This window comes from Umezawaea sp., from assembly GCF_057122925.1.
Window position 1 is genome coordinate 1 of record NZ_DBNGPQ010000187.1, and the last position, 50,458, is coordinate 50,458.

Here is a 50,458-nt window from a genome sequence, read left to right on the forward strand (position 1 = left end):
GCGCCGCTCCCGCGCGGCGGCCCACGCGCGGGTCCTGCTCGGTGCGGGTCGTCGGGGGTGGCGTTCCGCGCCACCCCGGACGGCCCGTCCACCGACGACAAGGAGGAGGAGACCAGTGCCCGACCCGACGCGCCTGACCGACCGTTCCTGGCTGGTGCTGGGCGATCTCGACCTCACCTCGACCAGGGCCCGGCTCGCCGCGGCCCACCCGGTGCTCCGCGTCACCGGCTACGACTTCTCCGCACCGCCGCACGAGCCGGTCGCGGAACTCGACGCCGACGAGCAGGCATCGGCCTGCTGGGGCGAACTGGTCCGCGCGGAGGTGGAGGCCGCGGTGGTCGACCCCGCCCCGGCCCGGCTCGCGGTGGCCAGGCTCGCCCGCGACCGGCACCTCGCCGTCGTCGTCACCAGGGGCGGCCTCGACCCGCGCACCGTGCTGGGCTGGGCGCTCGACCCCGACCACCACGACGTCCCGGCGCAGTCCACGGGGGAGCGCGGCCTGCCCGTGCTCCCGGCGGTCGAGCTGCCGGCCGCACTGCGCGGCGGGCAGCCGTCGGGGTCGGCGAGCACGCTGCGCAGGCCGTGCGGTCAGGCGCCCGCGGAGTTCGCCGCCGCGCTCGGGGTGTCCGAGGAGGCCGTGCTCACGACGGCCGTCGCGGTCCTGCTGGCCCGCTACCGCGGTCTGCCCACCGTCGACCTGCTGGTGACGACGCCGAGCCCGGTGCTGGTACCGGTGCTCGTCGAGGACCACCGGCGGGCGTCCGAACTGGTGCGGATAGTCCACAACGGACTGCTGAACGGGATTCCCGTGCCGCCGTCCGCGGGAGCGGCCGTCGCCGTGGGCCGCCACCGCGACACCGCGCCGGAGGCCGTCGGGCGGTTCGCCGTCGCGCCGGTGCGGGTCGCCGACGGCCGGGCGGAGCACGAGCTGTCCTTCGCGCTCACCGACGACGGCACGCTGCGCGTCGACCACGACGCCGGGCTGTTCGAGACGCGGGCCGTGTTCACGGCCGCGAACCGGCTGCTCGCCGTGCTCGCGGGCATCACCTCCGACGAGCGGGTCGGCGACATCGGCGCACTCACCCCGGCGGAGCGCGACGAGGTCGACACCTGGTCGCGCGGCGAGCACCGCCAGGTCGAGGACACCTGCCTGCACACCCTGGTCGAGCGGCACGCCGCTGCCACACCCGCCGCCGTCGCGGTGGTCTGCGGGGGCGTCGAGCTGACCTACGGCGAACTGGACGCGCGCGCCAACGGCGTGGCGCACCGGTTGCTCGGGCTGGGGATCGGCGCGGGCGACCTCGTCGCGGTGCTCGCCGACCGGGCCGCCGAGCCGATCGTCGCGATGCTCGGTGTGCTCAAGGCGGGCGCGGCCTACGTCCCCGTCGAACCCTCCTACCCGCCCGAGCGGATCCGGCACGTCCTCGACGACTCCGGGGCGCGGGTCGTCGTCGCGCACCGGCCGTTCGACGCGCCGATCCCGGTCCTGCCGCTCGCCGACCGCGCCGACGGGCCGCGGCACGACCCGGCCGTCGCGGTCGACCCCGGCGACCTCGCCTACCTCATCTACACGTCCGGCTCGACCGGCGTGCCCAAGGGCGTCGCGGTGAGCCACCGGTCCATCGTGGTCTCGACGCACGCCCGCGGCATCGGCGGACCGCCGCCCGAGCGCGACCTGGTGACCATGCCGCTGTGCTTCGACGGCGCGGCGGGCGGCCTCTACTGGACGCTCACCGGCGGCGGCACCGTCGTGCTGCCGACCGAGGCCGAGGCGCACGACCTCCTCGCCCTGCGGGCGCTGCTGCTGCGGGACCCGGTCACGCACGTCCACTCCGTGCCGTCGCACTACGGCCTGGTCCTCCAGGCGGCGGCGGGCGCGGGGCTCGAACACCTGCGCCTGGTCTCCGTCGGAGGCGAGCCGATGCCGCCCAAGCTGGTCGCCTGGCACCTGCTGGACTGCCCGGAAGCGGTGCTGCTCAACGACTACGGCCCGACCGAGTGCGCCGTGTGGGCGACCGCGCACCGGTGCGGCTTCGCCGAGGCCACCGGCGCGAAGATCCCCATCGGCGGCCCGCTGCCCAACTACCGCGTCCACGTGCTGGACGCCCGGCTGCGGCCCGCCCCTCCCGGCCTGGCCGGGGAGATCTACATCGGCGGCCCCGCCGTGGCGCGCGGCTACCACCGCAGGCCAGGACCGACCGCCGAGCGGTTCCTGCCGGACCCGTTCGGCGCGCCGGGGGAGCGGATCTACCGCACCGGCGACCGCGGCCTCTGGTCGGCGGAGGGCGAGCTGCACATCATCGGGCGGGTCGACAACCAGGTGAAGCTGCGGGGTTTCCGGGTGGAGCTGGGCGAGATCGAGGCCGCGGTGCGCAACCACCGGTCGGTCGCGGACTGCGCCGTCACGGTCCGGACCGGGGGCAACGGCGTCGACCAGGTCCTCGCGTTCGTCGCGTCGCCCGATCCCGGCCTCACCGACGGGGACCTGCGGGACGAGGTGGCCCGGCTGCTGCCCGCCTACATGCACCCCGACCGGTTCGTCGTGCTGCCGAGGCTGCCGCGCGGCCCCAGCGGCAAGGTCGACGCGCAGGTGCTGCGGACCTTCGACCTCGACTCGGTGCCGACGCCATGACCGTCCTCGACTCGCGGCCCCCAGGGGGGCTCGACCTCTCCGCCGTCGCCAGGAGCGACGGCCTGCACCTCGCCGACGGCGGGGACCGCGTCGACCTCACCGCGGCCGACACGTCCTCCGAGCTGAGCGCCGTGCTGGCGGCGCACCCGCTGGTGGCCCAGGTGGTCGTCCTGCGCCAGTCCGGCCGCGTCACGGCGGTCGTCGTGCCCCGACCGGAACCGGTCGTGCCGTCGGCCCGTCCCGCGCGGACGGCGCAGCTGCTCGACCGGCTCAACCGCCTCGATCCGCACCGGGTCCTCCAGATCGGCATCGGCGACCTCGACCTGCCCGCCTCGTTCTCGGCGCAGTGCACGACCTACCGGCTGGTCGACCTGTCGCTGACGCGGGTGTGCGACGTGCTCACCCGGCGGCCGGACCTGCGGCCCAGGATGAGCGTGCGCGCCATCTCCGCGGTGGGCGACCCGATCACGGCGCCGGAGCCGTACGACCTGGTGCTGGTGGACCTCGCGGCGCCGTCGCTGTCCACCGTGGACCTGCCGACCGCGGTCGTGCGCTGGCTGCGGCTGGTGGGCGGCGCGGGCGCGGTGTTCGTCGCGAACCTGCGCGACCCCAGGGTCGAGCGCCTGGCGAACTGGACCCGCACCGGCAGGCCGAGCAGCGTGCGGGACGCCGCGGGCTGGTCGCCGCCCGCGCTGCTGCGCGGGCTCGCCGTCGGCCACGACGTCGCGGCGCACGCCTACCCGCCGCTCGGTCCGGTCGGCCACTTCGACGTGGTGCTGCGCCACGCGGGCGCCCACCTGCGGCTGCCGATGCTGCGCTGGAACCGGGAGGTCCAGTCACCGGCGCACCTCGCGCGGCTGCTCGCCTCCCGCCGGGTCGAACGGGTCCGGCTCGTCGGCATCCCGCTCGCGGGCGTCGTGGACACCGTGCTCGCCCGGCGCGCCCGCGAGTCGCGCCCGGCCGCCGTCCGCTACGGCTACGGCAACGGGGTCGACTGGCACGAGGTGGAGGCGGTCGCGGCGGACCACGGCTACGAGGTCACGTTCGCCGCCTCCCTCACCGGCACCGAGTACCACTTCGACGCCGTGCTGGAGCGCTCCGAGGCCACGGCCCGCCGGTCCGCTCGGCCGCACGGCGGTCTCGCGCCGCGACTGCGGCGGTGGCTGGCGCTGCGCGCCCCCGACCTCACCGGTCCGGTGGACCTGGTCGTGCTGGACACCGGGCAGCTAGCCGGGATCGCGGGAACCCCGTGACCCGGCGGGCGGTGGTGCTCGGCGGGGCGGGCCAGGTGGGCGGGCTCTTCACCCGCCTCCTCCGGCCGCGCGGTCCGGTGGTGTCGGTGGACGTCCGGCGCTCGGAGGCCGTCGGGGTCGAGTCGGTGGTGTGCGACGTCCGCGCGCCGTCGGCCGCGGTGCTCGACGCGGTGCGGTCGGCCGACGTCGTGGTCCTCGCGCTGCCCGAACCGGTCGCGCTGACCGCGGCCGCGGCGTGCGCGGAGGCCGTCCGGTCCGGTGCGCTGCTCGTCGAGACGCTGTCGGTGCAGGAGGGCGTCACCCGCGGGCTCACCGCGCTGGCCGAGGAGCGGGGCGCGGAGGTGTGCGGCCTGAACCCGATGTTCGCCCCCTCGCTGGGTTTCGCGGGCAACGCGGTGGCCGCGGTCCGGGTGGTCGACGGCCCGCGCACCGCCGAGGTGCTCGGGCTCGTCGCCGGGGCGGGCGCGCGCGTCGTGGAGGTGACGGCCGAGGAGCACGACCGCACCACCGCCGTGCTCCAGGCCGCCACGCACGCCGCCGTCCTCGCGTTCGGCGCGGTGGTGGCGGACCACGGCGACCCGTCCGTCCTCCTGGGACTGGCGCCGCCACCGCACCTGACGCTGCTGACGGTGCTCGCCAGGATCACCGGGGGGAACCCCGACGTCTACTGGGAGATCCAGACGGCGAACGTGCACGCGGCGGCCGTGCGGACGCAGCTCCGCGAGGCGCTGCTGGCGATCGACGAGTTCGCCTCCACGGGCGACGACACGGGTTTCCACGACTCGGTGCGCCGGATCGACGACGGTCTCGGCGACCACGCGCCACTGCTGCGCGACCGCTGCGCCCGGCTGTTCGCGGCCGGGCCCACCAGGGGAATGGACGGGACATGGACGAGTTGACCGTGCGCGACGCCACCAGGGACCTGTTGCGCGCGCTGGGTCTCACCACGGTGTTCGGCAACCCCGGCACCACGGAGATCGCCTTCCTCACCGACTGGCCGGAGGACTTCCGCTACGTGCTGGGGTTGCAGGAGTCGGTCGTGGTGGCGATGGCCGACGGCTACGCGCACGCGGCCCGCGAGCCCGTGCTGGTGAACCTGCACTCCGCCGGTGGGCTGGGCCACGGCCTCGGCCACGTGTTCACCGCGTTCCGCAACCGCACGCCGATGATCGTCCTCGCGGGCCAGCAGATGCGCACGCTGCTGCCCGACGACCCGTTCCTCGGCGCCACCGACGCGGTCGACTTCCCCAAGCCGTACGTGAAGTGGAGCTGCGAGCCCGCCCGAGCCCAGGACGTGCCCGCCGCCATCGCCCGCGCCTACCACGTCGCCACGCAGGCGCCGCAGGGCCCGGTGTTCGTCTCGGTGCCGGTCGACGACTGGGACGCCCCCGCCGAGGGGCCCGTCGTGGTCCGGCCGCGCATCCCCGGCACCGCACCGGACCCGGCGGCGCTGGACGAGGTGGTGGCCGCGCTGGACGGCAGCTCCCGACCGGGCATCGTCGCGGGGCCCGCGGTCGACGAGGACGGCGCCGTGGCGGACCTCGTCGCGCTCGCCGAGCGCACCGGCGCCGGGGTCTGGGCGAGCGGCGTGTCGGCGCGGTGCTCGTTCCCCGAGGACCACCCGCTGTTCCGCGGCTTCATCAGCCCGGAGCGCCGGGCCACGGCCGCCGCGCTCGCCGAGCACGACGTCGTCGTGGTGCTCGGGGCGCCCGCGTTCACCTACCACGTGCACCGCGGCGAGTCCGAGGTGCCGCTGCCGCCGCTGTTCCTGCTGAGCGACGACCCCGAGGCACTGGCGCGGGCGCGCGAGGGCACCGGCGTCCGGGCCACCGCCAAGCTCGTCATCACCGCGCTGCGCGAGCGGGTCCGGGCCGCCGACCGTCCACTCCCGACCCGGCGGCCGCGGCCACCCCGACCCGCCGAGACCACCCCGATCTCCGGGGGCCACGTCTACTCGACGATCGCGGAGCTGCTGCCGGACAACGCGATCGTGGTCGAGGAGACCCCCAGCCACCGCACCCTCCTGCACGACCACCTGCCGATCACGGCGACCGACACCGGTTTCCTCACCACGGCCAGCGGCGCGCTCGGCTACGGGCTGCCCGCCGCCGTGGGCGCCGCGCTGGCCAGGCCGGACCGCAAGGTGGTCGCGGTGATCGGCGACGGGTCCTCGATGTACGGCATCCAGGCACTGTGGACGGCCGTGCGGGAACGGGCGCCCGTGACCTTCGTGATCCTCGACAACGCCCAGTACTCCGCGGTGCGCACGCTCGGCGCCGCGGCGGGAGGGCGCAACATCCCCGGCGTCGACCTGGGAGGGCTGGACTTCGTGGCGCTGGCCGGTGGCATGGGCTGCCCCGCGAGCTCGGTCTCCGACCCGGCCGCGCTGAAGGCCGTCCTCGCGGCGGCGCTGGCCGACGACGGCCCGCACCTCGTCCACGTCCGCGTGGACCCGAACCCCCCGGCCATGTACTAGCGGGGGTTCTTCCCCTGATACCGCGGCGAGAGAGCCGGAAATTAGCGTGGACCGCAGGTGGGCACGACAGCGCCACCGCGCGGCTCTTCGAAGGAAAACCCCCAGTGCGACGCGGAACCCACCGTCGCCTGTTCTGTGGCGAGAGGAAGAGATATGAAGGCGGAGCTGGCGATGTTCGGCGGCAAGCCCGCGGTACGTCCGGAGTACCGGCGTCTGGAGTGGCCGGTGGTGACGGACGCGGAGCGGGACGCCGTCCTGCGCGTGCTGGACCACCGGAAGTTCACCGTGGGCGCGAAGAACGAACCGGAGATCCACGGCCTGGAGAGCGAGTGGGCCGAGTTCTGCGGCACCCGCCACGCGGTGGCGGTCAACAGCGGCACGGTGGCGCTGGAGCTGGCGCTCACGGCGCTGGGGATCCAGCCGGGCGACGAGGTGATCGTGCCCGCCCTGAGCTACGTCGCGACGGCGATGGCGCCGCTGTACCAGTTGGCGATCCCGGTCTTCGTCGACATCGACCCGGTCACCTTCAACATCGACGTGACGAAGATCGAGGAGAAGATCACCAACCGCACCAGGGCGATCGTCCCGGTCCACCTCGGCGGTCTGCCCGCCGACATGGACGAGATCCGGGCACTGGCGCGCAAGTACGACCTGCTCGTCGTCGAGGACGCCGTGCAGGCGCAGGGCGGCCAGTACCGCGGCGAGACGATCGGCTCGCTCGGCGACGTCGGCTGCTGGAGCCTCAACGTCGAGAAGAGCGTCCCGACGTGCGGCGAGGGCGGCCTGATCACCACCGACGACGAGGAGGTCGCGGAGCGCGTGCGCAGCCTGCGCATCCTCGGCGAGGACCTCAGCACCGAGGAGCGGCTGTACGTGTCGGCCACCCGCGGGTCGAACCTCAAGCTCAGCTCGGTGCTCGCCGCGTTCACCCGCGCCCAGCTCGACCGGTTCTGGGAGTACCAGGCCAAGCGCGACCAGAACGTGCCGGTGTTCCTGGACCGGCTGGCCCAGCTCCCCGGCATCGTCATCCCCACCGTGCCCGCCGACCGCACGCACATGTGGCACATGCTGCGCTTCCGCTTCAACCCGGAGGCCGCGGGCCTCGAAGGGGTCACGGCGGGCCGCTTCCGGCACGCCCTGCGCCGCGCGCTGCTCGCCGAGGGCGTGCCGCTCACGCACTACCAGATCATCCCGCTGCCGGGTCAGCCCGTGTTCCAGAAGCAGGACGCCTACGGCCAGGGCTACCCGTGGTCGCTGCCGGGCACCAACCCGCAGCGCTACGACCTCGCGGACTACCCGGTGACCTGCCAGGTCATCGAGGACTCGCTGTGCCTGCGCCGGATGCACCTCAACCCCGACGCCGGTCCCGCGCTGGAGGAGTACGCGGACGCGTTCGACCGCGTGTGGCAGCACCTCGACGTCGTCGGCCGGTTCGCCCGGTCGCTCGACTACGAGCCCCCGTGGGCGGCCGTGCCCGGCTACTCGGCGTCCAAGGTGGGTGCGGCGTGACCGTGCAGACCGCCGAGGCGTTCGCCGGGGTGGGAGTCGACCTGGGCGAGCTGGAGCGCCGGGCGCTGGCCGTGCGGGAGCACGTGCTCGCGATCGGCGCGGGCCCGATCGGCACCCACGTCGGTGGGTCGCTGTCGGCGGCGGACATCCTGGTGGCGCTGTACTTCGACGTGCTGCGCGTGCGCCCCGACGAGCCGGGCTGGAACGGGCGCGACCACTTCCTGCTCAGCAAGGGCCACGCCAGCGCGGCCCTGTACGCGACGCTCGCCGAGCGCGGTTTCCTCCCGGTGGAGGAGCTGGCCACCTACGGGCGGTCCTCCGGCAGGCTGATGGCCCACCCCACGCTGTCGGTGCCGGGCGTCGAGTTCGCCACCGGGTCGCTCGGCCACGGCCTGTCGCTGGGCGTCGGGCTCGCGCTCGCCGCGCGGCGGGCCGTGCGCCCCAACCGGGTGTACGTCCTGCTCGGCGACGGCGAGCTCCAGGAGGGCTCCGTCTGGGAGGCGGCGATGGCCGCCGCCCACCTCGGCCTGGACGGCCTCACGGCCGTCGTGGACCGGAACCGCTTGCAGATCAACGGTTCCACCGAGGACCGGATGGGGCTCGAACCGCTCACCGACAAGTGGCGCGCGTTCGGCTGGAACGCGTCCGTCGTGGACGGGCACGACTTCTCCCGGCTCGTCCCGGCGCTGCGCTCGGCACCGGGGTCGGGCCGCCCGACCGTGCTGATCGCCGACACCGTGAAGGGCCGGGGTGTCCGGCACCTCGAACACCGCAAGCAGGGGCACTTCGCCAAGCTGAGCCCCGCCGCCTACGAGCGCGCGCTCGCCGCGCTGCGAGCAGCGGCATGAGCGGCGCGCTGGTCGCGAGGGCGCAGGCGCCCGCTCCGGCGCCCGCGTCGGACCGGGCGGCCTACCGGGCGACGCTGCTGGAGCTGGCGCGGGAGGACAGCCGGATCTGGTGCGTCGACTCGGACACGGGCGGCCTGGAGAAGCAGTTCGAGTCCGAGCTGCCCGACCAGTACGTGGACCTCGGCATCGCCGAGGCCAACCTGATGTCCGTCAGCGCCGCGCTGGCGAGCACCGGGATCCTGCCGTTCGTCAACACCATGGCCGCGTTCGCCTCCGCGCGGGCGCTCGAACAGGTCAAGGTCGACATCGCCTACCACGCCCTCCAGGTGCGCGTCGTGGCCACGCACTCCGGCTTCTCCGCCGCGCACCTCGGGCCGACGCACCACGCCCAGCAGGACCTCGCGGTCATGCGGACCCTACCCGGCATGACCGTGATGACCCCCGCGGACGCGGGGGAGACCGTCCGCATGGTCAGGGCGGCCGCGTACCTGCCGGGGCCGGTGTACATCCGGCTCGGGCGCGCCGAGACCGACCCCGTCTACACCGGGGACGATCCGGGGTTCACGGTCGGCAGGGCGGTCGAGCTGCGCGCGGGCGGCGACGTGACGATCGTGGCCGCCGGGTCGTACCCGGTGCTGTTCGCGCTGGAGGCCGCCGATGCCCTGGCGGAGCAGGGGATCAGCGCCACCGTGCTCAACATGCACACCATCAAGCCGCTCGACGTGCCCGTGCTGGTCCGGGCGGCGGCCACGACCGCCGGGATCGTCACGGTCGAGGACCACTCGCTGCTCGGCGGGCTGGGGAGCGCGGTCGCCGAGGCGACCTCGCTGCACCACCCCACCCGCGTGCTGCGGGTCGGTGCGGCGGACTCGTTCTGCCCACGGCCGGGGACCCACCGCGAGCAGCTGGAAGCGTCCGGGGTCTCCCCGGACCGCGTCGTGGCCGCCGCGCGGGCCGTGGTGCGCGGCCGCCGGTGAGGACATCCACGCCTGACCATCCACAGTGGATGAACAGTGAAAGGAGAAGTGCGTCATGACAACCGCAACAGTGAGCACCTGCCCCGACTGCACCGAGACCGTACCCGTTCAGGACGGGCTCCGCGTCACGTCGATCGTCGTGTGCCCCGGCTGCCAGGTCGAACTCGAGGTCATCGCTCTCGACCCGACCGAGTTCGCCCTGGCGCCGGAGATCGAGGAAGACTTCGGGGAGTAGCGGTGCTGGCCGTCCTGACGACCCGCGTCCGCCTCGAAGAGCGGATGATCTTCGCCGCCCTGGAGCGGCGCGGCATCCCCTACGAGGCCGTCGACGACCGCAGCCTGGTCGTCGACCTGCAGACGGGTCCCGAGGTGCGCTACCGCGGGGTGTTCAACCGGATCATGTCGCACACGCGCAGCGTGTACGCCGCCCGCCTGTTCGAGGCCGCGGGTCTTCAGGTCGTCAACTCCAGCCAGGTCATCGAGACCTGCGGGGACAAGGTCCTGACGTCCCTGGCGCTCGTCCGCGCGGGTCTGCCGACACCGCGGACGGTCGTCGCGGTGACGCCGGACGCCGCGCTGCGGGCGATCGAGACCATCGGGTACCCGGCGGTGGTGAAACCCACCGTCGGGTCCTGGGGGCGCCTGCTGTCCAAGGTCAACGACCGGGACGCGGCCGAGACCCTCGTCGAGCACAAGCAGGCCATGCGCTCGCCGTCGCACTCGGTCTTCTACGTCCAGGAGCTCATCGACAAGCCGGGCCGCGACATCAGGGCCATCGTGCTCGGCGACCGGGTCGTGGCGGCGGTCTACCGCCGGTCCGACCACTGGATCACCAACACGGCGCGCGGGGCCACCACGTCGCCGTGCGAGCTGACACCGGAACTGGTGAAGCTCTCGCTGCTGGCCGCCGAGGCCGTCGGCGGCGGGATGCTCGCCGTCGACCTGATCGAGCGCTCGACCGGTGAGCTGCTGGTCACCGAGGTCAACCACACGATGGAGTTCCACGGTCTCGCCTCGGTCGCCGAGGTGGACATCGCGGACCTCCTCGTCGAGCACGTCGAGGAGGTGCTGTCCGGATGAAGGCGGCGGTGGTAGGCGGTGGCGGGTACATCGGCGGCGAGGTCGTCCGGTTGCTGCTCCAGCACCCGGAGGTCGAGCTGGCCCAGATCACGTCCACCCGCCACAGCGGACGTCCGCTCAGGGTCGTGCACCCCAACCTGCGCGACCAGAGCGATCTGACCTACGTGACGGACGACGAGGTCGAGGAGTGCGACGTCGTCTTCCTGGCGATGCCGCACGGCGCGTCCATGAAGGGCGTCGACCGGTGGTCGTCGGTCGCGCCGAGGGTGGTGGACCTCAGCGCGGACTTCCGGCTGACCGACCACGCGCGGCGCGAGCGCTACTACCCCGGACCCGCGCCGGACCCGATCTGGCTCTCCCGCTTCCAGGCGGGCATCCCCGAGCTGAACAGGGACGGCCTGCGCGGGGCCAGCCACATCGCGGTGCCGGGCTGCATGGCCAACGCCGCCATCCTCGCGCTGCACCCGCTGGCCGAGGCGGGGCTGATCGACGGCTCGGTGCTCGTCGACGCCCGCACCGGCTCCAGCGGGGGCGGCCGGACGCCCGACGAGGGCAGCCACCACCCGGAGCGCAGCGGCGCGCTGCGGATGGCGAAACCGCACGGGCACCGGCACACCGCGGAGATCGAGCAGGCGTGCGGGGTGCCGGTGCAGATGTCGGTGACCGCGATCGAGGCCGTGCGGGGCGTGCAGGTGGCGTGCCACATCACGCCGTCGCGGTCGGTCACCGAGCGGGAGCTGTGGTCGGTCTACCGCGACGCCTACCGCGACGAGCCGTTCGTCCGGCTGGTGCGGGAGCGCTCCGCGCTGCACCGGCTGCCCGAGCCGAAGATCCTCAGCGGCAGCAACTTCTGCGACATCGGGCTCGCGCTCAACTCGGCGGGCGACCACCTGGTGGTCGTCTCCGCGCTGGACAACCTGGTGAAGGGAGGTGCGGGCAATGCCGTCCACTGCCTCAACATCGCGTCCGGGTGGGACGAGACCGCTGGACTCTCCTTCACCGGGCTCCACCCGGTCTGAGCCGGGGTGCTTCGTGGTCAAGGTCGGCGGCTCGCTCGGTGACGACATGTCCCGAGCGTGCGCCGACATCCGCGACCTGGTGCTGGAGGGGTGCCCCGTCGTCGTCGTGCACGGCGGCGGGGCGGAGTCCGACCGGCTCGCGGCGGAACTCGGCCGCACCACCCGGTACCTGACGTCCACCAACGGGCGGCGCAGCCGCTACACCGACGCGGACGCGCTCGACTCCCTCACGCTCGGGATGCTCGGCCGGGTCAAGCCCCCGCTGGTGGTCGAACTGCTCCGCGCGGGCGTGCGCGCCGTCGGTCTGTCCGGAGTGGACGGTGGGCTCGTCACCGCCCGCAGGACGCCGCCCGCGCGGGTGGTGGTGGACGGCGCCGAGCGCGTCGTGCGCGACGACCTCTCCGGGCGGATCACGGCGGTGGACCCGCACCTGGTCCGCACGCTGCTGGACGCCGGGTACGTGCCCGTGGTGTCACCGCCCGCGCTGGACCCGGAGGCGGGTCCGCTCAACGTCGACGCCGACCGCTTCGCCGCCCGGCTGGCGGTCGCGCTCTCGGCGGACTGGCTGGTCGTCCTGTCCAACGTGCCGGGGCTGCTGCGCGACCCGGACGACCCGGCCAGCCTCGTCGCCGAGGTCCCGTGCGACGACCTGGCGGACTACCTCGACCTGGCGGAGGGGCGGATGAAGGTGAAGCTGCGCAGCGCGGGCGAGGCGCGGCTGGCGGGGGTGCGGCACGTCGTCCTCGCGGACGGCAGGGTGCCCTCGCCCGTGCTGGCCGCCCGAGCCGGTACCGGAACGACGTTCGTCGAAGGAGCACGATGACCACGCGCGCCGAGACACTGCTCCTCCAGATGGTCGGGATCCCCTCGCCGTCGGGCGAGGAGGCCGCACTGGCCGCCTACCTGGCCGAGGTGCTGCCGGACTTCGGGTTCGAGAGCCACGTCGACGACGTCGGCAACGTGATCGGCAGGCGCGGCGACCCGACCGCGCCGATGATCATCCTGATCGGGCACATGGACACCGTCCCGAGCCAGATCCCGGTGCGCCTGGAGGGCACGGTCCTGCACGGGCGCGGGACCGTGGACGCCAAGGGGCCGCTGGCCACGATGATCTGCGCCGCCGCCGAGGCCGACGTCCGCGGCGTGCAGATCGTGGTCGCGGGCGTGGTGGAGGAGGAGACCTTCGGCCGCGGCGCCACGCACCTCGCCGAGACGTTCCGGCCCGACGCCGGGTTCGTCGGCGAGCCCAACGGCTGGGCGGGCGTCGGCATCGGCTACAAGGGCCGGGTCATGCTCCAGTACGACGCGAGCCGCCCGTCCGTCCACACCGCCAGCCCCGAGGAGAAGGCGACCGAGGCCGGGGTCGCCTTCTGGAACGAGGTGGTGGGCTACTGCGACCGGGTGTCGACCGGGGACAAGGCGTTCGACCGGCCCATCGCCACGCTCGTGGAGATGGGCGGCACCATCGAGGAGGCGTCGCTGACCATCTCCGTCCGCACCCCGCCGGGGTTCGACCTCGACGCGTTCGAGCTGTTCCTCACCGGGGTGGCGCGCGACGGCGTGCTGAAGATCGACGACCGCACGCCCGCCGTGCGGGTGGACACGGGCGGCGCCGTCGTGCGGGCGCTGTGCGCCGGGATCCGCGCCCGCGGCGCCCGGCCGAAGCTGAAGCTCAAGACCGGGACCGCCGACCTGAACATCGTCGAGCCGCGCTGGAAGGTGCCGATGGCGGTGTACGGGCCCGGTGACTCCGCGCTGGACCACACCGACCGCGAGCACATCGACCTCGTCGAGTACGCCACGGCGATCGACGTGCTGCGCGACGCGCTGGAGCGGCTCGCCGAGGAGCTGGCCGGGGCGGAGTAGCCCGGCGGGCGGAGGGGGTTCGGGGCTCGCGCCCCGGACCCCCTCCGTTCGTCGTCACCTGATCGTGTCCCGGTCCTCCAGTACAGTCGCATGATCGTGAGATCCGAACAGGGCCAGGCGACGGCGCTGGTCGCCGTCCTCGGCGCGACGGTGCTGTGGGGGCTCGCCCCGGTCGCCACCCGCTTCCTGGTGCAGGACGCCGACCCGATGGGCCTGATCGCGATCAGGCTGGCGATCGGCTCCGCCTGCTACCTGCCGCTGGTGCCGTGGATGGGGCTCACCGAGCCCCGGTGGACCGGCCGGGGGCTCGCCGCCGTGACGGCGTGCGCGGTGGTCGGCATCATCGCCTACAACGTCTCGATGACCTACGGCGTCCAGCACGTCGAAGCCGGGCTGGCGGGGGCGCTGCTGGCCACCGAACCGCTCTGGATCGCGCTGCTCAGCGTCGTGGTGCTCAAGCAGGAGCTGACGCGGCCGCTGCTGTGGGGGTTCGTCGTGGCGTTCGCGGGCGTGGTGGTCCTCAGCGTCGGCGGCGGGATCGCCTTCGACCCGTCGATGCTGCTGGGCGCCGCGCTGGTGCTGCTCGGCGCGTTCCTGTGGGGGGTCTACTCCGTCGCGGTGGGCCCGCTCGTCCGCCGGTACGGCTCGTTCCGGATCAGCGCCCTCACGCTGTGGCTGGGGACGGCCCCGCTGCTGGTGGTCTTCGCCGACGAGGTCGCCGCCGCAGCGCGGGCCCTGGACGTCGTCGGCTGGTTCGTGCTGTTCCTCTACGGCGTCGGCGCCCACCTGATCGGGATGCTGCTGTGGAACTACGGCCTGTCCAAGGTGCCGGGCACGAGGGCGGGGCTGGTGCTCAACCTCTACCCCGTGGTCAGCATCGTCGGCGGGGTGGTGCTGCTCGGCGAGGCCGTCGAGCCGGTGGCGCTCGTCGGGTGCGCCGTCGTCGTGCTCGGCCTGGTGCTGTCGCAGGACAACGCCCTGTCGCGCGCGGTGGTCCGGCGCCGCTGATCACGCCACGTGGTGCCCCGCGGGCAGCCCCCTGGACTGGGTCGGCAGCTGGAGGGTCCGGTGGTCCCGCGCGGACACCAGGGTGCGCAGCCACGGCAGGTTCGGGCGCTCCTGCGCCAGCCACAGCTCGGGCTGGTGCGTCACGTCGCGCAGCAGGCCCTGCCCGATCCGCAGCACCCCCTCCGGCGGCAGGCCGTGCTGCGCGGGCGCGCCGTGCGGGTCGAGGGCGCGCTGCGCCCTCGCCTCCAGCCAGGAGAACACGTCGGCCAGCCGGTCGAGCGCGTCGACGAGCCCGCCCGCGTCCAGTTCCGCGTCGGCCCGCTGCCGGGCCAGGATGCGGACGAGCGGGTGGTACTCGTAGTGCGAACCGCCGAGCTGGTCCTCGTCGACCACGTCGACGAGCTGGTGGGCGGCCAGTTCGTCGAGCAGCCGCTGCGCCTCGCCCTCCGAGGTGCCCGCGACCGTCGCGGCGACCCACGCGGAGATGTGCGGCACCTCCAGGATGCTCAGCGCCAGCCACAGCCTCCGCGCCCCGGCACCGATCCGCTCGGCGGCGGCGGTGAGCCGCGAGCCGGTGTCGAGCGAGCCGTAGGTCAGCTCCGCGATCCGCCGGTTCTCGTCCTCCAGGTGGTCGACGAACCGCGCCAGCCGGAACGTCGGACGGGTGTGCAGCCTGGCCCCGGCCGCGCGGATCGCCAGCGGCAGGTACCCGCACAGCTCGACGACCGCCCGCGAGCTCTCCGGCTCCCTGGACACCCGCTCGGCGCCGATGAGCCGCGACAGCAGCCGCACCGCGTCCTCCGGCGCGAGGCCGTCGACGCGGCGGGTGGTCGCGCCGGGCGTCTCGGCCATGCTGGACTGGCTGGTGCACACCACCGCGCTGTCGCTGCCGCCGGGCAGCAGCGGTTCCACCTGGGTGCAGTTCGCCGCGTCGTCGAGCACGACGAGCAGGCGTTTGCCCGCGGTGATGCTGCGGAACAGCGTCGCCTGGTTGGCGAGGTCCGCCGGGATGCTCCGCTCCGGCGTGCCCAGCGCCTGGAGGAAGCCGTTCAGCACCACCTGCGGGCGCAGCGGGGTCGTGCTGCCCTTCAGGTCGACGTGGAGCTGGCCGTCCGGGAACCGGTCGTGCGCCCGGTGGGCGGCGTGCACGGCCAGCGCCGACTTGCCGACGCCGCCGCGGCCGATCAGCGTGATGATGGGCGCGCCGCCGGTCCGGTCGCGGCGCAGCTCGCGGTCGAGCCAGTCGAGGTCGTCGGACCGGCCGGTGAAGTCGCCGACGTCGGTGGGCAGCTGGGCGGGCACCTTCGCGGCGTACCGGGCGCGCTGCGGCTGCGGCGAGGACACCGGGTGGCCCGCGATGATCCGCCGGTGCAGGTCCTGCAACCGGGCGCACGGGTCGAGGCCGAGGTTGCTGACCAGCGTCGCCCGACCGGCCCGGTAGACGGCGAGCGCGTCGGCCCTGCGGTCGGACAGGTACAGCGCCGTCATCAGCCGTCCCCGCAGCTGCTCGCGCAGCGGGTACTCGTCCACCAGCAGCCGCAGCTCGCTGACCAGCTCCCGGTGCCTGCCCATGGCCAGTTCGATGTCGAGGCACTCCTCCAGCACCGACAGCCTGCGCTCCGACCAGTACGCGGCGACCGCCTCGATGGCCGGGCTGTCCAGCTCGGCCATCGGCCGTCCCTGGAACATCGCCAGCGCGGACCGGTACTCCTCGACCGCGCCCGCCAGGTCGCCGTCCTCGGCCCGTTCCCGCCCGCGCAGCGTCGCCCGCTCGAAGACCTGGGTGTCCAGGCAGCCTTCGGGCATCCGCAGCAGGTACCCGCCCCGCGCGGTCTCGATCAGCCCGGTGCCGCCCGCCTTCTCGAAGGCGCTGCGCAGCCGCCACACGCAGGTCTGGATCTGCTTGTCCGCCGTCACCGGGGGAGCGTCACCCCACACGGCGTCGATGATCCGACTGCCCGACACCACTTTGTTCGCCTCGGTCAGCAGCAGCGCGAGAACGGTGAGCTGCCGGTTCTTCGCGAGCTGCACCACGCGGCCCGCGATGGTCACCTGAAGTGGCCCGAGAATGCGGAAGAAAACGTCAATTCCGTTGTCAGGAACGTAACCCGTGCTCATGCTGCCCCCGTGTCATCGGGTAGGACACACAACGGCAAGACCCGGCGGATCGGTTGCCACGGTGGACTGTTCCAGCGACAAACGGAGCAGAACTTGAGTCCACCTCAAAGGTTCACCGGTCGGGACCGTCGATGATCCGGTCTTCCAGCCTGCACGCCTCGTTGATCAGCAGCAGCGCCAACTCGGACATGAACTCGGGCGATACCCCCAGCGTGCGGCCGCGTTCGGCGTACGCGGCGCGCACCGCGAGGACGCGGTCGGGCTGCATCATCGGAATACCCTCGGCCTTCTTGACGAGCGCGACGTCGGAACACACCTTGAGGCGTTCGGCGATCAGCGCCGCGAGTTGCTCGTCGAGGTGCTCGATTCGCTCCCGGAAGGGTCGTAGGATCTCCATCGGCCGAAAGTAAGTGCCGTTGCTCTCAGTGCGGTCTTGCCGGAGAACCCGGTTGCCGAGTGATCGATGATCGCTTTTGTGGCGGAGCGGGGCAATGGGAAGAAGCGCCGAGGAGGTGGGGCCATCACGAATTCCTATCGTTGATGGGGCGTTCGGATCACCGCTCTCCGGGCGGGGGTCGGCGTTCTCCGGGGCCGATTGCGCGACGGCCTCCGCCCGCTCGCGGGCGGTCCGTTCGCGAGCGGTCCGCGACGGGTGCCCTCCGGGGTGTGGCCGATGAGGCGCGGTGCGGTGGCCAATGATCGGTAACGCTGTTGTGCTACCGATTGTTTCGGTGGGGCGGCGGTCTTCGGGGAAGCGAAACCCCTTTCGCCACCGCGAGTGACCGATAGTCACCCTTTAATTGGCCATCCAGTTTTTCGTTGAGGCGTTCGGCTCAACCCGATGTACACCTTCCTTACGGAATGTAATACTTTGCTATATCGGCGCGCGGTGTTAGGGGGTTAGATGATCAGGGTGTTGCTCGCCGAGGATGTGCAAATGGTGCGCGGAGCACTCGTCGCCCTGCTGGACCTGGAACCCGACATGCAGGTCGTCGCGTCGGTGGCCAACGGCGACGACATCTTTCCCTCCGTCCTGCGGAACAAGCCGGACGTGGCGGTGCTCGACATCGACCTGCCGGGTCTGGACGGCCTCTCGGCGGCCGCGCTCATCCGCGACAGCGCCCCGGAAACGCGCACGCTCATCCTGACCAGCCTCGGCAGGCCGGGCACCCTGCGCCGCGCGCTCACCGCCCGCGTCAACGGCTTCATCCTCAAGGACTCGCCGATCGACGAGCTGGCGGACGCGATCCGCGGCGTCTCGGTCGGCCGCCGGGTGATCGACTCCCAGCTCGCGCTGGCCGCGTGGGACGGTGACGAGTGCCCGCTCACGCCCCGCGAGCTGGAGGTGCTGCGGCTGGCGGCGGACGGCGCGAACGCGATGGAGATCGCGAGCAAGCTGTTCCTGTCGGTCGGCACGATCCGCAACTACCTGACGACGGTCACCATGAAGCTCGAAGCGCGCAACCGCGTCGACGCGGTCCGCATCGCCCGCAAGTCCGGTTGGCTCTAGCCCGCCAGTTCCTCCGGGGCGTCCCGCACGTCGAGCGGGATCGACGCGTGCAGGTGGAACCGGCCGTCCGCCGCGCGCCCCGCGGTGAGGGCGCCCCCGATCTCGCGCACCCGCTCGGTCATGTTCCGGACACCGCTGCTGGACAGGTCGCGGATCGGCTCGACGACGCCGTCGTTGACGATGTCCAGCAGCACCTGGTCGCCGTGCCTGCGCACGGTGATGTCGCAGTTCCGGGCCTTGCTGTGCCGCAGCACGTTGGTGACGCCCTCGCGCACGAGCGCGGCCAGCACGGTCGCCGCGGGCTCGGGGACCTGCTGGTCGTCCAGCTCCACGTGCACCGCGACGTCGGCCGACGCCAGCACCGCCGTGGCGGAGGTGATCGTCTCCCGCACCGACAGCAGCCGGTAGCCCAGGGCGATCGACCGCACGTCGGCCATCGTGTGCCGGGCGATGTCGAGGATCTCGGCCACGGACTGCCGCGCCTCGGCGGGGTGCTCCGGCAGCATCCGGTGCACCAGCTCGCTCTTGAGCTTGATCGCCGACAGGCCGTACCCGAGCAGGTCGTGCAGGTCGCGGGACACCCTCATGCGCTCGTCGGCCACCGCGCAGTGCGCCCACCGGGTCCGCGACTCGCCCAGTCCGGCCGCGAGCACGGCCAGCCGCGGCAGGCCGTACGCCACCAGGCCGGTCATCGCGGTGGTGACCAGGCCGAACGCCACCGCGGTCGGGCCCGCGCCCACCGCCGCGTTGGTCGCGCCCGTCGCCGTGACGACCACGACGTACGCCACCCGGCCCGCGCCCTGCGGCAGCACCAGGAGGACGTTGCCCGCCAGCAGCCCCGGCACCGCCACCCAGGCCTGGTCGAGCAGGAACGCGGGCAGGAACGTGAGCGTCGTCTGCGCCACCAGCGCGAGGTGCACTATTGGAAAACGCAATGGCGAGCCCGACGCGCGGAAATAGCAGAGCTGCACGCTTGACAACAGGACAATGATGCCGATGGCGACCGCCGAATGGGTGGAGCCGCGACCGGTCAACAGCGTGTGGCTGATCTCCACGGCGGCCAAGCCGCACATCACCGCAATCGCGGCGCCCGTGATGCGGTCGGTGGGCGGCTTCAGCCGTGCGGTTCCACCCTGGCGGGTCACAGTAGTCATTCTGCCCCCGAGGACGCGCTGCGGCGAATACTACAAGGGCACCACTCCCACGTGCTCCAACACAAGGACGAACACCGGGAACCCGCTGTGCCGCCTTCGTCCGCACCGCCGTCGAATGCGGTTGTAGGGGGTCGGGGTGAAAGTTTCACCACTCGCGCATTAACCGATCATCGCGGATACGTGCCGTCGTACGTGGCGGCACCGGGTCCTCATCGGATGCACTGGGGCTGCGCATCCGCCCGCCGAGACTGGGGAGAGTTCCATGGAGATCAAGGTGCTGGGCCCGTTGGAAGCCTGGCTGAACGGCGTGTCGATCATGCCCACGGCGAGCAAGCCGCGGCAGCTCCTCGCGCTGCTCGGCATGCAGGCCGAGCACGTCGTCACCGTGCCCGCGCTGATCGAGGAGCTGTGGGGGATGTCCCCGCCGCGCAGCGCGCTCACGACGCTCCAGACCTACGTGCTGGGGATCCGCCGCAAGATCGAGGAGGCGTGCCCCCGCCCGCAGGCCAAGGACGTCCTGGTCACCAAGTACGGCGGCTACCAGTTGGAGGCGGGGCCCGAGAGCGTGGACGTGACCGCGTTCGAGCGGGCGCAGGACGCGGGCAGGCGGGCCTACGAGGCGGGCAGGCTGGTGGAGGCGTCGGCCTCCTTCAGCGCCGCGCTGGCGGTCTGGCGCGGCCCCGTCCTGTCGGACGTGAAGGCGGGAGTGCGCCTCGGCATGGAGATCACCCGGCTGGAGGAGAGCAGGCTGGGCGTCCAGGAGACCCGCATCGACGCCGAACTCCGCCTCGGCAGGCACCAGGCGCTCCTGGGCGAGCTGTCCGTCCTCACCGCGCAGCACCCGATGCACGAGAACTTCCGGGCCCAGTTCATGCTGGCGCTCTACCGCTCCGGCAGGCAGTGGCGCGCGCTGGAGGAGTACCGCTCCCTGCACGACCGGCTGATGGAGGAACTGGGCCTCGTCCCGTCCGAACGCCTCCGGCAGCTGCACCACGCCATCCTGAGCGCCGACTCGGTCCTGGACGTCCACGACGCGTTCCTGCCCCAACTGGCGTCCTGAGCGCCTCACCAGTACTGCGGGCGGGGCGGAGGTGTCTGGCGCTACTGTGTGCCGGACCGGGCGGAGGGAAACGGCGGGGATGATCAGGATCTTGCTGGCCGAGGACATGCACATGGTCCGGGGCGCACTGGTGGCCCTGCTCGGCTTGGAGCCCGACATCGAGGTCGTGTCCGAGGTCGAGTCCGGCGACCAGATCATCCCCATGGTCCGCAAGCACCGCCCGGACGTCGCCGTGATCGACATCGACCTGCCCGTGCTGGACGGCCTGACCGCCGCGGGCACCATCCGGGCCACCATGCCCCAGGTGCGGACGCTGATGCTCACCTCCCTGGCCCGGCCGGGAACCCTGCGCCGCGCGCTCGCCGCGGGCGTGGACGGGTTCATCCTCAAGGACGCGCCGCCCGCCAAGCTCGCCGCCGCCATCCGGGACGTGTCGCAGGGGCGGCGGGTCGTCGACTCGCAGCTCGCGCTGGCCGCGTGGGACCAGGGGGAGTCGCCCCTGACGGACCGCGAGCTGGAGGTGCTGCGGCTCGCGGCCAACGGCACCGACGCGCCCGACATCGCCCGCGCCCTCTCGCTGTCGGCGGGAACGGTGCGGAACTACCTCACCACCATCGTCACCAAGCTGGACGCGCGCAACCGGGTCGACGCCATCCGCATCGCGTCCGACGCCGGGTGGCTCTGACCCTCCCGCACCTCCTGGAAGCCCGCCGCGGCGGGCTTCCCGTTGTCCGTCCACACCGGACCCCGAGGGGACACCGTCCACGGAGGACCGATCAGGCGCGGGGGAGCGGGACCTCGGCCTGGAGCCGGTAGGTGTCGTCCTCGGTGACGCCCGCCGTCAGCGTGCCGCCCAGGTCGGACACGCGGTCGGTCAGGTTCGGGATCCCCGACCCGCCGCCGGTCACCGCGGCCACGACCCGTGACCTGGCCGGGCTGCCCGCGGGCGAGAGGCCGTCGTTCACGATCTCCAGCGAGAGCCGGTCGCCCGTGCGGGACAGGGTGATCGCGCAGTTCTCCGCCCTGCTGTGCCGCAGCAGGTTCGTCACGCCCTCGCGCAGCACGGTCGCGAGCGCGGTCCGCACGTCCGGCGTCAGCTCGCACGGCTCCAGCTCCAGCGTCACGGTGATGTTCGCCGCCGTCAGCAGCGCCCGCGCGGACACGATCTCCTCGTCCAGCGACAGCTCGCGGTAGGAGGAGGCGACGGCGCGGACGTCGGCGAGCGCCTGGCGGGAGACGTCGATGATCCCGGACAGCTCCTGCTGCGCCCTCGACGGGTCCTTCGACAGCAGCCGGTGGGTCAGCTCCGACTTCAGCGTGATGGCCGACAGGGAGAAGCCGAGCAGGTCGTGCAGGTCGCGCGCGAAGCGCAGGCGTTCACGGGTCACGGCGAGGTCGGCCAGCTCGGACCGCGCCTCGTACAGGTCCTGGACCATCGTGCGCAGCCGGGACAGCGCGAAGACCACCAGGCCGTGGTTGATCGTCACCAGCACGCCGTACGTGACGTTGATCGAGTCGCCGCCCAGCAGGTACTGCGCGGTCGCCGTGCTCGCCGTGACGAGGCCGAACGCCGGGAGGCCGACCGCGGCGGGCAGCACCAGCAGCAGGCTGCCCGCGAGCAGACCGGGCAGGCCGAGGAACGGGTTGTCGAACAGCACGATCGGCAGGTAGGTCGCGACGGCCAGCACGGCCAGCAGCGAGAACCCCAGCGGTGAGCGGAGGTTCGAGGCCGGGCGGCTGAAGAAGCCCAGCACCAGCCCCAGCGACACGAGCACGCACGCCTCGGCGACCAGCTTGCCGCCCAGGCCCATCCGCGCGGCGATCACGAACACCGTCGCGTTGACGGCGTAGCCGCAGAAGACGGCGGCGGCGATCACCAGTCCGAGCCGGGGAGCCATCGCGCGGCCCTGGTGGAGGCGCCCGCGCCGCGACCGCGCGGGCGCGTCCTCGTCGTCGTCCTCGTCGTCGGGCCGCAGCGGGACGGTGGCGTGCAGCCGGTAGGTCCCGTCCGGGCCCGCGCCCGCGGTCAGCGTGCCGCCGACGCCCTCGACGCGGGACGTGAGGTTGTCGATGCCGCTGCCGCGGTCGACGGTCCCCCCGGTCTCGCGGACGCCGTCGTTGACGATCTCGATGGAGACCGCGCCGCCCTCGCGCCGCACGGTGATCTCGCACCGCTCGGCCTTGCTGTGCCGGAGCAGGTTCGTGACGCCCTCGCGCAGGACGGTGGCGAGCACGGTGCGGGTCCGGGTCGGCAGGTCGCCCCGGTCGCACGTCACGGTCACGACGACCTCCGCCGCGGTCAGCACCGACCGGGAGGAGGCCAGCTCGTCGTCCAGCGACAGCTCGCGGTAGGAGGACGCCACGGCGCGGACGTCGGCGAGCGCCTGGCGGGAGACGTCCAGGACCTCGGACAGCTCCCGGCGCGCGCGGTCGGGCAGCCGGGGCACCAGCCGGTGTGCCAGCTCGGTCTTCAGCGTGATGGCCGACAGCGAGAAGCCGAGCAGGTCGTGCAGGTCGCGCGCGAAGCGCAGGCGCTCGCGGGCCACGGCGAGGCCCGCCAGCTCGGACCGGGCGTCGTCCAGCTCCGCGACCAGCGTCCTCAGCCGGGACAGGCCGTACACCACGAGGCCGACCACCGCGGTCAGGTTCGCGATGTAGAAGGTCTCCAGCGGGACCCCGGTGATCCCGTACTGGACGATGCCGTTGGCGACCGCGACGGTGCCGAACACCAGCCAGCCCGCGGTCGGGCGCAGCACGAGCAGCGCGTCACCGGCCAGGAAGCCCTGCATCCCCGTCCAGCCCTCGCCGTAGAGGGAGATGGGGCCGAGCACGACGAGCGCCTGCGCGGACAGCGCCGCGAGCCCCCGCCCGCCGCGCACGTCCGCCGCCGGATTGCTGAAGAAACCCAGCTGGAGCACCATCATCACGGCCAGGCACACGGCCGCGGGCGCGACGTGGCCGAAGCTCGTCGACTCGGCGATGACGTACTGGAAGGCGTTCACGACGAAGCCCGCGAACACCACCGTGACGACGAGGAGCGCGAGACGCGGGGCGAGCCCGGCCGCCCCGCCCTCGCTGCCGCTGGACCGCGACATCACGGCGTCAAGGCGTTCTGCCACGACTTCTCCCATGCCAAGAGTTGGGGACATCGCCGTCCGAGCCTCATGCTAATGGTGCCTGGACGGTGTTCTGCCGGACTTGCCGGGGTCGACGCTGAGGATGAACCCGGCGCTCGCCAGGTACGCCACGACGTCGGCGACGGTGCTCCGGTCCACCTGGAGGCGGCCCGCCACCTCGGTGACGGTCGTCCGTCCGTCGAGCAGCTGCTTCGCGATCCCCGGTGCGGGCGGGCGGTGCAGCACGACGACGTAGGGCGGTCCGGGGCACACGAGCACCTGGTCGCCGTCCACGTCCTCGATCCGCGCTTCCCGCGCGACCTCGATCGGGTCGTCCTCCTCGATCCGCGGCCACGGGAACACCGCGTCGCTCACCACCGCCACCAGCGACAGGATCGGGCCCGCCCCGTCGTGCAGGCCGAGCGACGGCACCACCACGCCGCCCAGCTCGTCCAGCGTCAGCTTCAGCCGGGACCACTCCGTGCCCGCGCAGCCCCCGGTCCGCCACCGGTCGAACTCGGCGAACAGGACCGGGATGTTCTCCAGCGACACCGGCCCCAGGCTCATCCGGTTCAGCGCCTCCCGCACCAGTGGGCTGTCGTCGGACACGTCGATGTCACCCCAGCGCCCGTGCACGGTCAGCCCGTGCCCGTCGGCACTGACGGACGTGTCCTCCAGGAGCGAGAACAGGGGGCGCCCGGAGGGGAAGTATGAGGTCACTGCGCTACTCCAACTCTGCCCAGGCCGCGCCAGACCGATACCGGTCATAGGAACATCGGGACCGGGTTGAGTTCGTCGAACGCGGCGGGTCTGTCGACCCGCCCCAGGCATACCGGGACGCTGTACAGCCGCCCTGGAGCCAGCCTGGACCAGAAGTGCCGCATGCCGGGGACGATCACCTTCACCACGGGGAGTCCCACGTCGGGGCGGGTCTGGTCGAGCACCAGCAGCTCCAGCCCGCGCTCCTCCAGGCGGGTCCGGATCGATTCGACGTCCAGCAGGAGGTCCTCGCCGGGCGCGTACCGGAACTGCCCGATCCGCCGGGCGGGGGCGAACGGGTCCGGCAGCAGGTAGGGCTGGTTGTCCGTGGAGCAGTTCCGCAGCCAGTGCCGCAGGTCCACGTCCATGCGCCGCCAGTCGCCGTCGCGCAGGCTCGTGATCGACGGCATCACCTGGTTCAGCTCGGTCAGCGCGCGCCGGACGGCCACCCTCGGGTCGAGGTGGGCGCCGAAGCCGAACATGACGTCCTCGCGCGGCCCGCCGATCCGCCGCGACACGGCGGCCACCACCGGGATCTCCAGGTCCGCGGTCAGGTCCAGCACCCACACCTCGCGGCCCAGCTCGGCGTACACGTCGCGCAGCTCGTCGATGAACGGGTCGCCGATCGAGTCCAGGTCGACCGAGGGCATCCGGGTGCGGTTGTACCACCACAGCGCCACGGCGTCGCGCTCCACGACCTCCAGCAGCCCCTGGAGCACCGCGTCCTCGACGCTGCTCCCGGCCGCGCAGCCGTTGGAGTTCGCCGTGATCGACGCGGGCGCGGGAGCCCCGTAGTACAGGGATCCCGTCGGCAGCAGGCGGTGGCACCGGTTCGTCACCGACCACACCGGCGTCCAGTCCAGCACCCCGTGCTCGTCGAACGGCTCGGGCACGTGCTGGAACGGCGAGTGGGCCGCGTTGTGCGCCACGCGGTTCGCGAACTGGCGCTCGTCGTAGAGCTGGACGGCGTCCGGGTGCACGGCCTCGTCGCCGATGCGCCGGTAGCTGCCGCGGACCGTGGCCTCGTCGCCGTGGTAGGTGCCGCTGTGCCGTTCGAGCGCCTCGCACAGCGCGCCCACCTCGGCCTGCAACGGCGTCGCGCCCTTGCCGCCGTTGTCGCAGCGCAGCGTCGAGCGCAGGCCGTCGAGACCGGTCGCGCGCGCGGCGGCGTTCGTGCCGGAGCGGTAGGAGTGGAAGAAGTCGTGGCCGCGGTCGTCGCGGCGGATCTCCTTGACGACGCCGGTCAGCGGGCTCACCAGGTGGCGGTAGCGGTCCAGCACCTCCTGCGGCGACGCCGACCGGTGGCCGCCGCCGTCGCGGGACCGCTTGACCCGCGAGGCCAGCCGGACCGGCGTCCGCGCCCGCTCGCGGACCAGGTCGGGGTCCCCGCAGCCGGGGCACTGCGGGATCCGGCGCACCTCGTGGTGGGTGACCCGCATGTCGAGGCTGTCGTACGACCAGATCTCGCGCTGCCCGGCGTGCCGGTAGCCCGCGAGCCACTTGGTGGTCTCCAGCGCGGCGACCTCCGTGGCCGTCGCCGCCACCGACGGGAGGCCGACGGCGGGACGAGCCGCGGGGCCGAGCCTGCCGCGCACCGCCTGCACGTGGGCCTCGGCGGGCCGGTTGGCCGACAGGCGCGCGGAGAGGCACCGCCAGCAGGCGCCCTCGCCGGGCGTGAAGAACGGACCGACCCACACCCGCGTGCCGGTCGCCTTGAGCAGCAGCCACGGCGTGCCCGTCCGGCGGTGCTCCTCGTCGAGGGCCAGCAGGCCGGGGTCGAGGTAGTCGGTGCAGGCCACCACCGCGAGGTCGGCCTCGCCCGCCACGACGTCCAGCCCGGCGCGGCCCAGCGCGCCGACGAGCGCGTCCCGCCGCGCCCCACCGACCGGGACGACCCGCACGCGGGCGGCTCCGGTGCCGCTCACGGCGGCCGAGGCGTCCAGCCCGGCGGCGTCCCAGTAGGCCAGCGCCGTGTCGTCGGCGTCCTCCTCGGGCACCGGACCGACGAGCCCCGCGGCCCCGAGCCGGTCCAGCAGCCGCCCCGCCTGGTCGGCGTCCACCCCCGCGGGCAGGTCCCGCAGCAGTTCGGCGAGGTCCCTCGTCCCGTCCAGCAGCGGTGCCAGCAGTTCGACCTGGGACCCCTGGAGGGCCGTCACCCCGCTCTCCGAGAACAGGTAGACCGCCTCGCCGTGGACGACCTCCGGCCGCAGGTGGCGCTTGAACCCGATCCGCTCGTGTCCGCGCACGCTCCCGACCCGTTCCCTCAGAGCGCGGACGTCGGTCGGAGACCGGTGACGGGACCGCCGTGGCAGTGGACGCTGAACCCGAGGAAGTCGAGGGCGGCGCCCGCGGGGCGGTCGAACTCGTGGATGACGAGGTCGAGGTCGTCGGTGAGGTCGTCCGCGGTGCGGGTGGTGGCGTTCATCTCTTTCTCCCAGGATCGTGTTTCATCCTTCAAAACAGTGGAAAGCGCTGGTCAGGATTGTGTCCGGCTGGGGGAACCCGCCGGTAGTTACGGCGTACCGTGCGCGAACGTGAAGTTCTCATGCCCGGTAGGGGGTGACTTCACGCCGGACTCGTGCTAGCGACACTGGGCTTTCGAGCGTCCGCGCGGTGGACTGTCCAGGCACCAGGAGGAGCGGACCACCGAGGAGGCACGGCGATGCGGATCAGGGTTCTAGGCCCGTTGGAGGCCACGGCGAACGGTCGTTCCGTGCTTCCGACGGCCGCCAAGCCGCGGCAGGTGTTCGCCCTGCTGGCGCTGCGGGCGGGCCAGGTCGTGCCGGTCGCGACCCTCGTCGAGGAGCTGTGGGGCGAACGCCCGCCGCGCAGTTCGCGCACCACGCTCCAGACCTACGTGATGCAGCTGCGCAGGCTGCTCGGCGACGACGCGACGGGCGTGCTGGCCACCAGGTTCGGCGGCTACCTGCTCGACGTCCCGCCGGAGTGCGTGGACGTGCACGAGTACGAGCGCCTCGCCCGGTCCGGCAGGCACGCCGCGGAGGCTGGCGACTTCGAGTCGGCGGCCAGGCTCCTGCTCGCGGCGCTGGACGTGTGGCGCGGCCCGGCGCTGGTGGACGTGCCGACCGGCGAGTCCCTGAGCATCGAGGTCACCCGCCTGGAGGAGAGCAGGCTGTCGGCCGTGGAGAGCCGCATCGCCGCCGACATGCGCTGCGGCAGGCACCACGTCCTGCTCAGCGAGCTGGCCGTGCTGACCGCGCGCTACCCGATGAACGAGAACCTGTGCGCCCAGCACATGATCGCGCTGTTCCGCTCGGGCAGGCAGTGGCAGGCGCTGGACGCCTTCAAGGCGCTGCGCGGCGCGCTCGTCGACGAGCTGGGCGTGGAACCGTCCGGCTCCCTGCGCGAGCTCCAGCGGGCCATCCTCAGGTCGGACGCCCGCCTGGACCGCGCCGTACCGAGGGAGACCCGGAAGATGATGGCCTGAGCCCGCCCGTCGCCGAGGAGTCGTCGAGGCTCTCCGGAGCGCACGCGGTCATCCTCGTCGCACGGGGGCGGCAGGAGGTGCGGTGGTGCCCACGGGATCGGCGGGGGTCGAGCTGCTCCGCGTGGCGAACGGCCGGGGCGCGTCCGTCGTGGCGCGGTACCTGCGGAAGGCGGTGCGGGACCACGTCCCGCACGGTTGCGGGTCGGGGACCACCCCGTGCCCCCACGAGGTGGAGGCGGCCGGGGTCCTCGGCCCGGGGGTGTGACGGCGGCTCCCCCGCGCGGCCCGGCGAACGGCGGGTGACGACGAACCCCGGCGCCCGTCGTGTGGAACGCGGGGGAGCCGCGGCCCCGCTCGGCGGGTGGTCAGGCGTACCGCTCCGCCAACTCGGTGCCGATCCGCCTCAGTTCCGCCCGCACGGACGCGGGCTCCAGCACCTCGACCGCGGCGCCCCAGCCCGCGAGGTCGCGGGCGATGTCGAGCGGTGTCGGCGCGGCCACGCGGACGCGCGACCGGCCGTCGGCCAGGTCCTCCTCCACGTGGCAGTGCCGCCCGAAGTGGGAGCGCAGCACGGAGAGGTGCCGGGTGGGGGCGAGCACGACCGCCGCCGTGCGGGACCGCTTGCGCTCCACCTCGCCGACGACCTCCTCCCACGCCGCGGCGAGCACGAAGTCGTCCGGGCGCTCGGCGGGCTCGTCCGTCGGCCCGGTCTCCACGATCCGGTCGACGCGGAAGGTCCGCCGCCCCTCGTCGGTGCCCGCCACCAGGTACCAGACGTCGTCCTTGTCGACGAGACCCCACGGGTCGACCAGGCGTTCGGAGCGGTCGCGGGCGTGCTTCGCGTAGGTGATGCGGACCTTGCGCCGCCGCACGACGGCGGACTGGAGCACGTCGACCACCGCCGGCCTGCCCCGGCCCTGGTCGCCCCACCCGGCCGAGTCGATCACCGTGGCGCTCGCGGCGGCCTCGGCGGCGGCCCGGAAGCCACGGGGGAGCGCCCGGACGAGCTTGCGCAGCGCGGCCTTGGCCTCTCCGGAGACGGCGGCGGCCGGGCCGACGAGCAGGAACAGCGCCTGGGCCTCCGGCGCGGACAGGCCGCTGAGGTCGGTGCGGGCGCCGCCGACGAGCGACCAGCCACCACCACGACCCTGTCGCGGGTACACGGGGACCCCCGCCGCGGACAGCGCTTCGAGGTCGCGGCGGGCGGTGGCCACGGAGACCTCCAGCTCGGCGGCGACCTGGGCGGCGGTCACCCGGCCGCGTGACTGCATCAGCAGGAGGGTCGCCACGAGGCGATCTGCGCGCACACCCCCAGTGTGCCCGCAAAGTGCTCAGAGGTTGAGCACTTCACACCGGACGATGGGAGGAGTCATCCGCTGGAGGAAAGGAGCCACCCGTGTTGCGAGGTCTCACCACCGTCACCTTCTTCGCCGACGACGTCCCGGCCGCGGTCGCCTGGTACACCGAGGTCCTGGGCATCGAGCCCTACTTCGTCAGGCCGGAGCGGGGCACCCCGCTGTACGTCGAGTTCCGCATCGGCGACTACCAGCACGAGCTCGGCATCCTGGACTCCGGGTTCGCCCCGCACGCCAGGACGGAACGGGCCTCGGGCGCGCTGGTCTACTGGCACGTCGACGAACTGGAGGGCAGCGTCGAGCGGCTGGTCTCGCTGGGAGCGACGCCGCACGACAAGCCCACCGAGCGCGGGCCCGGCTACGTCACCGCCTCCGTCGTCGACCCGTTCGGCAACGTCCTCGGCCTGATGTACAACGAGCACTACCTGGACGTCCTGTCGGCCTGACGGTCGGCGCGGGCACCGGTGTTCGGCGTCTCCGGGGGGTCGGGTGCGACCTCCCGGCTCGCCAGGACGCGGAGGCAGACCGCTCCGGCGTCCTCCTGGTCGCCCCTGTCGGTCAGCGCCCGGCCCAGCAGGACCAGGGCGTGCCCGTGCGCCACCGCGATCCGCGGGGCGGAGGGGAGCCGCGCGGTCGCCACCAGTTCCAGCAGCGCGGCCCCGGCGGCGTTCCAGTCCTCTTCGGACGGCAGGGCGTCGGCGGGGAGCCCGCGTTCCGGGGTGGTCCGACCGCTCAGGGCGTCCAGGTGCGCGCGGGCCTGGGCGAGGTGGCCCGCGGCCTGGCGGGTCCGCGCCGCCGCCAGCAGGTGCTCGACCTCGTCCGGGTGCAGCGCGTGCAGGTTCTCGTGGAACCGCGCGGCCAGCGCCGGTTCACCCCGCCGGTCGTAGTCCCGCGCCGCCAGCAGGTTCAGCCCCGTCGAGTACGCAGGCGAGTCGGCGGTGTGCTCCAGCAGCGCGGCGGCGTGCTCGGCGGGAACGGGACCGGCCGCCGCGGCGAGGAGCGCGTGCGCGGCAACGGCGGCGATGGTGCTCAGGTCGCTCGGGGGCAGGAACAGCCGCGCCGCCTGGCGGACGAGCTGGTGGACCTGCCAGGAGGTGGTCCCCTCGACCAGGTCGATCAGCATCGTCCGGTCGAGGTTCGCGAGCACGGCGCCCGCCTCCGCGGTCCTGGCGAACGCGGCCAGCACCTCGCCGATGAGCGTGGCGGGCAGCGGGTCCTCGCCGCAGACCGCCGACAGCCCCAGCACCGCCCGTTCGGCCGTCGCCAGCCGGTCGATCGCGTCGCGCACCGCGTGCAGCGCCCGGTCCAGCACGGTGGCGTCGGTGGTGAGGCGGCGGACCCGCTCGTCCAGTTCCCACGGGCCGTCACGCCCCCGCGCGGCGGCCGCGGCGAACAGGATCGTGAACGGGTGGCCGCCCAGCCCGTCCACCAGGTCGTCGATCGCCCGCGCCTCGGCGGCCGTGGCCGAGCGGTCGCGGGTGAACAGCTCGTGGCCGTCGTCGGCCGTCATCGCGCGCAGCCGGACCCGCGTCGCGAGGCTCGGCGGGAACTCGTGCTGGCCGATCAGCAGGGTGTGCACGCCGTCGACGCGCGGCACCAGTTCCGCCAGCACGTGGTCGGGCACCCCGCGGGGGACGTCGTCGACGATCCACAGCGCGGGCCCGCCACCCGCGGCCAGGCGGGCGTTCCACCACGCCAGCACGTTCGCGCGCGACCTGTCCGGCAGGTCCTGTCCGAGCGTCCTGGCCAGCTCGACCAGTTGCGCGGTGTGCGTCGCGCGCACGCGGTCGGGGGAGGCGCCCGCGCCGGTGAGCGTGATGCGGTGCGTGCCGCCCCGGTAGAGGAAGCCGAAGTCGTGCACGTACACCTTGGCGAGGGCGGTCTTCCCGATGCCGCTCATGCCCGTGAGGGCGGCGACCGGCGGGGCCGTCACGGCGTGCACGAGCGGGTGCTCGCCGCGGTGCAGGGCGGAGTGGATCGCCCACCGGTCCCGGTAGCGGCCCACGTACGCGGCCGTCGGGGCACCGGGCGAGGTCTGCCGGGTGGCCGCGCGCTCGCTGAAGTCGATGCCGGAGAACGGCGTGCGCAGGGCCCGTGCCCTGGTCCGGACCTCCGACACGATCGCGGCCAGCTCCGACCTCGTGCCCCACTTCGTGAAGTAGCGGTGCGCGGCCAATTCCAGCGGCATGAGGTGGTGGGTTTTCGGGTTGTCCGGGTTGATCACCAGGATTCGCTGCTCCACCTCGCCCGTGCGCAGCGCGGACAGATAGGCGTGGTGGAGTTCGAATTGGCACGCGGAACGGCCGGAAAACGACTCTGAGTAGTAGACCAGCATCGTTTTCGAGGTGCGCAGTGCTTGCTGGATTTCCTCGGAGATGCTGTGCGAGAAACGGATGTCGTGCTCGTCCATGAACGTGCGTACACCGACCGTTACCAGCGCGTTCCTGAGTTCGCGCACGGCGGGTCGATCCTCGCCGCTGTAGGAGAGGAATACGTCGTATCCTTTCGTGCCCACCGTTGAAGGATAACTCTCCGTGGGCATCGGCGTTCGGATGTCCTGCATCTGTCATTGTATTTTCGCGCGGTGCTGATCGGCCACGAACTGTCTGCTCTTTGTCCTGGCGGATCGCGTCGGAGTCTGGACTTCGGGGCTGGGAATTCGCTTCCGGCCACCCCGGTGGAACGGTCTGTCCCGCACGTGGGCCGGGCGGGCGTCGGTTGCCTGCCGCGCCGGAAACAGGAAACCCCTTCTCCCGGTCCCCGCCGCGGGCGACGCTGGGGGTGTCGGGAGAGCGGAAGGCACGATGCGTCCATGGAAGAACGTCCTGGGGAGTTCGGCGGGGAACTGCGGCGGCTGCGCGAGGAGGCCGGGCTGTCCCAGTCGGCGTTCGCCGCGCGCATCCACTACAGCAAGGGTTACCTCAGCAAGGTCGAGACGGGCAGGGCGACCGGCAACCACGAGTTCGCGAGGGCGTGCGACGACGCGCTGACGGCGGGTGGCGTGCTGACCGCGCTGGTGCGGGGGAGGCGGGAGCGGCAGGGGACCGGGGACGTCGTCACCGCGATCACCGGTCTGCCGCCGACGACGCCGCACTTCACCGGGCGGTCGGAGGAGTTGGCGCGCATCGCCGGGTTCGTGGCCTCGGAGGACGGCGAGGTCGCGTGCGTGCTGAGCGGGATGGCGGGAGCGGGCAAGACCGCGCTCGGCCTGCGGGCGTCGTGGGACGCGCGGGAGTCCTTCCCGGACGGTTGCCTGTTCCTGGACCTGCACGGCCACGCGCCCGGCACGGCGACGGTCACCGCGCACGACGCCCTCGACCCGCTGCTCAGGCTGCTCGGCGTCCCCGCCGAGCAGATCCCGCCGCACGTCGACGCCCGCGCCAACCTCTACCGCAGCAGGCTGCGCGGCAAGCGCGTCCTGCTGGTGTTCGACAACGTCCGCAGCGCCGCGCAGGTCGCCCCGCTGCTCCCCGCGGAACCCCGGTGCCGGGTGGTCATCACCAGCCGCAACAGGCTCAACGCCCTGGACGACGCCGTGCACCTGCCCGTGGACGTGCTGCCCGCCGCGGAGGCGGTCGTGCTGTTCCGCGCCATCGGCGGGGACCGGGCGAAATCGGCCGCGGACGACGTCGTGGGCCGCGTCGTCGAGCGCTGCGGACGCCTGCCGCTCGCGATCCGCATCGCCGCGGCCCGGTTCCGCGGCAGTCCGCTGTGGACGGTGGAGGACTTCGAGCACCGGCTGGACGACGAGACGTCCAGGCTCGCCGTGCTGGACGACGGCGAACGCAGCGTCGCGGCGGCGTTCAGCCTGTCCTGCCAGGCGTTGACCGACGAGCAGCGCAGGCTGTTCGGGCTGCTGGCCCTGCACCCAGGGCGGGACGTGGAGATCCGCACCACCGCCGCGCTCGCGGGCGAGGGGCTGGCGCACACCAGGAGCCTGGTGGACCACCTCGGCGACGCCCACCTCGTCGTGCACGACACCGCCGACCGCCTGACCGTGCACGACCTCGTGCGCGAGTTCGCCCGCGACCGGGTGCTGCCCGACATCCCCGCCCACGAGCAGGCCGCGGCCGTGCGGCGGATGCTCGACCACAACCTGCTGCTCGCCGAGTCGAGCGACGAGTTCCTCGCCCCGAACCGCTACCTGCCGCCGGTCGCGCCGGACGAGCTGCCGGAGGTGTCGGAGAAGTTCACCGACCACGAGTCGGCGCTCACCTGGATCGACCAGGAGTGGCCGAACCTCGTGGGCCTGTGCCACCTGGCCGCCGCGCGCGGACTGCACCACGCGTGCTGGCAGCTCGCCTACATCCTGCGGGACTTCTTCTTCCTCGCGAAGCTCTGGGACCCGTGGATCGACACCCACCTCGTAGCGGCTGCCTCAGCACGGGCCGCGGGCGACACCAGGGCGCTCGCGATGACGCTGGACAACCTCGGCGTGGCCCACGTCGACCGGGGGGAGCTGGACGTCGCGGTCGGCTACTTCGAGGAGGCGCTGGAACTCTTCCGCGAGCTGGACGACGAGCACGGCACCACCGACGCCCTCTCCAACCTGGCGTGGGCCGCGCTCTACCTCGACGACCACCAGACCGCGCTGCGCGGGCTCCGCGAGGTGATGGAGTCCTACCGGCGGCGCGGCCAGCCCCGCAGCGCCGCCATCGCGCTGCGCGGTGTCGCGCTGGTGGAGGCGGAGTTGGCGCGGTACGACGACGCCGTGGCTCACGCGGGGCAGGCGCGGTGCGAGTTCGAGGCCCTGGCGTTGCACCTCGACGTGGTGATGTCGGTCAACTGCGAGGCCTGGGCCCACTTCCAGGCCGGTGACCACGGGGCCGCCGTCGCTCGTTACGAGGAGGCCGTGGAGCTGGGGGAGCGGTGCGGCAGCCGGTACGAGACCGCTCGGGCGTTGATCGGGTTGGGGAACGTGCACCGGGCTGCCGGGCGGGATGCCGAGGCTGAGGCGCTGTGGGCTCGGGCCGATGGGGTGCACGACTCGGTGAACCCGGTGATGATCGGGGAGGCACGGGTTCGGGAGTCGTTGTCGCGGTTGGGGATTGGGTGAGCTGGGGTGAGGCCTGGTCCAGGCCAGGCCAGGCCAGGCCAGCCCAGCCCAACCCAGCCCAGGCTCGGCCAGCCCAGCCCAGCCTCGGCTGGGTGAGGGTTGGTGCGGGTGAAGTGGTCGGGCGGTGGTGCGGTGGGGGAGGTCTGTGCCGGGTTGGGTCGCGTGCTCCCGGTCAGCGCTGTGCCTCTCACTGCTCCAGTGCCGCTAGTGCTGTGGTTGCCTCTGCCGCCTCTGCTGTGGCGTTGAGCGCGGTGAACAGGTCTGCTGCCGTGCGCAGTTCGGTTTTCGCCTGGTCGTGGTCGCCTGATTGTTGTGCTGCTCTGGCCAGGCCCCTGTGTGCTCTGGCCCGTTCGAACCGGCTGCCCTGCTCTACCGCTCGTGCCAGGGCGTTGTGGTGGGCTGCCGCTGCCGCTGTCGGGTTGCCTGCCTGGCAGTGCACTTCGCCCAGGCTGTTGTGGGCCATCAGTTGGTCCAGTGGTGACGAGCGTTCCTCGAACACGGCCATGGCGTCGTGCAGGTGGTTGACGGCTTCGGGGAACCTGCCCAGTGCCGCCTCGAAGATCGCGATGCCGCGCAGCGTGATCCCCGCGTTCGTCCGCGCGCCGCAGCGCTCGTAGTTGGCCAGTGCGCGGGTCGCCCACTCCAGGGCGCCCTCGTGGTCTGCGCGGCCGTGCAGGATCCACGCGTAGTTGCCCATGGCGTTGCCCGCGCCGCGCAGGTCGCCCACCTGCTCGAAGATCTCCTGTGCCCGCAGGTAGTGCGGGCCCGCCGCCTCGGGGTCGCCGCGTTCCAGCAGGGCCAGACCCAGGTTGTTGCGGGTGGACGCCTCCGCGGCGAGGTCGCCCAGGCGTTGGGTGGCGGCCAGTGCGGTGCGGTGCGTGCGGACCCAGGTGTCCCAGTCCTTCGTGAGGAAGAAGTAGCCGCGCATCGTGTAGGCGAGTTGCCAGCGGCGGGCGTCCAACTCCGGACCGCCTACCTGGAACAGCGCCGCCAGCACCTCGTGCTCGGCCGTCATCCAGTCGAGCGCGGACTCGCGGCTGTCCAGCCCCTCGACCGGCGTCGACGACCCGTCCAGCGCTACGCGGAAGCGGCGCGGTGACAGCAGCACGTCCGCCTGTGCCGCGCCGTGCAGGTGGTGGTCGAACAGCCGCACGAGCGCCGTCCGCCGTTCCTCCCGGTCGCCCTCCTCGGCCAGTTCGGCGGCGTAGACCCGCAGCAGGTCGTGCATGCCGACCCGGCCGCGACCCGCGTCCACGGCGACCTGCGCCTGGAACAGGACGGCGAGCAGCCGGTTCACCCCGCGCACCGGGACGTCCGCCAGCGCGGCCACGGCTGCCCTGCCGACGTCCGCGCCGGGAACGAGGCCCAGCAGGCGGAACAGCCTCGCCGCGTCCGGCGGCAGCCGCCGGTAGGACCACGAGAACACCGTCCGGACGGCGGTCCTGGGGTCGCCGCTGTCCAGCGCGTCCAACCTGCTCCGCTCGTCGGCCAGCGCCGCCACCAGGTCGGCGAGCGGAACGTCCGGCTGGTAGCTCGCGTAGCCCGCGACCACCCGCAGCGCCAGCGGCAAGCCGGCGCAGTGCCGCACGCACTCCGCCGCGGCCTCCGGCTCGTCCCGCACCCGGTCGCCGACCAGCGTCGCCAGCAGGTCCAGCGCCTCGGCCTCGGCCAGCACGTCCACGGCCAGCGGCACCGCGCCGTGGTCGACCACCAGCCCGGTGAGGTTCGCCCGGCTGGTCACCAGCACGCACGACCCCGCACCCGGCACGAGCGGCCGCACCTGCTCCTCGTCCCGCGCGTTGTCCAGCACGACGACCACCCGCCGTTCGCTCAGCCGCGAGCGGAACAGCGCCGCCCGCTCCTCCGTCCCCACGGGCAGGTTCTCCGGCTCCACGCCCAGCGCCCGCAGGAAGGAGCCGAGCACCTCGCCCGCGTCGGAGGGCTGCTCCGCGCCGAACCCGTGCAGGTCGACGTGGAACTGCCCGTCCGGGAAGCGGTCGGCGGCCCGGTGCGCCCAGGACACGGCCAGCGCGGTCTTGCCCACGCCGCCCATGCCGGTCAGCACCACCACCGGCACGGTCCCCGCGGGCGCGTCGAACACCGCCCGGTCCACGGCCGCCAGCAGCGCGTCACGGCCGCCGAACCCTCGCGGTGGAGCGGGCAACTGCCTGGGCGTCCGCGTGACCTCGGAGGGCGCGTGGAAGTGCACTCCGCCCGCGATCGCGCCCGCCTGCACCAGGTTGCCCGAGACACCGGACATGGAGTTGCTCGTCATCGGTTCCCCTTCGTCCGGCGTCAAGGGAACACTCGGCGGGCCGCGGTCACGACACCGGGGTCGGCGTGGGAGCGGGAGGTGAAGACCCGAGGCGCGTCGCGGTCGCTCACCGGACTTCGCGGCGCACGGCGGAGACGAGGCGGGCGCCGAGTTCCGCGGTGACGTCGTGGACCGCGGCGCGGAGCCGGGTGACGCTGAAGGTCTCCCCCGCGGTGACGGTCGCGGACCGCGCGGCGTCCGCGCGCACGTGGTCGAGCGCTTCGAGACCGACCGAGGGGGCGACGTGGTCCGGCACCGGCAGGTCGAGCGCGAGCAGCGCGGTCATCAGGTTCTCCAGCCGCGGCACCACGTCCTCGACCAGCGCGCTGCCCCCGCCGCCGGGCAGCGCCGTCCAGGCCGAGCGCGCGCCGTCGCGCCGCACGGTGATGCCGGACGACCGCTGGAAGGCGGACGCGCTCTCGTCGGTGGAGTCGACCCGCAGCGGTTCAGCGTCGTCGAACAGACCGTGGGCGAGGCCGTGGGAGGCGAGTTCCCCGGACAGCGGTTCGAGCCGCCGGACGGGCAGCCGCCCGTGCTCGCCCACCGGGAGGAGGTGCACCGCCAGCGCGGGCACGCCCTCCGCGCGGGTCGGGGACCCCTGATGCGCGCCGTCCGCCGAAACCATCGCAGGCTCCTCCCGCTCGCGGTGGTGACGCGACCAAGCTACAGCGGGTCGTCCGGCGCTTCGGTCCGTGGAACCGGGTGGTCAGCGCTTGTCCGGCTTCTGTCCTTGTTCTGTCGTTGATCCGGCGGACGGGCCGAGGCGGGTCCACAGCGCGGCCAGGCGGCTGACGTCCGGGGAGGAGAGGTGGTCGATGAACTCCCGCCGGATGTCGCGGAACAGGATGTCCATGGCCCGCACCAGGTGCTGCTCGCCCTCGGCGGTCAGCGCGGCGTCCACGGCCTGGCGGCCGGGCACGCTGGTGCGCTCCACGAGGCCTCGTTCCTCCAGGCGGGTCACCATCCTGGTGACGCCGCTGGGGGTCACCACACCGGAGAGCTGGTTCATCCGCAACCTGCGGTCGGGCGCGGTCCACAGCCGGTACAGGACGTCGAACTCCGTGGTGGTCAGGTCGGCCCGCCTCTGGAGGTCCGCGTCCAGCCTGCGGACGATGCGGGTCTGCACCTCCAGCATTCCGCGCCACGCCAGCAGTTCCAGCGACGTGAGGTGCGGGACGTCCGGCCCGTTCGCGTCGGGGCCCGCCGGGTGCCTCCGCGCCGACCTGGAGCGGGCGCGGTAGGCGCGCTGCCTGCACGCGGCCGAGCAGTACCGCGACGGCCTGCCGGACTCCTGGTCGAGCAGCGGGACCCGGCACGCCCCGCACAGGATTTCGTTCACGAGACCATCCCCCAATGGCGTTGCGTGACGTCGCGTGCCCAGGTTAGGACACGGCGGCCGGGCTCGGGCGGACGGACCGGGTGATCTTGGGTGCGAACGGGTGGTCCTCGTCCACTGAGGAGCAGGCGGCGGGGAGCGGTCGTCGTCGCCCCGTGGGTACCTGATGATCGCGCAATCGATTTCACCACGGTTTTCCGCGGCACCTCCGCCCCTCGGCGTCCCGTGCGCCCGCAGGGCGTGATCGACGCTCGCGAAAACGGTCCGAGCAGGCGAGTTCCGGACCTCGCCCGATCCGGGGGCCTGTCCACCGGACAGAATCCGAAGTTCACCGCGACGTCCCTGTGCGAGCCGAGGCGCGGACCCTACTGTCGAGCCGCCACCGCCGCACGAAGGGATCCCCATGCGCGTCCTCCCGCTCAGCCTCGCAGCCCTCCTGGTCCTGAGCGCGGCGGCGACCCCGACGTCCGCCCACCCGGCGGGCGACCTCAAACCCGCCAAGGACCTCACCCGCTACGTGGACCCCCTCATCGGCAGCGCCAACGGCGGCAACACCTACCCCGGCGCGGTCCGTCCCTTCGGGATGATCTCCTGGAGCCCCACCAGCACCAGGGGCGACCAGACCAACACCGGCGCGGCCAACGGGTACGCCTACGACGCCACCAGGGTCAGGGGCTTCAGCCTCACCCACGTCAACGGCGCGGGCTGCCACCCCGGCGCCGCGGGCGACGTCCCCATCATGCCGTTCACCGGCGACATCACGACCTCCCCGACGGCGGACACCGGGGACGAGGTCTACGCCGACGACTTCCGCCACGAGGACGAGAAGGCCACGCCCGGCCGTTACCGGGTGGCCCTGGAGTCCGGTGCCGCGGTCGACCTCTCCACGACCACCAGGGCGGGCGTCGGCACGTTCTCGTTCCCCGAGGACAAGAAGGCGGCGCTGCTGTTCCGCGTCTCCAACTCGCTCAACGGCAGCGAGGACGCGGACATCACCATCGACCCGCGGACCAACTCGGTGGAGGGCTCCGTGCTCACCGGGGCGTTCTGCGGCAGGCGGGCCAACGGCGGCGGCAACAACAAGAAGACCTACTACCGCCTCTACTTCACCGCTCGGTTCGACCGCCCGTTCGCCTCGACGGGCACCTGGCGCGACGACACCCTGACCCCCGGCTCGACCACCACCCACGGCGGCGAGGGCTACGAGACGGGCGCCGCGCGAGCGGGCCGGGGCTCCGGCGGCTACGTCACGTTCGACCCGTCCACCGACAGCGACGTCCAGGTCGAGGTCGGCATCTCCTACACCAGCCGACAGGCGGCGAGGCGCAACCTGGCCGAGGAGATCAAGCCGGGGGACACCGTCGACACCATCGCCCGCGAGTCAACCAGGGCGTGGGAGGCCAAGCTCAAGGACGTCGAGGTCGCGGGCGGCACCCAGGACCAGCTCACCACCTTCTACACCGCCGTCTACCACGCCTTCCTGCAACCCAACGTCGCCAGCGACGTGGACGGCACGTACCTCGGCAGCGACCAGCAGGTCCACCGGCTCGAACGCGGCCAGGACGACCAGTACGGCAACTTCTCCGGCTGGGACCAGTACCGGGCCCACACCCAGCTCCTCGCCCTCCTGGAACCGGAGGTGGCGAGCGACTACGCCCAGTCCCTGCTCAACCTCGCCGAGCAGAACGGCGGCGTCTGGGACCGCTGGGTCCACGTCAACGGCCCCACCCACGTCATGACCGGAGACCCCTCCGCCCCGGCCCTCGCGGGCATGTACGCCATGGGCGCCAAGGACTTCGACGCGGACGAAGCGCTGGCCTCGCTCGCCCGACAGGCGACCACCCCGCACCCCGACGGCCTGTCCGACAAGGGCTGCCCCGGCCAGTGCGAGGGCCAGCGCCCCAACCTCGCCGAGTACCAGCGCCTCGGCTACGCCCCCCAGGACACCTGCCACTGCTGGGGCGGCGCGGCCGAAACCCTGGAGGACTCCACCGCCGACTTCGCCCTGGCCGACTGGGCGGCGCGCCTCGGCCGGTCCGACATCCGCACCCGGCTCCTCCCGCGCGCGAGCTGGTGGCGCAACACCTTCAACCCGTCGGCCGCCGGAACCGGCTACCAGCAGGCGAAGAACGCCGACGGCACGTGGGTCTGGCCGTTCACCCCCTCCTCGGACACCGGTTTCGCCCAGGGCAGCAGCGCCACCTACACGTGGATGGTCCAGCACGACGTCTCCGGCCTCGCGAACGCCATGGGCGGCAGGGCGCGGGCGGCGGCCCGGCTGGACGACTTCTTCCACCGGCCCGACGGTTCCTGGGCCACCGGCGGCGACGGCCTCCGCTACGACCCGACGAACGAGCCGGGCATCCACACCCCGTGGCTCTACAACGCCCTCGCCCAGCCGTGGAAGACGCAGCAGACCGTGCGGGCGATGGCGAGCCTCGTCTACCAGACCGGTCCGGGGGGACTGCCGGGCAACGACGACCTCGGCACCATGTCCGCCTGGTACGTCTTCGCCGCGCTCGGCGTCTACCCGCAGACCCCGAGCCGCGCCGAACTCCTCCTGTCCAGCCCGACCTTCCCCAAGGCGTGGATCAACCGCGGTGGCAAGACCATCAGGATCACCACCCCGAACGCCTCCCCGGACAACGTCTACGTCCAGGGCGCCACGCTGAACGGCAAGGCCCACACGAGGTCGTGGCTCCCGGAGAGCGTGGTCGCCAGGGGCGGTGACCTGACCGTCGACGTCGGTCCGACCCCGAACACCGGCTGGGGCACCACCGACCTCCCCGTCGACCACGTCCCCGCGGCGGCGGCCCCGGTCCCCAACCTCCCGGAGCCCTGCACCCCGTCCGGCTCCCAGTGCGCCCACGACCTCCGCGTCCAGTCCGATGTGGACGGCGTGGCCACCGCGGACGCCAAGCAGCAGGGCAACCTCGACGGCAAGGGCTGGAGCTTCCCCGCCGAACAGCTCCCCGCGGCGGGGCCGCGCACCGTGACGGGCGTCGACTACCTGATCCCCACCACCACGGGCACCGCCCGCAACGTCCTCACCGCGAGGGGCCAGCGCACGTACCTGACGCCGAAGGCCTACACGACGCTCGACCTGCTCACGACGGCGGTCAACGGCGACCAGCGGGTGGACGTCACCGTCACCTACACCGACGGCTCGACGTCCACCGCGACGCTGGCCGTCACCGACTGGGCGTCGGCGGCGGGGCCGAAGTTCGGCGAGGACACGGCGATCACCGCCACCACCCGCTACAACGTCAACGGCACCGCCGACGGCCGCACGGTCCGGATCTGGCACGTCGCCGTCCCGCTGGACCCGACCCGCACCGCCGCGTCCTTCACCACCACCCCCAACCAGAACCTCAAGGTCCTGGCGCTGAGCGCGACCTAGTCCTACACGCGGTGGAGCGCCGCGCCCGCGAGGTCACGACCGTGCTCGCGGGCGTTGTGCTCCGCCGCGACCCGCATCTCGGCGGCCAGGTCCCGCAGCGACTCCATCGCGGGCGTCACGGCGGCCAGCGTCAGCTCCGACTCGACCACCTTCAGGTCCAGCAGCCACACGTCGGCGAGGAAGCGCCGCATCCACCCGGTGGCGTGGTCCCAGCCCTCGCGCGGCGTGCCCGCCCCGTAGCCGCCGCCGCGCACCGTCACGAGCACGGCGGGCTTGCCCTGCGTCGCGGGCGTGGCCCCCGGACCCATCCGCGGATCGGTGGCGACCAGGTCGGCCCACGTCTTGAAGTGCTGCGAGACGCCGTAGTTGTACAGCGGCACGGCGAACAGCAGCGCGTCGGCGTCGACCAGCTGGTCGGTGGCCTCGGTGGCCAGCGCGACGGCCTGCCGCTGCTCGGGCGTCCGGTTCTCCTCGGGGGTGTACGGCGCGGTCACGGCCGTGGCCCACGCGGTGGCCGGGATCGGGTCGACGCCGATGTGCCGGGTGGTCACCGCGGCGTCGGGGTGGGCCGACCTCCACTCCTGCTCGACGATGTCGGCGATCTCTCGGCTGTGCGAGCCCTCGACGCGGATGCTCGCGTCCAGGCGGAAGAGCGACATGGTGTGACTCCTAGTGGTTCCCAGTGGGTAGTGATGCACTAGCTGCTAGCGCTTCACTAGTCACTATGAATATACGAGCACACAGGTGGAGCGCAAGTGGCGGGGTACTATGGCGTGCGTGACACCACCGGAGCCGAGCACCGTTCAAGAGGCTCACGACCTGCAAGTGTGCGATGTGTCGCTGCGGCGCGCGTTCGGCTTCCTCGGCAAGCGGTGGAACGGCGTGATCATCGCGACGATCGGCGCGCTCGGCCCCGTCGGCTTCGCCGACCTGAAGAGGGCGGTCACCGGCATCACCGACTCGATGCTGTCGGACCGGCTCACGGAACTGGCGTCGATCAACCTGGTCGTGCGCTCGGTGACCACGGCGAAGCCGCCGTCGGTGACCTACGCGCTCACCGAGGAGGGCAAGCGCCTGCTCCCGGTGTTCGACCAGCTCGCGCGCTGGGCGCACGGCAACCTGTCGGACTGCCTGGGCGGTCGCTAGCTCTCGGGCCGCGGGCGCTCAGGCTGGCGGCTGTCCGGATCGGCGGTTGTTCGCCCGCGGTCGCTCGGGCCTGCGGTTGTTCGGCTGGCGGTCGCTCAAGTCGCGGTCGCTCCGGCAGCGGGTGATCCGGCGGTGGGTGATGCGGCGGCGGGGTCGCCTGGGTCTGCGGTTGTTCCGGCAGGCGGTCGTTCGGCGGCCGGGTCGCCCGGGGCTGCGGTTGTTCCGGCAGGTGGTCGTTCCGGCGGTGGGGTCGCCTGGGTCTGCGCTCGGGCAGGCGGCTGTTCGGCCTGGTGCCGTTCGAGCGGGCCGTCGTTCGCGCTGCGGTGATCGGGCGGAGGTGGCCCCGGCTCGCGGCCGTTCGAGCAGCGCGAAGCGGGCGTCGCCCGGTGTGGAAGGCCCCCCGACTCACACGCTAGAGGAGAGGGCTGACAGTTTTGAGGGCCCGAAGTCGGGTGGGGATCACTCGAAGAGGTGATCGCCGGCCGTGCGGTCCGGTAGGTCGGGGTGGTGCGGGGGAAGGCGGGTCCTAGATGTCGGCGCGGCCGTCCACGAGCCACTCCAGTTCGGTCGTCCACTCCAGCTCGCCGACGTCCACCAGGCTCGGCTCCTGGCCCAGCGGCATGACCTCCTGCGTGTACCGGAGGAACTGCTCCACCCACGTCACGGACAGCCGCAGCGTCAGGTCACCGGCCGCGGAGTCCAGTTCCAGCGACGTCACCAGCCCGTGCCGGACCCGCACGTCGCCGATGCCGCCGCCGTCGACCAGCAGCTCACGGGCGAAGACCCACTCGGACGCCTCGCCGGTCTCGTCGTCGTGCACGAGCAGCGTGATCGCGTACGGGTCGGTCGTGTTCCAGCTCAGCGACGCGAGCGACCCCGACCTGGACCGCCCCTCCCCACCCCGCTCGGTGATGGCCGTCTTGGTCGTCGTCCCGGTGACGCAGTGGCGGTCGTCGATGCCGAAGCGGCACAGCCACTGGTGAGCGTCGCCTTCACGGTGCTGGTACGCGTGAGGGTCGTCGATCATGGGATCCGTCCTTCCGGGCGAGGAGCAGCGAGCTGTTCTCTACCCAGAAGACGCGCGTAGCTCGTCCAGGGTGCGTGTCGTGATCTAAATGCGACACAAATCTGGGGTGCCCAGGGGTCGATAGGGGTGCCGAGAACGCCTCCCACCAGCGGATTCAAGGTCCACGCGCGACAGGTAACAACTTGGTGTTGGAGCGGCCGAAAAATGCGGTCCGAGACGCTTTCACGCGATTCTCATGGACCAACCGATCGGTCTGGGTAGGCCAGTTGTTCATTCATGATGAGGAACGCCCCCAACCCGTGGAAGTCGTTCACGGCCCGCGGTCGGTCCAGGTAGTACCGCTCGTTCCCCACCCCGGTCCCGACCACGATCTCCTCGACCTGGGCGCGTCCGTCGGACCCGGTGGACGTCCGGTCGAGCACACCCCGGTACCCCTTCGCCGCCACCGGCAGGAAGGTCGGGCTCAGGTAGCCGCGCTCCACCGCCCGCGACACGGTGTACGCGTACATGCTCGAACACGACGTCTCGGTCCAGTTCCCCGCGAGCGAGGGCTTGGTCGGCAGCTGGAACCACCGGCCGCTCGCCGGGTCCTGCCACCGCTGGTAGCCACCTGCCAGGTGCCGCACGACGTCCACCAGCGCCGCCCGGTTCGGGTGCGTCGGGGGCAGCACGTCGAGCACGTCCACGGTCGCCATCCCGAACCAGCCGACGGCCCGGCACCACACCTCCGGCGACACCCCGGTGGCGGGATCGGCCCAGGACGACCTCCGCGTCTCGTCGTAGGCGTGGAACAGCATCCCGTCGGGCGACCGCAGGTGCCCGAAGTACGTGACGAGCTGCCGGGACGCCTCGTCGAACGCGGCCGGGCCGTCCCCGACCTGCGCGCCGTACCGGGCGAGGAACGGCTGCGCCATGAACACGCCGTCGGCCCACAGTTGCCCGGTGAACGCGGTGTTGTGGATCAGCGCGCCGTCCGACGTGCGCGGGTACTCGGCCATCCGCTGCCGGATCCGGGTGGCCGCCAGCGTGTACCGGGCCTCGCCGGTCTCGCGGGCGAGCACCAGGAAGACGTTCCCCGCCAACATGCTGTCCAGGTCGTTGTACGCGTTGCCGGTGCTCCCGTCCGGCCGCACCTCGGCACCGCCCCACGCCTTCAGGTAGTCCAGGTACCGCGGATCGCCCGTCCGCTCGAACACCAGGTGCACGCCCTGGAGGAACAGCGCGTCCGTGTAGCCCAGGCCGAGCGACGTCGCGGGCCGCCTGGCGATCGTCGAGTCGACGATCGCCGTGGACCAGTCGTCGGGCGCGGGCGCCACGACGCCGTTGTCGACCACCAGCGAATCCAGGTTCGGGCCGCCGTCGGCGGTCGTGGCGGTGGCGCGGACCGTGTTCGCGCCGGAGGTCAGCCGAGCGCTGACGACACGGGTGGTCCACGACGTCCACGCGCCGGTACCGGGGAACGACACCTCGGTGACCGCCACCCCGTTCACCTCGATCCGCAGCGGCCGGGCGGCCGTCGTCCCGTTGGCGTAGCGGAACACCAGGTCGTGGTCGCCCGCCACGGCCGCGTCCACGGCGAACCGCACCGCGCTGCCCACCACGTTGTCGAAGTTCACGAACCCCGACCCGGTGAACCCGGCGTGGTTCGACTCCACCACGCCCAGCGTCCGGGTCGCCCGCTCGGCCTCGTAGGCGGTGGTCGCCGCCGACGCGGGAACGGCGACCAGCGAGAACGCCAGAGCGGCCACCACGACGGGCGTCACGCGCACGCGATCCTCGCCTCCGTCCAGTCCGCGTGGTCGAAGTTCTTGCCGTCACCGCCGTCGGTGACGCGCAGGCTCAGCAACCGCACCCCGCCGACGTCGACCGACACGGCGCGGGCGGAGGTCTTCTCCCTGATGACGCCGCTGTCGTAGAGCAGCCGGTCGTCGCCGTACACCTGGAACACCACGGACCCGGTCTCGGTCGTCTCGTCGTCCAAACCGATCCCGGCGGTGAACGCGGAGCACCGGCGACCGGTGTAGACCGAGACGTCCGACGCCGCGTGCACGCCGATCCCCTTGGCGTAGGTCGTGCCGCCGACCCGCAGCGGAGCGCCGTCACCGCCGGAACTCTCGCCGTTGGAGCGGTCGCGCTCGGCCGGGCCCCAACCGTTGGTCTCGGTCGTGAAGGGGAGGTCGCTCACGAACGACGTCCCGCCGGGCACCGCGGGTGGGACGAACACCCGCACGGCCTTCTCCACGTGCGTGCGCTCGGCGTTGAACTCCGCGAACACCGGCACGTCCACGAAACCGTACGGGCTCTGGTCACCGACCCGCAGCGTCCACCGGCCGGTCATGGTCTCGCCCGGTGCCAGCGCCCCGCGCCGCACCGGCAGTCCCGTCACGCTCCAGCCCGAGGGGGCCGCCGCCGTGAGGGACGGGTCGGTCAGGACGCTGGAACTGGTGTTGGTGAACGTGCCGGTCACGTCGAAGGCCGTGCCCTTCGCCGCGTCGAACTCCTGGGTCGGTGTGACGCTCAGCGAGGTCGTCGGGACCTGCTTGACCGGCAGGTCGCACGTCGTGCGGCCGGACCGGGCCGGGCAGGCGACGGCGGCGAAACCGCCGTTGCGCGGCACGGCCACGGAGAGGGTGGACGTCGAGCGCAGCACCTGGCTGGACCGGAGCACGTCGCCGCGGGACGTGGACGCGTCGTCGCGGACGACCTCCACGAGCCAGTCCCCGCCACCCAGGAACGACAGCGGTGCCGCGACCGTGCGGGCGTCACCGGTGGAGATCGCGCCGACGAACCAGCGGTCACCCGCGCGCCGCGCCACCACCGCACCGGTGTCGGGGGTGCCGCCGACCAGCCTGGTGTCGTCCCAGGTCGTGGGGACCTGGTTGAGGAAGCGCAACGCCTGCGGCCTCGCCTGGTAGGCCTCGGGCTTGTCGGCGAAGTGCGTCCAGCCGGACTCGTAGACCACGGGCAGCGCCACCTCGTGCGCGACCGTCGCCTCCTTCGTGCCGACGTCGAGCGACACCGGCGTGTAGTCCATGGAACCGACCACGTTGCGGGTGAACGCCTGCACCGGGTTGTTCGCCGCGGCGGGCCGGTTCTCCGCGCCCCGCACGGCCTCCATCGTCATGACGTGCGGCCACGTCCGAGCCAGGCCGTGGGGGATGGTGGAGCCGTGGAAGTTCACCATGAGGTGCAGGTCGGCCGTCTTCGCCAGCACCGCGTCGTACCACCGGTAGCGCTCGCGGGAGTCGGACTCCATGAAGTCCAGCTTCACGCCCTTGACGCCCCAGCCCTGGATCCTCGGGAGGAGGGTGTCCTGCTCGGCCCTGGTGTCGAGCGCGGTCCAGTGGAGCCAGAGCAGGACGTCCACGCCCTTCGCCCTGGCGTACCTGGTCAGCTCCGGTGCCCAGGTCGCGCTCCAGCCCTCGTCCACCAGGACGTACGGCCAGGCGTTGCGGGCGGCGAAGTCGACGTAGGCCTTCTGGCGTTCGAAGTTGGACGGGCTGGAGTTCTCGCTCAGCCAGGACCAGGCTACTTTGCCCGGTTTGATCCACGTGGTGTCCGCGATCTTCGACGGGGGTGCCAGGTCGTCCACCAGGGTGGACCCGGTGACCGCGGCGAGGTCGCCGATGATCGCCGTGCGCCACGGGGTCGTGAGTTCGGCCTCCGCCGTGACCTGGTCGTCGGCGAGGACGACCTGGTAGGAGCCGGAACCGGCGGTGTGGCGCAGCTTCGAGCCGGGGTAGCGTCCGTCCACGTCGGACTCGGTGAGGAGTGCGTAGTCCTGGCCCACCTGGAACAGGGACGGGTTGCCGTAGTCGCCCGCCGGTGCGCTGCCCGCCGTGGTTCGGATCCGGTCGGCCTCGTACCAGGCGTTGTAGGGCAGGAGCCAGGCCGGGGCGCTGGTGGGGACGGTGAAGGTCGAGGCCTCCCCGGTGATCGTCACTGGGCCCGGTACCACGTACCGGTAGGCCACGCCGTCCGCTGAAGCCCTCACCACCAGGTCGATCCGCGCGCCGGTCGTGGTCGTGAACGCCAACCGCGACTCGTTCGCGGTGACGGTCCGGTTCCGTCGCTTGCCGGTGGTCATCGCGTACTGCTCGGAGATCGTGCGGTCCGTGCGACTGGTGAACCGCAGGCCGGTGGTCAAGTCCGCTGTCGTGGTGGTGAGGCCTACCGGGGAGGGGGACAGCACGGTGCGTCCCGAGCGGGTCGCCCCCACGGTTGGTCTGCCGGACGGGTCCAGTGCCACGGTGGCCGAGAGGGTGCCCGACGACACCACCCACCGGTTGGCGGGTTGTGCCTGGGCCGCAACCGGTGTCACTGCGGATGCTAGGGCCAGCAGCACGATCATGAGCCACGGCTTGGACGACGCCATTGTCAGACCTCCGGACGCGTCTCGGTGCAGGGAGGGGTGAGAGCGCTCCCTCGATCGTGTCGGCGGGGGTGGGGGCGGTCAAGGTCGCCGGTGGTTATTAGCCGGACAGGATTTGTCCGGTCTGCTCTCCGCCATCGAGTTGACTTGTCAAGATCATCCCTGTAGTGGGCTTGATCCAGTGCAAATGTGCCCCCAATGGAGATGTAGATATGCATTGATAGTCAATGCATCGGCTATAAATGTTGTTGACGTACTATTTTTGCGGTTCTAAGCCATCTGAGGTCTCGCGCTCGGTCTGATTCGGTACGGACGCGTTTCGGTTGTTGCGATGCATGTCCTACTCCAGTCGGGTGAGTGAGCGGTTCACTCGAAAGCGACACGCGGTTCACTCCAACGAAGTGTGGTCAGAATGAGGTATGACTTCGCTCCGTGACAGGCGCTGCACTTCGTGAGTTCCGCAAATGGCTCACCTCTCTCAACGACGCAGACCTCACGACGCTGGTGTCCGTGGATGACGGCCTGCGCGTGCTGGGACGGCTGCCCATGTCGTACTTGGGTGGGCGCCGTCCCGCGTCCAGAGACCTGAGAGCTATCCGAGTGGGCATCACCAAGTCCTCCAACCAGCAGCTCCTCACCCTCGTGGCGAACGCGCTCGAGCTGGTTTCGCACTACCTGAACAGGCACTACGAGTTCGACCTGGACGCGGTGAGCAAACCCGACCATCGCATGCTCACCCGGATGCTGGTTGAACTCGGGCAGCCCTACGGTCAGTTCGTCCTTTACGCGTTGTTGCTTAGCAACGTGCCGGCCAGTCCGCTAGCGGTCGAACACGAGGCCAGCCTGAGGCAGGCAATCGGGGAGTCCGTGGAGACGAACCTTCCTGAATGCCGGGTGGTTGAGGCTGTGGAAGCGGAAACCTCAGGCGAAACTGGTCGCGCGCTGCAAAGGACAGAGTCCTCGGTTTCCGAGGATGTCAGCAACCTCGACCTGATTCGAGCTGAAGCTCAGCTCGCGGAGTTGCGTGGATTTGCTGAAACTATCGCGTTCGATCTGCGCTCGCTTGCCGCTGACGTCGAAGCGGGCGTTCCACTGTTCACCGAGATCGACGCCCGTCTGAGCGAGTACAGCAGGCGACGTGGCGGACTCATCGAGGCTGTGGCTCTCCTCGTGGAGGTGCAGCCCTCGGTCGGGTTCGACGGTCTTGGTGAACGGATGGAGGAGTGCCGCGCTAGTCGGGTTGCCGAGCTCCGGGCTCGAGAGATCGCCGCTGGGCGAATTCGCGATCTTGACCGGCAGATCGCCGAGCTGGAGGCGATGGTCGAATCAGCTCCGGAGATCGCTCGTGACTCCTTGAGAACAGCGCTGGAAGCGATGCGGATCCAGCGAGGTGAACTGGGTGCCGGAACCGTCAGCGCCTGCACGGCCGAGTTGGTGGCTGAACCCGTGGTTGCGGAGCAGCCCGTGCTGGACAGCGTCGACGGTCTTTCCGACGAGAGTGATGAGCGTTCTGCCGGTCGGCCCGAGCCGGTCACGTCCATCGTGAAGCGTGATGAAACTCGGACCACGGTTGTTGAATCCTCAGATGTGGATGTCGTACCGACCGACGTGGCCGTTACGACATCGGAGACGCTCGACGACGATCCACAGTCGTCAGGCGCGGAGGAGTTGGCGCACGGTTTTCCCTGGGAGGAAGGCGATCCTCCGCTTGCCGTCCGACTGACGTATGACGGCAGGATCGCGGAAGCCTACTGGGTGACCGCCATGTCGGGTGAGCCGGACCGTCGTGCCGCGGTTCTCAGGTTTGCCGCTGCCGCATACGGCGTTCACAACAACTCGGACGCAACCGCGATTCTGGCTGCACTTGATTTGGACGCCCAGGCACTGGGCATGGACATGGACGCCGCAGTGGTGGCCACGACCGCGATCCTCCGTGCTGGTCTAATAGCCGGCTGGGGTCATTCCCTTCTGGCTCAACTGCAGCCCGACCTGACGTTGCCCGCTGAATGGGCAGCACTTGTCGATGCGTCGATCGCAGCGGTCCGTCGGAGCTTCCGGGTTGACTACGGGGTGGGTGTGCTCCCTCCGGAAGACGACGTGAGCGAGGCACGTGTGGAACTGGGCAGACGAGCGAGGAGCTTGGCTGACGAGTTGCCACGGCGGAAGAACAGCTACCAGCGTGCGACCAGGGTCTTGCAGCGGTTGATGTTGACAGACCAGCCACTGGCGTCCGCGCTGCACTCCGTGATCGCTTGGTCCGACGGAGCAGGCGAGGGAGCCGCGGTCGGAGAAGCTCATGCTGCGCTGAGCACGCCTGGAGCTGCGGAGGCGATCATCGAGGCCGCAGACGCCGCGATGCGCAAGCCGAAGCAGGCGCGTGAACCCATCGTCGCCACCGCTCTGCGTGCTCTGCTCCGGGCGATCGACGAAGTGCGTATCATCGTGCGGGAAGCAGACGTCGTGAGCCGTCGGCTGGCCGTCGCGGAGTCCGACGACCGGGCTGTGACGGCAGGGCTCTCCCGCGCTTTGGCAGATGTCGAGTCCGTGCCAGTCCCGCAGGGGATGGCGGGTGCGGCAATGGCCCTGTTCCGTTCCTGGCTGCAGGACCCGGCGAGCTTC

The 50,458-nt window shown here is 72.3% G+C and carries 39 protein-coding genes; 23 read left to right on the forward strand and 16 right to left on the reverse strand.

What is annotated here, in order from left to right; genetic code table 11:
- The first annotated feature begins 115 nt into the window (after positions 1-115).
- The 13 genes from AC156L_RS41440 to AC156L_RS41500 all read left to right on the forward strand — a co-directional run bounded on the left by AC156L_RS41440 (position 116) and on the right by AC156L_RS41500 (position 14,668).
- Positions 116-2,632, forward strand: coding sequence for an amino acid adenylation domain-containing protein (locus AC156L_RS41440; protein ID WP_484407825.1), 2,517 nt, complete (start codon positions 116-118; stop codon positions 2,630-2,632).
- Complete coding sequence (locus tag AC156L_RS41445; RefSeq protein WP_330874683.1) at positions 2,629-3,885, forward strand: hypothetical protein; 1,257 nt, start codon at positions 2,629-2,631, stop codon at positions 3,883-3,885. Before AC156L_RS41440 ends, AC156L_RS41445 begins: the two co-directional genes overlap by 4 nt.
- Positions 3,882-4,784, forward strand: a complete 903-nt coding sequence (locus tag AC156L_RS41450; RefSeq protein WP_330874684.1) for a prephenate dehydrogenase/arogenate dehydrogenase family protein — start codon at positions 3,882-3,884, stop codon at positions 4,782-4,784. Before AC156L_RS41445 ends, AC156L_RS41450 begins: the two co-directional genes overlap by 4 nt.
- A complete protein-coding gene (mdlC, locus tag AC156L_RS41455; protein ID WP_330874685.1) occupies positions 4,772-6,361 on the forward strand; it encodes a benzoylformate decarboxylase in 1,590 nt (529 codons plus the stop codon). The genes AC156L_RS41450 and mdlC overlap by 13 nt, the downstream gene beginning before the upstream one ends.
- Before the next feature lie 153 nt (positions 6,362-6,514).
- On the forward strand, positions 6,515-7,870 hold the full coding sequence (locus AC156L_RS41460) for a DegT/DnrJ/EryC1/StrS family aminotransferase (protein WP_330874686.1): 1,356 nt from the start codon (positions 6,515-6,517) through the stop codon (positions 7,868-7,870).
- On the forward strand, positions 7,867-8,718 hold the full coding sequence (locus AC156L_RS41465; protein ID WP_330874687.1) for a transketolase: 852 nt from the start codon (positions 7,867-7,869) through the stop codon (positions 8,716-8,718). The genes AC156L_RS41460 and AC156L_RS41465 overlap by 4 nt, the downstream gene beginning before the upstream one ends.
- Entirely contained in the window at positions 8,715-9,695 is a 981-nt protein-coding gene (locus tag AC156L_RS41470) for a transketolase family protein (protein WP_330874688.1), read from the forward strand. Before AC156L_RS41465 ends, AC156L_RS41470 begins: the two co-directional genes overlap by 4 nt.
- A 55-nt stretch (positions 9,696-9,750) precedes the next feature.
- Entirely contained in the window at positions 9,751-9,930 is a 180-nt protein-coding gene (locus tag AC156L_RS41475) for a lysine biosynthesis protein LysW (protein WP_330874689.1), read from the forward strand.
- 2 nt (positions 9,931-9,932) lie between these two features.
- A complete protein-coding gene (gene lysX, locus AC156L_RS41480; RefSeq protein WP_330874690.1) occupies positions 9,933-10,775 on the forward strand; it encodes a lysine biosynthesis protein LysX in 843 nt (280 codons plus the stop codon).
- Complete coding sequence (gene argC / locus AC156L_RS41485; protein ID WP_330874691.1) at positions 10,772-11,794, forward strand: N-acetyl-gamma-glutamyl-phosphate reductase; 1,023 nt, start codon at positions 10,772-10,774, stop codon at positions 11,792-11,794. Before lysX ends, argC begins: the two co-directional genes overlap by 4 nt.
- Positions 11,795-11,807: 13 nt before the next feature.
- Positions 11,808-12,617 (forward strand): [LysW]-aminoadipate kinase, encoded by an 810-nt coding sequence (locus AC156L_RS41490; RefSeq protein WP_330874692.1) that lies wholly within the window; start codon positions 11,808-11,810, stop codon positions 12,615-12,617.
- Positions 12,614-13,660, forward strand: a complete 1,047-nt coding sequence (locus tag AC156L_RS41495) for a [LysW]-lysine hydrolase (protein ID WP_330874693.1) — start codon at positions 12,614-12,616, stop codon at positions 13,658-13,660. The genes AC156L_RS41490 and AC156L_RS41495 overlap by 4 nt, the downstream gene beginning before the upstream one ends.
- Positions 13,661-13,750: 90 nt before the next feature.
- Positions 13,751-14,668: a DMT family transporter gene (locus AC156L_RS41500; protein WP_330874694.1), complete on the forward strand. Its 918-nt coding sequence runs from the start codon at positions 13,751-13,753 to the stop codon at positions 14,666-14,668.
- On the opposite strand, the gene AC156L_RS41505 is transcribed toward AC156L_RS41500, so the two are convergent.
- Both AC156L_RS41505 and AC156L_RS41510 read right to left on the reverse strand, forming a co-directional pair.
- Positions 14,669-16,720 carry an AfsR/SARP family transcriptional regulator gene (locus AC156L_RS41505; RefSeq protein ID WP_330874695.1) on the reverse strand — a complete coding sequence of 684 codons (2,052 nt, stop codon included), beginning with the start codon at positions 16,718-16,720 and terminating at the stop codon, positions 14,669-14,671.
- A 178-nt stretch (positions 16,721-16,898) separates the two neighbouring features.
- Positions 16,899-17,183 (reverse strand): chorismate mutase, encoded by a 285-nt coding sequence (locus AC156L_RS41510; RefSeq protein ID WP_330874696.1) that lies wholly within the window; start codon positions 17,181-17,183, stop codon positions 16,899-16,901.
- A 507-nt stretch (positions 17,184-17,690) separates the two neighbouring features.
- Between AC156L_RS41510 and AC156L_RS41515 the strand changes: the two genes are divergently transcribed.
- A complete protein-coding gene (locus tag AC156L_RS41515) occupies positions 17,691-18,296 on the forward strand; it encodes a response regulator transcription factor (protein WP_330874697.1) in 606 nt (201 codons plus the stop codon).
- Here the strand turns inward: AC156L_RS41515 and AC156L_RS41520 are convergent.
- On the reverse strand, positions 18,293-19,216 hold the full coding sequence (locus AC156L_RS41520; protein ID WP_330874698.1) for a sensor histidine kinase: 924 nt from the start codon (positions 19,214-19,216) through the stop codon (positions 18,293-18,295). The genes AC156L_RS41515 and AC156L_RS41520 overlap by 4 nt on opposite strands.
- Positions 19,217-19,712: 496 nt before the next feature.
- On the opposite strand from AC156L_RS41520, the gene AC156L_RS41525 reads away from it, so the two are divergent.
- Together AC156L_RS41525 and AC156L_RS41530 are read left to right on the forward strand one after the other, a co-directional pair.
- The gene (locus AC156L_RS41525; RefSeq protein WP_330874699.1) at positions 19,713-20,510 is read left to right on the forward strand and encodes an AfsR/SARP family transcriptional regulator; all 798 of its coding nucleotides are present in this window, start codon (positions 19,713-19,715) and stop codon (positions 20,508-20,510) included.
- Positions 20,511-20,589: 79 nt separating this feature from the next.
- A complete protein-coding gene (locus AC156L_RS41530) occupies positions 20,590-21,195 on the forward strand; it encodes a response regulator transcription factor (protein ID WP_330874700.1) in 606 nt (201 codons plus the stop codon).
- Between the two features lie 91 nt (positions 21,196-21,286).
- On the opposite strand, the gene AC156L_RS41535 is transcribed toward AC156L_RS41530, so the two are convergent.
- Genes AC156L_RS41535 through AC156L_RS41550 form a run of 4 tightly spaced genes read right to left on the reverse strand, consistent with a single transcriptional unit; the run spans position 21,287 to position 26,810 of the window.
- Positions 21,287-23,629, reverse strand: a complete 2,343-nt coding sequence (locus AC156L_RS41535; RefSeq protein ID WP_484407828.1) for a sensor histidine kinase — start codon at positions 23,627-23,629, stop codon at positions 21,287-21,289.
- Positions 23,630-23,677: 48 nt separating this feature from the next.
- On the reverse strand, positions 23,678-24,346 hold the full coding sequence (locus AC156L_RS41540) for a hypothetical protein (protein WP_330874702.1): 669 nt from the start codon (positions 24,344-24,346) through the stop codon (positions 23,678-23,680).
- 44 nt (positions 24,347-24,390) lie between these two features.
- Positions 24,391-26,631 (reverse strand): TOMM precursor leader peptide-binding protein, encoded by a 2,241-nt coding sequence (locus tag AC156L_RS41545; RefSeq protein WP_330874703.1) that lies wholly within the window; start codon positions 26,629-26,631, stop codon positions 24,391-24,393.
- A 17-nt stretch (positions 26,632-26,648) separates the two neighbouring features.
- Positions 26,649-26,810 (reverse strand): hypothetical protein, encoded by a 162-nt coding sequence (locus AC156L_RS41550; protein ID WP_330874704.1) that lies wholly within the window; start codon positions 26,808-26,810, stop codon positions 26,649-26,651.
- Positions 26,811-27,047: 237 nt separating this feature from the next.
- On the opposite strand from AC156L_RS41550, the gene AC156L_RS41555 reads away from it, so the two are divergent.
- Together AC156L_RS41555 and AC156L_RS41560 are read left to right on the forward strand one after the other, a co-directional pair.
- The gene (locus AC156L_RS41555) at positions 27,048-27,833 is read left to right on the forward strand and encodes an AfsR/SARP family transcriptional regulator (protein WP_330874705.1); all 786 of its coding nucleotides are present in this window, start codon (positions 27,048-27,050) and stop codon (positions 27,831-27,833) included.
- Between the two features lie 85 nt (positions 27,834-27,918).
- Positions 27,919-28,098, forward strand: coding sequence for a hypothetical protein (locus AC156L_RS41560; protein WP_484407829.1), 180 nt, complete (start codon positions 27,919-27,921; stop codon positions 28,096-28,098).
- 100 nt (positions 28,099-28,198) lie between these two features.
- Here AC156L_RS41560 and AC156L_RS41565 read toward each other — a convergent pair whose 3' ends face one another.
- The gene (locus AC156L_RS41565) at positions 28,199-29,140 is read right to left on the reverse strand and encodes a helix-turn-helix transcriptional regulator (RefSeq protein WP_330874707.1); all 942 of its coding nucleotides are present in this window, start codon (positions 29,138-29,140) and stop codon (positions 28,199-28,201) included.
- Positions 29,141-29,229: 89 nt separating this feature from the next.
- On the opposite strand from AC156L_RS41565, the gene AC156L_RS41570 reads away from it, so the two are divergent.
- Positions 29,230-29,634, forward strand: a complete 405-nt coding sequence (locus AC156L_RS41570) for a VOC family protein (RefSeq protein WP_330874708.1) — start codon at positions 29,230-29,232, stop codon at positions 29,632-29,634.
- Here AC156L_RS41570 and AC156L_RS41575 read toward each other — a convergent pair.
- Positions 29,610-31,703 carry a TIR domain-containing protein gene (locus tag AC156L_RS41575; RefSeq protein WP_330874709.1) on the reverse strand — a complete coding sequence of 698 codons (2,094 nt, stop codon included), beginning with the start codon at positions 31,701-31,703 and terminating at the stop codon, positions 29,610-29,612. The two genes, AC156L_RS41570 and AC156L_RS41575, sit on opposite strands and share 25 nt — an antisense overlap.
- Before the next feature lie 297 nt (positions 31,704-32,000).
- Here AC156L_RS41575 and AC156L_RS41580 point away from each other — a divergent pair, with 297 nt between their 5' ends.
- Positions 32,001-34,244, forward strand: coding sequence for an ATP-binding protein (locus AC156L_RS41580; protein ID WP_330874710.1), 2,244 nt, complete (start codon positions 32,001-32,003; stop codon positions 34,242-34,244).
- Between the two features lie 187 nt (positions 34,245-34,431).
- Here the strand turns inward: AC156L_RS41580 and AC156L_RS41585 are convergent, their stop codons facing one another.
- The 3 genes from AC156L_RS41585 to AC156L_RS41595 all read right to left on the reverse strand — a co-directional run bounded on the left by AC156L_RS41585 (position 34,432) and on the right by AC156L_RS41595 (position 37,897).
- The gene (locus AC156L_RS41585) at positions 34,432-36,519 is read right to left on the reverse strand and encodes an ATP-binding protein (protein WP_330874711.1); all 2,088 of its coding nucleotides are present in this window, start codon (positions 36,517-36,519) and stop codon (positions 34,432-34,434) included.
- Positions 36,520-36,625: 106 nt separating this feature from the next.
- Positions 36,626-37,183 carry a hypothetical protein gene (locus tag AC156L_RS41590; RefSeq protein ID WP_330874712.1) on the reverse strand — a complete coding sequence of 186 codons (558 nt, stop codon included), beginning with the start codon at positions 37,181-37,183 and terminating at the stop codon, positions 36,626-36,628.
- 81 nt (positions 37,184-37,264) lie between these two features.
- Positions 37,265-37,897 (reverse strand): MarR family winged helix-turn-helix transcriptional regulator, encoded by a 633-nt coding sequence (locus AC156L_RS41595; RefSeq protein WP_330874713.1) that lies wholly within the window; start codon positions 37,895-37,897, stop codon positions 37,265-37,267.
- 400 nt (positions 37,898-38,297) lie between these two features.
- Here AC156L_RS41595 and AC156L_RS41600 point away from each other — a divergent pair, with 400 nt between their 5' ends.
- Positions 38,298-41,294, forward strand: coding sequence for a GH92 family glycosyl hydrolase (locus AC156L_RS41600; RefSeq protein ID WP_330874714.1), 2,997 nt, complete (start codon positions 38,298-38,300; stop codon positions 41,292-41,294).
- Between the two features lie 2 nt (positions 41,295-41,296).
- Here the strand turns inward: AC156L_RS41600 and AC156L_RS41605 are convergent, their stop codons facing one another.
- Positions 41,297-41,953 (reverse strand): FMN-dependent NADH-azoreductase, encoded by a 657-nt coding sequence (locus AC156L_RS41605; protein WP_330874715.1) that lies wholly within the window; start codon positions 41,951-41,953, stop codon positions 41,297-41,299.
- 166 nt (positions 41,954-42,119) lie between these two features.
- Here AC156L_RS41605 and AC156L_RS41610 point away from each other — a divergent pair, with 166 nt between their 5' ends.
- Positions 42,120-42,440, forward strand: a complete 321-nt coding sequence (locus tag AC156L_RS41610; RefSeq protein ID WP_330874716.1) for a winged helix-turn-helix transcriptional regulator — start codon at positions 42,120-42,122, stop codon at positions 42,438-42,440.
- A gap of 526 nt (positions 42,441-42,966) precedes the next feature.
- On the opposite strand, the gene AC156L_RS41615 is transcribed toward AC156L_RS41610, so the two are convergent.
- The 3 genes from AC156L_RS41615 to AC156L_RS41625 form a co-directional block, all read right to left on the reverse strand.
- Positions 42,967-43,467, reverse strand: a complete 501-nt coding sequence (locus AC156L_RS41615) for an SsgA family sporulation/cell division regulator (RefSeq protein ID WP_330874717.1) — start codon at positions 43,465-43,467, stop codon at positions 42,967-42,969.
- Positions 43,468-43,700: 233 nt separating this feature from the next.
- Entirely contained in the window at positions 43,701-45,230 is a 1,530-nt protein-coding gene (locus tag AC156L_RS41620; RefSeq protein WP_330874718.1) for a glycoside hydrolase family 88 protein, read from the reverse strand.
- Positions 45,227-47,842 (reverse strand): NPCBM/NEW2 domain-containing protein, encoded by a 2,616-nt coding sequence (locus tag AC156L_RS41625; protein WP_330874719.1) that lies wholly within the window; start codon positions 47,840-47,842, stop codon positions 45,227-45,229. Before AC156L_RS41625 ends, AC156L_RS41620 begins: the two co-directional genes overlap by 4 nt.
- Before the next feature lie 597 nt (positions 47,843-48,439).
- On the opposite strand from AC156L_RS41625, the gene AC156L_RS41630 reads away from it, so the two are divergent.
- A partial coding sequence (locus AC156L_RS41630; RefSeq protein WP_484407831.1) for a hypothetical protein occupies positions 48,440-50,458 on the forward strand: 2,019 nt, incomplete at its 3' end.

What these genes read in the sequence shown, in the direction of transcription:
- AC156L_RS41445 (WP_330874683.1), top strand. Translation starts at nt 2,629, where the DNA reads ATGACCGTCCTCGACTCGCGGCCCCCAGGGGGGCTCGACCTCTCCGCC.
- mdlC (WP_330874685.1), top strand. Translation starts at nt 4,772, where the DNA reads ATGGACGAGTTGACCGTGCGCGACGCCACCAGGGACCTGTTGCGCGCG.
- AC156L_RS41460 (WP_330874686.1), top strand. Translation starts at nt 6,515, where the DNA reads ATGAAGGCGGAGCTGGCGATGTTCGGCGGCAAGCCCGCGGTACGTCCG.
- AC156L_RS41470 (WP_330874688.1), top strand. Translation starts at nt 8,715, where the DNA reads ATGAGCGGCGCGCTGGTCGCGAGGGCGCAGGCGCCCGCTCCGGCGCCC.
- AC156L_RS41475 (WP_330874689.1), top strand. Translation starts at nt 9,751, where the DNA reads ATGACAACCGCAACAGTGAGCACCTGCCCCGACTGCACCGAGACCGTA.
- argC (WP_330874691.1), top strand. Translation starts at nt 10,772, where the DNA reads ATGAAGGCGGCGGTGGTAGGCGGTGGCGGGTACATCGGCGGCGAGGTC.
- AC156L_RS41495 (WP_330874693.1), top strand. Translation starts at nt 12,614, where the DNA reads ATGACCACGCGCGCCGAGACACTGCTCCTCCAGATGGTCGGGATCCCC.
- AC156L_RS41500 (WP_330874694.1), top strand. Translation starts at nt 13,751, where the DNA reads ATGATCGTGAGATCCGAACAGGGCCAGGCGACGGCGCTGGTCGCCGTC.
- AC156L_RS41510 (WP_330874696.1), bottom strand. Translation starts at nt 17,183, where the DNA reads ATGGAGATCCTACGACCCTTCCGGGAGCGAATCGAGCACCTCGACGAG.
- AC156L_RS41515 (WP_330874697.1), top strand. Translation starts at nt 17,691, where the DNA reads ATGATCAGGGTGTTGCTCGCCGAGGATGTGCAAATGGTGCGCGGAGCA.
- AC156L_RS41525 (WP_330874699.1), top strand. Translation starts at nt 19,713, where the DNA reads ATGGAGATCAAGGTGCTGGGCCCGTTGGAAGCCTGGCTGAACGGCGTG.
- AC156L_RS41530 (WP_330874700.1), top strand. Translation starts at nt 20,590, where the DNA reads ATGATCAGGATCTTGCTGGCCGAGGACATGCACATGGTCCGGGGCGCA.
- AC156L_RS41550 (WP_330874704.1), bottom strand. Translation starts at nt 26,810, where the DNA reads ATGAACGCCACCACCCGCACCGCGGACGACCTCACCGACGACCTCGAC.
- AC156L_RS41555 (WP_330874705.1), top strand. Translation starts at nt 27,048, where the DNA reads ATGCGGATCAGGGTTCTAGGCCCGTTGGAGGCCACGGCGAACGGTCGT.
- AC156L_RS41580 (WP_330874710.1), top strand. Translation starts at nt 32,001, where the DNA reads ATGGAAGAACGTCCTGGGGAGTTCGGCGGGGAACTGCGGCGGCTGCGC.
- AC156L_RS41585 (WP_330874711.1), bottom strand. Translation starts at nt 36,519, where the DNA reads ATGACGAGCAACTCCATGTCCGGTGTCTCGGGCAACCTGGTGCAGGCG.
- AC156L_RS41590 (WP_330874712.1), bottom strand. Translation starts at nt 37,183, where the DNA reads ATGGTTTCGGCGGACGGCGCGCATCAGGGGTCCCCGACCCGCGCGGAG.
- AC156L_RS41600 (WP_330874714.1), top strand. Translation starts at nt 38,298, where the DNA reads ATGCGCGTCCTCCCGCTCAGCCTCGCAGCCCTCCTGGTCCTGAGCGCG.
- AC156L_RS41605 (WP_330874715.1), bottom strand. Translation starts at nt 41,953, where the DNA reads ATGTCGCTCTTCCGCCTGGACGCGAGCATCCGCGTCGAGGGCTCGCAC.
- AC156L_RS41615 (WP_330874717.1), bottom strand. Translation starts at nt 43,467, where the DNA reads ATGATCGACGACCCTCACGCGTACCAGCACCGTGAAGGCGACGCTCAC.
- AC156L_RS41625 (WP_330874719.1), bottom strand. Translation starts at nt 47,842, where the DNA reads ATGGCGTCGTCCAAGCCGTGGCTCATGATCGTGCTGCTGGCCCTAGCA.